The sequence below is a fragment of the Candidatus Thiodiazotropha endolucinida genome (assembly GCF_001715975.1).
Lineage (GTDB): Bacteria > Pseudomonadota > Gammaproteobacteria > Chromatiales > Chromatiaceae > Thiodiazotropha > Thiodiazotropha endolucinida.
This window is the reverse complement of sequence record NZ_MARB01000030.1, coordinates 1-48372: the sequence shown is the minus strand read 5'-3', so window position 1 is coordinate 48372 and position 48372 is coordinate 1. Positions and strand designations below refer to the sequence as shown.

The 48372-nt window shown below is 53.0% G+C and carries 52 protein-coding genes and 1 tRNA gene; 41 read left to right on the top strand and 12 right to left on the bottom strand.

The genetic code is table 11. From position 1 onward, the window contains the following. The first annotated feature begins 164 nt into the window (after positions 1–164). Positions 165–545 (top strand): VOC family protein, encoded by a 381-nt coding sequence (locus CODIS_RS18490; RefSeq protein ID WP_069128083.1) that lies wholly within the window; start codon positions 165–167, stop codon positions 543–545. 102 nt (positions 546–647) lie between these two features. Here CODIS_RS18490 and CODIS_RS18485 read toward each other — a convergent pair whose 3' ends face one another. Continuing rightward, a complete protein-coding gene (locus CODIS_RS18485; RefSeq protein WP_083220900.1) occupies positions 648–1796 on the bottom strand; it encodes a GGDEF domain-containing protein in 1149 nt (382 codons plus the stop codon). 576 nt (positions 1797–2372) lie between these two features. Here CODIS_RS18485 and CODIS_RS18480 point away from each other — a divergent pair. Then, entirely contained in the window at positions 2373–2744 is a 372-nt protein-coding gene (locus CODIS_RS18480; RefSeq protein WP_069128079.1) for a hypothetical protein, read from the top strand. Between the two features lie 21 nt (positions 2745–2765). Here the strand turns inward: CODIS_RS18480 and CODIS_RS18475 are convergent, their stop codons facing one another. Then, positions 2766–3158, bottom strand: a complete 393-nt coding sequence (locus CODIS_RS18475; RefSeq protein ID WP_069128076.1) for an OsmC family protein — start codon at positions 3156–3158, stop codon at positions 2766–2768. 13 nt (positions 3159–3171) lie between these two features. Beyond that, positions 3172–4578 (bottom strand): dihydrolipoyl dehydrogenase, encoded by a 1407-nt coding sequence (locus tag CODIS_RS18470; protein ID WP_069128072.1) that lies wholly within the window; start codon positions 4576–4578, stop codon positions 3172–3174. Positions 4579–4825: 247 nt separating this feature from the next. On the opposite strand from CODIS_RS18470, the gene CODIS_RS18465 reads away from it, so the two are divergent. Continuing rightward, a complete protein-coding gene (locus tag CODIS_RS18465; protein WP_069128069.1) occupies positions 4826–5281 on the top strand; it encodes a hypothetical protein in 456 nt (151 codons plus the stop codon). A 104-nt stretch (positions 5282–5385) separates the two neighbouring features. On the opposite strand, the gene CODIS_RS21075 is transcribed toward CODIS_RS18465, so the two are convergent. The 3 genes from CODIS_RS21075 to CODIS_RS18455 all read right to left on the bottom strand — a co-directional run bounded on the left by CODIS_RS21075 (position 5386) and on the right by CODIS_RS18455 (position 8265). After that, a complete protein-coding gene (locus CODIS_RS21075; RefSeq protein ID WP_154723204.1) occupies positions 5386–5667 on the bottom strand; it encodes a hypothetical protein in 282 nt (93 codons plus the stop codon). 73 nt (positions 5668–5740) lie between these two features. Further along, positions 5741–6808 carry a glycolate oxidase subunit GlcE gene (gene glcE, locus CODIS_RS18460; RefSeq protein WP_069128066.1) on the bottom strand — a complete coding sequence of 356 codons (1068 nt, stop codon included), beginning with the start codon at positions 6806–6808 and terminating at the stop codon, positions 5741–5743. Continuing rightward, the gene (locus CODIS_RS18455; protein WP_069128064.1) at positions 6808–8265 is read right to left on the bottom strand and encodes an FAD-linked oxidase C-terminal domain-containing protein; all 1458 of its coding nucleotides are present in this window, start codon (positions 8263–8265) and stop codon (positions 6808–6810) included. Before CODIS_RS18455 ends, glcE begins: the two co-directional genes overlap by 1 nt. Before the next feature lie 321 nt (positions 8266–8586). Between CODIS_RS18455 and CODIS_RS18450 the strand changes: the two genes are divergently transcribed. From CODIS_RS18450 to CODIS_RS18410, 9 genes are all read left to right on the top strand, one after another. Next, on the top strand, positions 8587–10677 hold the full coding sequence (locus CODIS_RS18450) for a TonB-dependent copper receptor (RefSeq protein WP_069128060.1): 2091 nt from the start codon (positions 8587–8589) through the stop codon (positions 10675–10677). A gap of 260 nt (positions 10678–10937) precedes the next feature. Beyond that, positions 10938–11840 (top strand): prenyltransferase, encoded by a 903-nt coding sequence (locus CODIS_RS18445; RefSeq protein ID WP_069128057.1) that lies wholly within the window; start codon positions 10938–10940, stop codon positions 11838–11840. A 76-nt stretch (positions 11841–11916) separates the two neighbouring features. After that, positions 11917–12426 (top strand): hypothetical protein, encoded by a 510-nt coding sequence (locus CODIS_RS18440; RefSeq protein ID WP_069128054.1) that lies wholly within the window; start codon positions 11917–11919, stop codon positions 12424–12426. Positions 12427–12826: 400 nt separating this feature from the next. Continuing rightward, complete coding sequence (locus CODIS_RS18435; protein ID WP_069128051.1) at positions 12827–13810, top strand: HpcH/HpaI aldolase/citrate lyase family protein; 984 nt, start codon at positions 12827–12829, stop codon at positions 13808–13810. Further along, positions 13807–14982 (top strand): ADP-forming succinate--CoA ligase subunit beta, encoded by a 1176-nt coding sequence (sucC, locus tag CODIS_RS18430; protein ID WP_069128047.1) that lies wholly within the window; start codon positions 13807–13809, stop codon positions 14980–14982. Before CODIS_RS18435 ends, sucC begins: the two co-directional genes overlap by 4 nt. Then, positions 14979–15848 carry a succinate--CoA ligase subunit alpha gene (sucD, locus tag CODIS_RS18425; protein ID WP_069128040.1) on the top strand — a complete coding sequence of 290 codons (870 nt, stop codon included), beginning with the start codon at positions 14979–14981 and terminating at the stop codon, positions 15846–15848. Before sucC ends, sucD begins: the two co-directional genes overlap by 4 nt. Further along, a complete protein-coding gene (locus tag CODIS_RS18420) occupies positions 15845–16417 on the top strand; it encodes a hypothetical protein (RefSeq protein WP_069128037.1) in 573 nt (190 codons plus the stop codon). The genes sucD and CODIS_RS18420 overlap by 4 nt, the downstream gene beginning before the upstream one ends. Beyond that, positions 16398–16952, top strand: coding sequence for a TlpA family protein disulfide reductase (locus CODIS_RS18415; protein ID WP_069128034.1), 555 nt, complete (start codon positions 16398–16400; stop codon positions 16950–16952). Before CODIS_RS18420 ends, CODIS_RS18415 begins: the two co-directional genes overlap by 20 nt. Positions 16953–17131: 179 nt before the next feature. Further along, entirely contained in the window at positions 17132–17842 is a 711-nt protein-coding gene (locus tag CODIS_RS18410) for a ParA family protein (RefSeq protein WP_069128030.1), read from the top strand. Between the two features lie 63 nt (positions 17843–17905). On the opposite strand, the gene CODIS_RS18405 is transcribed toward CODIS_RS18410, so the two are convergent. The 5 genes from CODIS_RS18405 to CODIS_RS18385 form a co-directional block, all read right to left on the bottom strand. Next, the gene (locus tag CODIS_RS18405; RefSeq protein WP_069128027.1) at positions 17906–18310 is read right to left on the bottom strand and encodes a bacteriohemerythrin; all 405 of its coding nucleotides are present in this window, start codon (positions 18308–18310) and stop codon (positions 17906–17908) included. Between the two features lie 174 nt (positions 18311–18484). Then, a complete protein-coding gene (gene ettA / locus CODIS_RS18400) occupies positions 18485–20152 on the bottom strand; it encodes an energy-dependent translational throttle protein EttA (protein ID WP_069128023.1) in 1668 nt (555 codons plus the stop codon). A gap of 580 nt (positions 20153–20732) precedes the next feature. Further along, the gene (locus tag CODIS_RS18395; RefSeq protein WP_069128020.1) at positions 20733–22739 is read right to left on the bottom strand and encodes a two-component system response regulator; all 2007 of its coding nucleotides are present in this window, start codon (positions 22737–22739) and stop codon (positions 20733–20735) included. 2 nt (positions 22740–22741) lie between these two features. Further along, positions 22742–22981, bottom strand: a complete 240-nt coding sequence (locus tag CODIS_RS18390) for a response regulator (RefSeq protein WP_069128017.1) — start codon at positions 22979–22981, stop codon at positions 22742–22744. A 15-nt stretch (positions 22982–22996) separates the two neighbouring features. Then, the gene (locus tag CODIS_RS18385; protein ID WP_069128013.1) at positions 22997–25102 is read right to left on the bottom strand and encodes an HDOD domain-containing protein; all 2106 of its coding nucleotides are present in this window, start codon (positions 25100–25102) and stop codon (positions 22997–22999) included. A 309-nt stretch (positions 25103–25411) separates the two neighbouring features. Here CODIS_RS18385 and CODIS_RS18380 point away from each other — a divergent pair, with 309 nt between their 5' ends. The 27 genes from CODIS_RS18380 (at position 25412) to mobB (ending at position 46605) form a co-directional block, all read left to right on the top strand. Further along, the gene (locus CODIS_RS18380) at positions 25412–25933 is read left to right on the top strand and encodes a flagellar basal body-associated FliL family protein (protein ID WP_069128011.1); all 522 of its coding nucleotides are present in this window, start codon (positions 25412–25414) and stop codon (positions 25931–25933) included. Positions 25934–25938: 5 nt separating this feature from the next. After that, positions 25939–26979, top strand: coding sequence for a flagellar motor switch protein FliM (fliM, locus tag CODIS_RS18375; protein WP_069128008.1), 1041 nt, complete (start codon positions 25939–25941; stop codon positions 26977–26979). 67 nt (positions 26980–27046) lie between these two features. Then, the gene (fliN, locus tag CODIS_RS18370; RefSeq protein ID WP_069128006.1) at positions 27047–27451 is read left to right on the top strand and encodes a flagellar motor switch protein FliN; all 405 of its coding nucleotides are present in this window, start codon (positions 27047–27049) and stop codon (positions 27449–27451) included. Further along, on the top strand, positions 27451–27855 hold the full coding sequence (gene fliO, locus CODIS_RS18365) for a flagellar biosynthetic protein FliO (protein ID WP_069128003.1): 405 nt from the start codon (positions 27451–27453) through the stop codon (positions 27853–27855). Before fliN ends, fliO begins: the two co-directional genes overlap by 1 nt. Continuing rightward, on the top strand, positions 27852–28586 hold the full coding sequence (gene fliP / locus CODIS_RS18360; RefSeq protein WP_069128001.1) for a flagellar type III secretion system pore protein FliP: 735 nt from the start codon (positions 27852–27854) through the stop codon (positions 28584–28586). Before fliO ends, fliP begins: the two co-directional genes overlap by 4 nt. Positions 28587–28598: 12 nt before the next feature. Further along, positions 28599–28868, top strand: a complete 270-nt coding sequence (gene fliQ / locus CODIS_RS18355; protein ID WP_069127996.1) for a flagellar biosynthesis protein FliQ — start codon at positions 28599–28601, stop codon at positions 28866–28868. 47 nt (positions 28869–28915) lie between these two features. Continuing rightward, the gene (gene fliR, locus CODIS_RS18350; RefSeq protein WP_069127993.1) at positions 28916–29695 is read left to right on the top strand and encodes a flagellar biosynthetic protein FliR; all 780 of its coding nucleotides are present in this window, start codon (positions 28916–28918) and stop codon (positions 29693–29695) included. Positions 29696–29698: 3 nt separating this feature from the next. Then, entirely contained in the window at positions 29699–30841 is a 1143-nt protein-coding gene (gene flhB, locus CODIS_RS18345) for a flagellar biosynthesis protein FlhB (protein ID WP_069127990.1), read from the top strand. 2 nt (positions 30842–30843) lie between these two features. Next, positions 30844–32934, top strand: a complete 2091-nt coding sequence (gene flhA / locus CODIS_RS18340) for a flagellar biosynthesis protein FlhA (protein WP_069127985.1) — start codon at positions 30844–30846, stop codon at positions 32932–32934. Positions 32935–33060: 126 nt separating this feature from the next. Then, on the top strand, positions 33061–33396 hold the full coding sequence (locus CODIS_RS21070; RefSeq protein WP_154723203.1) for a hypothetical protein: 336 nt from the start codon (positions 33061–33063) through the stop codon (positions 33394–33396). Between the two features lie 510 nt (positions 33397–33906). Next, positions 33907–34623, top strand: coding sequence for a flagellar biosynthesis protein FlhF (locus CODIS_RS21455; protein WP_235615283.1), 717 nt, complete (start codon positions 33907–33909; stop codon positions 34621–34623). After that, positions 34575–35177 carry a flagellar biosynthesis protein FlhF gene (locus tag CODIS_RS21450; protein ID WP_235615282.1) on the top strand — a complete coding sequence of 201 codons (603 nt, stop codon included), beginning with the start codon at positions 34575–34577 and terminating at the stop codon, positions 35175–35177. Before CODIS_RS21455 ends, CODIS_RS21450 begins: the two co-directional genes overlap by 49 nt. Further along, positions 35164–36045, top strand: a complete 882-nt coding sequence (locus tag CODIS_RS18330; RefSeq protein WP_069127982.1) for a MinD/ParA family ATP-binding protein — start codon at positions 35164–35166, stop codon at positions 36043–36045. The genes CODIS_RS21450 and CODIS_RS18330 overlap by 14 nt, the downstream gene beginning before the upstream one ends. A 2-nt stretch (positions 36046–36047) precedes the next feature. After that, complete coding sequence (locus tag CODIS_RS18325; protein WP_069128100.1) at positions 36048–36794, top strand: RNA polymerase sigma factor FliA; 747 nt, start codon at positions 36048–36050, stop codon at positions 36792–36794. Between the two features lie 67 nt (positions 36795–36861). Further along, the gene (gene cheY, locus CODIS_RS18320) at positions 36862–37233 is read left to right on the top strand and encodes a chemotaxis response regulator CheY (protein WP_442871396.1); all 372 of its coding nucleotides are present in this window, start codon (positions 36862–36864) and stop codon (positions 37231–37233) included. A 25-nt stretch (positions 37234–37258) separates the two neighbouring features. After that, complete coding sequence (locus tag CODIS_RS18315) at positions 37259–37993, top strand: protein phosphatase CheZ (protein ID WP_069127978.1); 735 nt, start codon at positions 37259–37261, stop codon at positions 37991–37993. A gap of 71 nt (positions 37994–38064) precedes the next feature. Continuing rightward, the gene (locus CODIS_RS18310; RefSeq protein ID WP_069127975.1) at positions 38065–40368 is read left to right on the top strand and encodes a chemotaxis protein CheA; all 2304 of its coding nucleotides are present in this window, start codon (positions 38065–38067) and stop codon (positions 40366–40368) included. Between the two features lie 126 nt (positions 40369–40494). Continuing rightward, complete coding sequence (locus tag CODIS_RS18305) at positions 40495–41553, top strand: protein-glutamate methylesterase/protein-glutamine glutaminase (RefSeq protein ID WP_069127971.1); 1059 nt, start codon at positions 40495–40497, stop codon at positions 41551–41553. Between the two features lie 98 nt (positions 41554–41651). Next, on the top strand, positions 41652–42398 hold the full coding sequence (locus tag CODIS_RS18300; RefSeq protein WP_069127968.1) for a flagellar motor protein: 747 nt from the start codon (positions 41652–41654) through the stop codon (positions 42396–42398). Beyond that, positions 42395–43231, top strand: a complete 837-nt coding sequence (gene motD, locus CODIS_RS18295; RefSeq protein ID WP_069127964.1) for a flagellar motor protein MotD — start codon at positions 42395–42397, stop codon at positions 43229–43231. The genes CODIS_RS18300 and motD overlap by 4 nt, the downstream gene beginning before the upstream one ends. Further along, positions 43228–44031, top strand: coding sequence for a ParA family protein (locus tag CODIS_RS18290; RefSeq protein WP_069127960.1), 804 nt, complete (start codon positions 43228–43230; stop codon positions 44029–44031). Before motD ends, CODIS_RS18290 begins: the two co-directional genes overlap by 4 nt. After that, a complete protein-coding gene (locus tag CODIS_RS18285) occupies positions 44028–44315 on the top strand; it encodes a hypothetical protein (protein WP_069127957.1) in 288 nt (95 codons plus the stop codon). Before CODIS_RS18290 ends, CODIS_RS18285 begins: the two co-directional genes overlap by 4 nt. 9 nt (positions 44316–44324) lie before the next feature. Further along, positions 44325–44717 carry a chemotaxis protein CheW gene (locus CODIS_RS18280; protein WP_162420282.1) on the top strand — a complete coding sequence of 131 codons (393 nt, stop codon included), beginning with the start codon at positions 44325–44327 and terminating at the stop codon, positions 44715–44717. Positions 44718–44753: 36 nt separating this feature from the next. Beyond that, positions 44754–45236: a chemotaxis protein CheW gene (locus tag CODIS_RS18275; RefSeq protein WP_069127952.1), complete on the top strand. Its 483-nt coding sequence runs from the start codon at positions 44754–44756 to the stop codon at positions 45234–45236. Between the two features lie 207 nt (positions 45237–45443). After that, the gene (locus CODIS_RS21065; protein WP_154723202.1) at positions 45444–45617 is read left to right on the top strand and encodes a hypothetical protein; all 174 of its coding nucleotides are present in this window, start codon (positions 45444–45446) and stop codon (positions 45615–45617) included. A gap of 33 nt (positions 45618–45650) precedes the next feature. Beyond that, positions 45651–46058 (top strand): DUF2802 domain-containing protein, encoded by a 408-nt coding sequence (locus tag CODIS_RS18270; protein ID WP_083220901.1) that lies wholly within the window; start codon positions 45651–45653, stop codon positions 46056–46058. Further along, entirely contained in the window at positions 46045–46605 is a 561-nt protein-coding gene (mobB, locus tag CODIS_RS18265) for a molybdopterin-guanine dinucleotide biosynthesis protein B (RefSeq protein ID WP_069127950.1), read from the top strand. Before CODIS_RS18270 ends, mobB begins: the two co-directional genes overlap by 14 nt. Before the next feature lie 4 nt (positions 46606–46609). On the opposite strand, the gene CODIS_RS18260 is transcribed toward mobB, so the two are convergent. Further along, the gene (locus tag CODIS_RS18260; protein ID WP_069127947.1) at positions 46610–47437 is read right to left on the bottom strand and encodes a class I SAM-dependent methyltransferase; all 828 of its coding nucleotides are present in this window, start codon (positions 47435–47437) and stop codon (positions 46610–46612) included. A gap of 215 nt (positions 47438–47652) precedes the next feature. On the opposite strand from CODIS_RS18260, the gene CODIS_RS18255 reads away from it, so the two are divergent. After that, a complete protein-coding gene (locus CODIS_RS18255) occupies positions 47653–48186 on the top strand; it encodes an aminoacyl-tRNA deacylase (protein ID WP_235615279.1) in 534 nt (177 codons plus the stop codon). A 50-nt stretch (positions 48187–48236) separates the two neighbouring features. Then, positions 48237–48327 (top strand) — tRNA-Ser (locus CODIS_RS18250). The last annotated feature ends 45 nt before the right edge of the window (positions 48328–48372 follow it).

Genomic DNA, 48372 nt, shown 5'->3' with positions numbered 1-48372 from the left:
TTCATCGATCATCGACTGTGGTTCTCCTACAGGGGACTTCCACCCCATCAGTTCATGCCCATGCTGGGCGTACACAATCGCTTCCAGCCGAACTTCGGGTCGGCTGGCGCTCCCCTCATCGGCTGAAACGTGGCGTTATAAGAAATCATAATAGAGGATGATTCATGCCAGAACACAATCCTTTTATTTGGCGAGAGCTCGTAACAACTGATCAAGAACTTAGCGGGGTATTTTTTAGCAAATTACTGGGCTGGACCATGAAAGAGGTTGATGCAGGTGAATTTGGCAAATACACCCTATTTCAGAAGGAGGGGCATGACATAGCAGGTATGATGAATCCTACTCCTGATACACCGGGAGAAGGCTCGTATTGGCACTCATATGTTGCAGTCGATAATATTGATGCATGTGCTAAAAACGCAGCACACCTGGGAGGCAAAGTTTTAGTGCCCCCATATGATGTACCAGACGTCGGTAGTGTTTGTGTTGTTTCAGATCCGACGGGGGCTGTTATCCATCTGATGCAGCCACTAGTCCATGAGTAAAAACGTGTAACAAAGGCCTTCCATCGGATGCAGTCACTGACACGCCTGTTCTGTTGAAGGCAACATTACTACAAGCATTGATTTCCATTCAAAACAACAGCATCAATACGTCATCCCGGAAGTCGACTCGGCCGTATCCAGTTCGCCGCCGTCAACATGCAAAATACCACCGCCCCCATGTTTCAGTTTGCTGCGGTACATCGCCTGATCGACACTTCTGATCACACTATCCAGGTCGTGACCATGATCGGGGTATCTGCCCATGCCGATGGAGATGCTGAAGTCGATGCCGTTCTCTTTGGCGTAGTCGTCGATCGCCTGTCTCACGCGCTGGGCAACTGTCTCTCCGCACTGCTTGGTGGCATAGGGCAGCAGTAGCAGGAATTCATCTCCGCCATAGCGTGACACCAGGTCTTCGTCGCGTACTGTATTGGCGATACTGTCTGCAACACCTGCAAGCAAGCGATCGCCCACATGGTGGCCGTGGGTGTCGTTGACGCGCTTGAAACCGTCCAGGTCTGCGAACAGGACAACCACGCTGTTACCGTCCTCCTGGCTCTGGAACAGGGATGACGAGCGTTCCACCAGGGCGCGCTGGTTGAGCAGCCCGGTGAGGGCGTCGATGTTGCGTTCGTGGGCAAGCTTGGCGCGGCCGAGTTCTATCTTGGCCGTCAGGGTGTAGGAATAGATGACGATGATCGCGAAGAAGACGAGAAAAAAGACTGCGCTGACCGAAAACAGGTCGACATAGTCAAACAACCGCAGGCTGACGATCAATATGACTGCGCCAAGGCTGCCTATGACCGCTTCACCGAACAGTCGCAGGCCGTAGCGCATGCCGTTGCCGAGAATCACCATCAGGTAGACCAGAAAACCGGGGGAACTGATGGTGGTATCCGCCAGCACCGCGAAAGATGCCATGACGATGTCGATCCACATGGTCAGGCGTTGACGCCAGGGCGCGTGCGGCACCCGTGAAGCGTGCCGCATGAAGAACAGAATCTCGATGCCAAAGACCAGAAAGATCAGGTTGACCACCTGAAGGTTGGTCCAGTCGCGTACCTGTTCCTCGCCGCCGAAATTGAAGTAGAGGAGCGCCAGGCCGCAAAACAGCAGGCGTGTCCAGTACTGGGTGCGCTGGTCTTCCCAGGACATCCGGTGTTCGGTTCCCTGTTTACCTGTCTGGTTTTTGCGGCGCTCCAAACCGGAACGCCTGTCCCCTGTACGTCGACCGGAATTGATCTGATTCACCCGTTACCTTCTCTGGTTGTTCCGTGGGTTTTTTTCCGTCCAGCGGCGTTAGCATTCGCTCATGTAGAGTCACTACACATCGCTCACGCTGCCTTGCTGGACGAAAAAATAGTCCCAGCAGGGCCGATTGGATTAGTGTTAACAGGCCCTAGCTTAATCCGCCTGACAGAAAAGTCCAGGCCATTACGATAGCAAATCCTATTGAGTACACCCATTTAAATACCTTACTCCATAACCATCAAGCAATAATGGTTTCAACAAGTTAGGGATAGGCACCTGATCATGTGCCGCTTCATGTTGTTCGCCGCTGATTTGAATGGCCAAGCTTCTCTTCTCATACCATGATTGGCACTTAAACAAATACAACAAAACCACATGGATGAGTGCTGCCAGGTTCAGGAATGTGTGAATTCAGGGTGCACTCGAGGTGGCAGGGCGGCGAAGCGTCGGGCCGACGACGGTGAAAACTCCGCTAGACTCTTGTTGATGAGTGAGTGTCAATATTTCTGAAACCGATTCGGCATTGCGCTGTATGATTGTCGTAATTATCACCAAATTCGATCAAGGATTATCACCATGCAAAGGAAACCTGGACTCTATTTCTTGTCTGCCATGCTCAGTGTCGCCATCGCTGCCCCTATCAACGCGTATGCTGAGTGCGCTAAAGACATCATAGGCAAGTGGCAGCAGTCACATGTCGAGTTTGCCGGAAACAGCATTAAGGACGATAGTCAATCCTGGGAGTTTATGAAGAACGGCACGGTCCGCTTTCTCAAATCCCGTCCGGCAATCGATAAGTCGGGGGATTATAGCTGCGAGGGAGATATCATTCACATGAAGGGAGCACTACCCGGACGATTGAAGATCCTTGCCTATGATGGCGGGACAATGGCACTGGAATCGTTGGATCATGGGGGCGGAATCGCCCATGTTGTAAAGATCCAATAACCTGCTCGTCACACTATCGGATCACACAAGGTCAAATGAGAACTCGGGTGTATCCATCATGTGCCGTTTCACGGCGCAGAGTTCCATTGCCCGGACGATGCCGCTGCGGTACTTCTCAGGGAATCCGTCGGGAAGGGTGAGACGGAATATGACCTTGACGATCATTTTTTTCTTCTCATCGTTGACACAATCCATGCGCAGATCCATGCCTTCGGTTGAGAGTTTGCGTGATTCGCAGAAATTCCAGGCGTATATGCCCGCACAGGTGGCCAGCGAGGCGAGAAACAGATCGAAGGGGGCAGGGGCGCTGGCTTCACCGCCATACTTGAGGGGCTGGTCCGTCTCTATGGTGTAATCGCCGACCTTGGCCTGAATACGTTTGCCGCCTGTGAAACTGACCTGAATGGAATCCATGTTCATACACCGCTTATAGGGGATAGAGTTCTTTTACAGGACCCTGGTTTTTTGCCTCGACCTGGGCGTAGAGATTGTTGAGCGCCGCCTGTAACGCCTCTTCGATGACGGGATGGTAAAAAGGCATGCGCAGCAGGTCGCCGACAGTAAGTTGCTGAGAGATGGCCCAGTTGAGCAGATGGGCCAGGTTTTCACCGCGGGTGGTGATCATTTCGGCACCCAGTATCATGCCGCTGGCTTTATCGCCGTAGACGCGGATGATGCCGCGGCTCTGGCCCATGATCTGGGCGCGTCCGACCGGGGCGAGCTTGACCTCGCCGATGGCTGCTTTCTCCAGATCCAGGGCCTGGTAGGTTTCGCCCACCAGACAGATATTCGGGTCGCAAAAGTTGATCGCCAGGGGGACCTTGCGCTTGAACGCGGTGACTTCGTCATGGGCGGCGTTATGACCGGCGATTTTACCCTCGTCACCGGCCTCGTGCAGGATAGGGCGTTCGCCATTCACATCGCCCGCGATGAAGATATGGGAATCGCCGCACTGCATGGTATTCGGGTTATAGACAGGGATACCGCGATCGTCGACTTCGATCCCGGCGTTTTCCAATGCCAGGCCTTCCACGTTGGGCGTCCGCCCGAGACTTGCCAGGACCTTGTCGACGACCACCGAATGTTCACCCGCGGTGACGCGCAACTGTGCACCCTCTTCGCTGATCTCGACCGGTTCGCCCAGGTAGATGGGGAACTCCCGTTGCATGGTCTCTAAGGCCATCTGCGAGACTTCCGGATCCGTGGCCCCGCCGATGGTCTGCGCCATATCGAAACCGTACACATCGATCTCCAGGCGGCTTAGGGATTGCCCCAGCTCCAGGCCGATCACACCCAGGCCCACCACGGCCACCGATTTCGGCAGATCTTCCAGTTCGAAGAAGGTGTCAGTGGTCAGTACCTTATCACCGAAGGCCTCCCAGGCGGCCGGCACAACCGGGCGGGATCCCGTAGCGATAACGATCCTCTCTGCAACAACCCGGTCGCCGTTGTCGAGTTCAAGGGTGTGGGGATCGACAAATTTCGCATACGCTTCGATGAACTTGTCGCCCATGTTGTCGGTACTGTTGGAGAGGACCCGGTCGACGAAGTTGTCGCGCAGATCCTGCACATGCTCCATGGCTTCGGGGAGATCGATGGTCAGTTCCGTATGGCCATCCACACCGTAGCGATTGAGGTGGGTTCTGCGATGGTAGTCCTCGGCTACCTGGATCAACGCCTTGGAGGGCATGCAGCCGACCCGTGCACAGGTGGTGCCGGGTTCACCACCATTGATGAGGAGAAAGCTTTTACCGCTCGGGCCGACCCGGCTGGTTGCATTCAGTCCCGCTGTTCCTGAACCGAGGATGGCGACGTCTACTTTTTTCTCTGCCACGGAGATCTCCTACAATGGTTGTGCAGATCGGGATTCTAACGGCTCGTGTAGCAAAAAACAGCCATCAGAATCAGGGTTATTGAGCAACATGCTCACTCCGCTTCATCAAGAGGGTGCGAGATAGCCGGGAATCTGCAAAAAACCCGCTCCACCTGGATCCGAGACTGTTTCAACCACCCCGATTGCGGTATGGTCGTGATCTGAAATAACAAATCCGAAAATGACAGATAGCGTGAGGAGATTTTGCATGAAGTGGTGCCGATTATTATTGCTCTTGCCGTCACTGGCGCTGGCCCAACCACCTGGCGGGCAAATAGACCAGCAGCAGTTCTTTGAGCAGTCGAAGGAGAAGATGCTGCCGATGATGGCGAAGAGCATTCCCGCCATGAAGCAGACCAAGAGTTGCCTGGAAACGGCAAACGATCAGGCAGCGTTCGAGAAGTGTGCAGAGATCATGACCGCCATGGAGAAGGAGATAAAAGAGCGCTTGGGGCCGGTGCCCGGCGTGCCGAAGGGACAGCAACAACCGACGAAAACTCCGAAGGATATCAAGTTTACACCGGAGGCCAAGAAGAACATGATGAAGTTCCTGGAACGATCGATCATGATCGGTACCGCCATGCAGAAGTGCTTCACTGAAAGCAGCACGGTGGATCAGATGCAGGGCTGTATGCAGGCGGCGCGACCCAAGCCCAAGCAATAGGTGTCAGGCTTATCGCACGCATGATTCAGGGATGGACTTCAGGAGGCTGCTCTCCAATATAGCTATTAATGACGATAGGTCGCCGGTATCTGCATCTCGATTTGTCACTCCTGCGGCAGCGGTCTGAAGCGGTAACCCTGAATGATTACCGGCTCTTCCTCTACTGGAGCGATTGCCGGTAGCGGCTGTGCCGGTTCAAGCCGTGGCTGGGCGGTGACTGGTGGCGCAAGCAGCAGTGGTGGGGGAGGACGGTAATAGTGTTGTCGATACGAAGGATGCGTTTTTGTCTTTCCGTTTCCGCCGAATGAAATGCAGAAAAAGGCCTGTGCAGGGTGAAGCCAGCAGAGCACCGTAAACATGAGGGTTGTTTTGAGAAGAGTGGGCATGAATCCTCATTGGGCTCGACAGAGGGCGGAAATATGTGTGAAATCCGACAGGCAAGAGAACATGCATGGCGCTTCAGTAGTCTTCATAGTGTCTGCCTGGATTGAATATCCCCTGCGGGTCAAAAACCTGTTTCAGCTGTTTTTGAATGACGCTAATCCGCGGATGTAGCGGATGAAACATTTCCCCCCTGCGATCTCCATTGCGAAAAAGTATGGCATGTCCCGACTCTTTTTCCACCAATGAACGTATCTCCCGCGCAGGCCGGTCTGTGGCCAGCCAGCGTAAACCGCCGGACCATTCGTATAGTATCCGACCCTCGATATCGAGTTTTGCCGCAGGTGGTAGAGAGAGACGCCAGAGCGGGCTTTGCTGCTTGAAGTAGTCGTGTTGCTGATCCCGCAGGCCCTGCCAAAATCCGCTTTGGGGCTTGTCACTGGGCTCGAGTCCGTAACGGGTCTTGATCTCCCCCAGGCGCTGCTGAGAGCAGGCAATACGCACCTTGTGATTGTTGTCAAGGCTGTAGGTGGCGGTGATGGGTACACCCTCGATCAGCATTTTGTGCAGCAGTGCCCAGGCCGTGGGCTGCTCCGCCGAGAAAGTGAGGGTGTGTTCTTGCATGGGTTTGGGCAATACCTTGATCGACGCCTCGAGCAGGATACCCAGGGTGCCCATCGCCCCCGCCATCAGGCGCGAGAGATCGTAGCCGGCCACATTTTTCATCACCTGGCCGCCGAACTTCAGTATCTGGCCCTGTCCGTCGAGTAGCTTGATACCCAGCAGCTGATCCCTGGGTGAACCGCCCCAGGGACGACGCGGACCACTGAGCCCTGCCGCGATGGCGCCGCCGATGGTGCCTTTGCCGTCGAAACGGGGCGGTTCGAAGGAGAGCATCTGTCCCTTCTCCAGTAACGTATCCTCAATCTCCTGCAAGGGTGTTCCGGCTCGCGCCGTGATGACCAGTTCCGTGGGTTCGTAGCTGATGATACCGCGATGCTCCGCAAGCGACAGGGGCTCACCGGCCAGTTCACGGCCATAAAACGATTTGCTGCCGTGCCCCATCAGTTGCAGGGGACGGACGTCATGGGCGGCATCCTTGACAGCCGATTGCAGCGATTGACTGAAGTCGCGGTCGTTGCTCATCAAAAGCGCTCCAGCTCGGGGAAACGGAGTTTTCCCGCATGTACATGCATGGCGCCGAATTCGGCGCATCGGTTCAAGGTTGGAATCGCTTTCCCAGGATTGAGCAGGGTAAGGGGGTCGAACACCCTTTTTACCGCATGGAAGGTCTCCAGCTCTTCATCCCGGAACTGGGCGCACATCTGATTGATCTTTTCCAGGCCGACACCATGCTCACCGGTGATGGTGCCGCCGACAGCGACACACAGCTCGAGTATCTCGCCACCGAAGGCCTCTGCCTGCTCCAACTCGCCCGGGTTATTGGCGTCGTAGAGGATCAACGGGTGCAGGTTGCCGTCGCCGGCGTGGAACACATTGGCGCAGCGCAATCCGTAACGTTGCGACATCTCATCGATCATCTTCAACACCTTGCCCAAATGATGGCGGGGGATGGTACCGTCCATGCAGTAGTAGTCGGGGGAGAGGCGCCCCACCGCGGGGAAGGCGTTCTTTCTGCCTGCCCAGAACCTGATCCGTTCCTGCTCGTCCATCGCCGTCCTTACCTCGGTTGCCCCCGACTGTTTCAGGATCTCTCTAACCCGCATGATCTCTTCCGAGACCTCGGCATCCACTCCATCCACTTCACACAGCAGGATCGCGGCCGCCTCGGTGGGATAACCGGCATGCACGAAGTCTTCCGAGGCGCGAATCGACAGATTGTCCATCATCTCCAGCCCGGCGGGCAGAATCCCCTTGGCGATGACCTGCGCCACTGCATTGCCCGCGGTTTCGATATCATCGAAAGCGGCGAGTACGACCTGTTGCCGCTCCGGTATCGGCAGCAGCTTCACCAGGACCTCCACCACCACACCCAGCATCCCTTCCGAGCCGGTGATCAGGGTCAGCAGGTCGAGACCGGGTGCATCGAGGCTGCCGGCACCCAGGGTGATCTTTTCGCCGTCGATAGTGATGAGGGTGACCTGTAATACATTGTGCAGGGTCAGGCCATATTTCAGGCAGTGCACACCACCGGCATTTTCCGCCACATTGCCGCCGATGGAACAGGCGATCTGTGAGGAGGGGTCGGGGGCGTAGTAGAGGCCGTAGGGTTTGGCCGCTTCGCTGACCGCAAGATTGCGTACCCCGGGCTGTACCCGCGCCTGCATATTATCGTTGTCGATCTCCAGGATTCGGTTGAGCCTGGCGAGGCTTAGCAATACGCCCTCTTCGTGAGGCAGGGCGCCGCCCGAGAGTCCGGTGCCCGCTCCCCGAGCCACCACGGGAATCTGTTGCCGGTGGCAGAATCTAAGAATCTCCTCGACCTGCTCGGCGGTATAGGGCAGCAGTACGATCAGGGGCACCTTGCGATAGGCGGAGAGGCCATCGCACTCATAGGGGATCAGCTCCTCCTCGCGATAGATGACGCACTCTGCGGGCAGCATCTTTTGGAATTCCCTGGCCAGGGTCAGACGATCATGCATTGGGTTACCTCGGATGGATGCAGCTTATAGGTTACACCAGATGAGAAAAACATGGATCTTGTAAGTGTAAATGTCCGTACGCGCCTGAAGGCTGTGCACTGCAATTGGAGATACAGCGTGCAAACGGGGTTTCAAATATATCCCAGTCAACGGCAGATTCATCTACGGCATATACCATGGTGTGTGCGTCATATCCCATGATTTAGTCTTAAGAATCCCAGCTCGGTTTCCTTCTTCATTTTATAAATCAATCTGTTAGCTCAATGGACCGATATTTGCTCTTCTCAACTGGATTTGATAACGAAAAAATGAGGTAAATCGATGCGACTCAGAGCTCTATCCTTAGCAATCAGCTCCCTGTTGGCCACATCCTGCCTGCATGCTGAAGAGCAGGCGGAAAAACTCGGCGAAATCTATGTTGAAGGCAAAGCCGATACGACGCCTGCTGTGACCAGGACACAGTTGGACGACAGTTCACAGGGGCTGCCAGCGGATGGCGGTGATTTTCTGCGTGATATCAATGGTGTCTCGGGTATTCGTATGGGGGGACACGGCATCGATCCGGTGATTCGCGGTCAGAGCCAGAATCGACTCAACATCATTCTCGACGGTGCCTACATTCATGGCGGTTGTCCCAACCGCATGGATCCACCGACAGCCTATTCCGCTCTGGAGAGCTATGACAGTGTGACTGTGATCAAAGGCTCTCAGACGGTCATCTACGGCGGTGGCGGCAGTGGCGGTACGGTACTGTTCGAACGCCAGCCGCCCCGCTTCAAAGATGGCAAGTCTTATCTGGGTGAGGTGGATGCCGGTTACAAGGGCAATTCAAAGACCAAGGAGTTCTCTGCCGACATCGCCGCGGGTTCTGAAACCGGCTATATACGGGGTGTGCTCGGTTATAAGGATGCCGACAACTATGAGGATGGCGACGGCAATGAGGTGCGCTCCGCCTACGAAAACCGAAGCGGAAATCTGATATTGGGTTATATGCCCGATCAGGACAAACGCCTGGAACTCAATTTCGAGGCGACTCGGGAAGACGATACTCTGTTTGCCGGCGCGGGTATGGATTCACCCAAGAGTGATGCCGACAACATTCGTTTCAAATACCAGCAGAGCGATGGTTTGGGACCCTTTGCCGGGATCAGGGCCGAGATCTATTCAAGCCAGGTGGACCACTTGATGGACAATTTCTCGCTGCGTGAGTTGAGCGCACCCATGCTCATGGGGGTGCCGGCTACGTCGGACACTGCGGGTGGACGCCTCTATGGCGATATCATGGTGGGTGGCAGTAACCTGACTATCGGTATCGACTACCAAAACAACGAGCGCGATGCGGACCGCTTCTCCGGCATGCCGATGATGGCGCAGCCGACCACTTTGCAATCGATAATGTGGCCAGGCGCAGAACTTGAACAGACAGGGTTGTTTGCAGAACTGGCCATGCCGTTGGGAGAGGAGAATCTGCTGAAGCTCGGAATGCGTTATGACCGGATCGATGCCTCGATCTCACGGGGAGATGAGAAGCCCGATCTGGGTCCGAGTCCGACACCCAACAACCTGTACGCTGCCTACTATGCCGAGACATCGGACGAGCAGACGGAAAACAATGTGGGTGGTTTTATCCACTATGAACATACGCTGGGTGACGGTTCACTCTTCGCCGGTTTCAGCCGCAGTGTCAGAACCGCGGATGCGACAGAACGCTATCTTGCCAGTTTCTCGCGCAACATGATGACCGGTATGGATTCCAGCTGGGTCGGTAATCCCGAGCTGGAAGCGGAAAAGCACCATCAGCTTGAAGTGGGTTACAAGTGGCAGAACGCGGGACTCGATACCGATATCACGCTCTATTACAACGATGTCTCTGACTATATCCTGAGAGACAAGGCCAGAGGGCAGGACGGCATCCTGGTTGCGAATGGCACCGCGAATATCTATCGCAATGTGGATGCTGAATTCTACGGTATCGAATGGCAAGCAGGGTATCGCCTCTCCAATAGTCTGAAGACCAGTGCGAGCCTGGCCTATGTCAGGGCTGAAAACAGTACCGACGACAGACTCATTGCTCAAATAGCACCCCTCGAGGCGACCGTCAGTCTGGACTACGCCAGCGGCGATTGGGAGCTGGGGGGTAGTGTGCGGGCAAATGCAAAACAGACACGCGCCGATCTCGAGAACGGCAGTGGACAAGACGTGCAGGAGACCCCGGGCTGGGGCGTGATCGACCTGCACAACAGATATGCATTGTCGAAGAACAGCTCAATCCGCTTTGGTGTCGACAATCTGTTGGATAAGCGTTTCGCCTATCACGTCAACAGAGCCAATGTGGACCCCTTCAATCCGGAGGCCATCCAGGTCAACGAACCTGGCCGCGAAGTTTGGCTGAGAGGTTCGGTGAAGTTCTGATAGTGTGGTGTGCGACTGGGGAGCGCTGACCACATGTCGGTTCCAGATATATTGCCTTCCACGCCTGCAATCAGGCCCCGGCGGCAGGGATCTACTGTTGGGGCCCGGTTCTCCCCAGGTCTATTTTGTTGCCGGGTTAGTGGTTGATTGGATTTCATTCGTACCGCGATTATTGGCTATCCTGGGATATTTGCTGTTTTATTGCTTCAGTGATTTACAGTAGTCTGTGTGGCTCGACAGCTTATGACTCAGGACAACCGATGATACCGTTTCCCGTAATTGGCGTTGCCAGACCCAATTTTCTGATTCTGACACCCATCTGTGTGTCACTCGGTTTGGCTAGTGTCCTGTTGAGTGAACACGGTGTGACATGGGGCTTGTTTGCTGTCGTGCTACTGGGTGCCTTAATGGCACATATCAGTGTCAACGCGCTCAATGAATATATGGATTTTCAGTCGGGACTCGACTTCAAGACAGATCGCACGCCATTCAGTGGCGGCAGCGGAACCTTGGTGATTCAACCCCGCCTGGCACCCTATGCGCTGGGTATCGGGGTGGTATCTCTTTTTGTAACCCTGATCTGTGGCATATACCTTCTGCAGCATGTAGGTTGGGGGCTGGTCCCGATAGGTGTTCTCGGCATACTGATCATCGTTACCTATACCAGTTGGATCAATCGCAACAGAGTGCTGGTACTGGTTGCGCCAGGTTTGGGATTCGGGCCTTTGATGGTGATCGGTACTTACTATGCTTTGACGGCTGAATACAGTTCCACCGCATTGTTGCTGTCTATGGTTCCATTCTTTCTGGTCAACAATCTATTGCTTCTCAACCAGCTACCCGATGTGGATGCTGACCGCAGTGTGGGTCGCGATAACTTTGCCATCGCCTGGAGTACGGAAAAGAGTGCATGGTTGTTCCTGATATTCTGTATCCTGGCCTATGTGATGATTATTATGGGTGTGTTGCTGGGTCGTCTGCCTTTTACGGCGCTCATTGGTTTGCTCACAGCCGGAATCGCCTATCAGGTCTTTAAAGGCATCAGAGCGTATCGGGGTGAGATCAAACACTTGATACCTTACTTGGGTAAAAACGTCGTACTCACCCTGGTCACTCCACTTTTGATTTTTCTCGGCATATTGGCCGATATAGTAATTATTTGACTTACGTATCTTGGTGTAAGTAATCAATATTTCTGGTCGAAAATCTTATCTAAATCTGCCTGGTGGGAAACGACAATTGCAACTCTCCAATAATCACAATTCGCTTTTATGGGCTCTCCTGGGATCGCTATTCGCTGCTATCTGTCTAGTCGCGCTCTACAAGACATGGCCGATACTATTTCCCAATACGGTACTGAAGACGGCTGTCGATCCGACTTGCGATCTGCGCGCCGGGGCCTGTATGACTCAACTGAATGATGGTGGCAGTGTCTCCTTCTCCATTGAGCCGAGAGATATCCCGGTTGTGAAACCTCTGCAGTTGCGGGTCAACCTCGCAGGCATCCGTGCAACGAGTATCGAAGTGGATTTCGGTGGTGTGGATATGAATATGGGCTTCAATCGATCCAAATTGAGCCGTGTTGCCGATGGCGTTTTCAGCGGACAGGCAATGTTACCCGTGTGTGTCTGGGACGCCATGGAGTGGGAAGCCCAAGTCTTGATAGACACTCATAAGGGATTGATTTCGGTACCGTATCGCTTCATCACAGTCCGCCCAGGGGTATCCCTGCTGGAGTCGGATTCCTAGGGCCTGTTTACGGGCAACGCGTTCCTTATCATTTATCCCCCGGGGCAACCATTGCCTAATTAAGGGTATAATATAAAATATCATTGATAAACAGTTGTTTACATGAACGTATAAACAACTTTATCTGTCATTTGTTCTCCTCCTGTGGTAAATACTTGCCCTGTTTGTAGAAATCGTTATCCACACTCGGGCAGAAATAGATAAAAAATTAAAAACCTGAAATTGTGGATTCAGAGGGAAATCCACGTACAAGGTATTGATTAGTAGTGTATAAAAAATCATAGCCAAACACTTTGGCTGAGTGAGATTTTCTATTGCTCAACGGATCAGACGCTTGTGCGCGCTCCCGACTGACTTCCGAATTCAGGATAAGTACAACAATCACGGAGGTATTCCTAATATGGCCTATAAGAATCGCTTGCATCGGAGCGAACTGGCTGTGCCGGGCAGTAACATGCGGATGATTGAAAAGGCGCCGCACGCAGGAGCTGACCTGGTCTTTCTCGATTTGGAAGATGCTGTCGCCGTTTCCGACAAGGAACAGGCACGGCGGAATGTCATTCATGCACTCAATAGCCTCGATTGGTCGAAGTGCTCCGTATCCGTAAGGATCAATGGCTTGGACTCACACTTTTGCTATCGCGATATCGTCGATGTGGTTGAGCAGGCGGGGGATAAGCTGGATACCCTCTTGGTGCCGAAAGTCGGTCAACCATCGGATCTGCAGTTTGTCGCCCTGTTGCTGGAGCAGATTGAGGCGGCTAAGGGATTCAAGCCGATTAATCTGCATGCCTTGATCGAAACCGCCATGGGTATGGCGAATGTGGAAGCGATTGCGCAAAGCTGTCCCGATCGCCTCGAGGCGCTGGTGTTCGGTGTCGCTGATTATGCCGCTTCAACGCAGGCCAGAACCATCAGTATGGGCGGGGTGAATCCCGACTATCATGTGCTCAGTGATCCCAATGCCCAGGGACAGCGTAAGACCTATCTGGGCAACCAGTGGCATTTCGCCATGTCGCGTTTGATCGTTGCCTGTCGCGCCTATGGACTCAGACCCATCGACGGACCGTTCGGTGACATCAGCGATCCTGATGGCTATCTCGCTGTGGCAAAGTCATTCGCCGCCCTTGGGGGGGAGGGAAAGTGGGCCATACACCCCTCACAGGTTCCGCTTGCCAACCAGATTTTCACCCCTGATGAGGAGGAGGTCGAACGGGCAAGAAGAGTTTTGGACGCAATGGAAAAGGCGGCAGCCGAAGGGTTGGGCGCGGTCAGTCTCGATGGCCGCATGATCGATGCCGCATCCATTCGCCAGGCTGAGGTGATCATTGAAAAGATGAACCAGATAGAGGGCAAGGCCGTCAGCAAGGAGGCCGTTGCATGAACATACATGAGTATCAGACAAAGGAGCTGTTTCGCAGCTACAAGATACCCGTACCGGAGGGACGCATGGCCCATTCGGCCAACCAGGCCCTCTCCGTGGCGGAACAGCTGGGTGGCGACGGCTGGGTCGTCAAGGCGCAGATCCATGCCGGCGGTCGGGGTAAGGCCGGTGGCGTTCAACTGGCTACGAGCCTCGAAGAGGTGCAGGAGTATGCTGAGAACCTGATAGGCAGGCGCCTGGTGACCAGGCAGACCGGAGAAGCCGGGCGTTTGGTCAACCGGGTATTGGTTGAACAGGTTCATCAGATCGATACGGAATACTACCTCGGCCTGGTGATCGATCGCGGTAGCCAGCGGATTACCCTGATTGCTTCCGCCGCCGGTGGAATGGAGATCGAAGAGGTAGCCAGGGCAACACCGGAAAAAGTGATCCGGGAAGTGGTCGATCCGGCGGTGGGCCTGCAGGATTTTCAGTGTCGTAAAGTGGCCGCCGGGATCGGTCTCAGCGGTAAAGATATTGTTGAAGCGGCACGTATCATGAAGAGTCTTTATCGCTGCTTTCGAGATAAGGATGCCCTGATGGTCGAAATCAATCCACTGGTGATGACTACAGCTGGGGAGTTTCTGGCCCTGGACGCAAAAATGTCCTTCGATGGTAATGCCCTGTTCAGGCATTCGGAAATTACCGATCTTCGTGATTTTGATGAGGAGGATCCAAAAGAGGTTGAGGCCTCGGGCCATGATCTCAACTATATCGCCCTGGATGGCAGTGTCGGCTGTATCGTCAATGGCGCCGGCCTGGCCATGGCGACTATGGATGCCATCAGTCTGTATGGTGGGAAACCGGCGAATTTTCTCGATGTCGGCGGTGGCGCTTCACCGGAGAAGATCGCCAATGCCTTCCGCATCGTGCTGGAGGACCCAAACGTCAAGGTTGTCATGCTGAATATCTATGCCGGAATCAACCGCTGCGACTGGATTGCGGAAGGTATTGTCAAGGCGATGGCGGAGCTATCGGTCGAGGTACCGGTCGTAGTGAGATTGGCAGGCACCAACCTGGAAGCGGGCAGAGAGATACTGGCAAACTCGGGACTCGACTACATAAATGCCGACCGCCTCAGCGACGCAGCGGAAAAGTCGGTACAGGCAATCAATCAGGGGGTAGCGGCATGAGTATCCTCGTCAATAAGGATTCACGGGTCATTTTTCAGGGCTTTACCGGGCAACATGCCACCTTTCATGCCGAGGAAGCTATCCGGATGGGGACTCAGGTAGTGGGTGGCGTCACACCGGGCAAAGGCGGTCAAGTCCATATCGAAAGGCCGGTGTTCGATACCGTGAGGGATGCGGTAGTCCAGGCCGGCGCCGATGTCAGTGTGGTATTCGTTCCGCCGCCATTCAGTGCCGATGCCGTCATGGAAGCTATCGAAGCGGGGATCAAGGTTATCGTTGTGATCACCGATGGCGTGCCGGTGCAGGATATGGTCAGGGTGAAGCGATACCTGATCGGTCACGATGCCATCATCGTCGGACCCAACACGGCAGGGGTGATCACTCCGGAAGAGTGTAAGGTCGGGATCATGCCGGCCCATATCTACCCGAAGGGGCGAGTTGGGATCGTTTCTCGTTCGGGCACCCTGAACTATGAAGCGGTGGAGCAGATGAGTGAACTGGGACTGGGGGTCTCTACCAGTGTCAGCATCGGTGGCGATCCTGTGAATGGCTGTGATTTTCTGACCCTGCTGGAGAAGTTCGCCGATGACGACGAGACCGAGGCGGTTCTGATGATCGGCGAGATCGGTGGCGCCCAGGAGGTCGAGGCGGCTGCCTGGGCCAGGGATCATCTGAACAAGCCCCTGATCGGGTTCATTGCCGGTGCGACGGCACCGCCGGGGCGTAGAATGGGACATGCCGGAGCGATTATCTCAGGAGAGGGGGATACTGCCCAGGCTAAAATGCAGCGTCTGGCGGAATTGGGTGCCCATGTCGTGCAGAATGCCGCCGAAATAGGCAAGACGGTTCACCACAGCTTGAAATGAGGCGAATCAAGGGCCAAGCTTTCATCCTGTGGCTCTGTCTGTCCTTTTTCAGTGGAAGCGTGGTGGCGCAGAATCGGACGATCGATCCCGCTACCGGTGTTGTCACATGGGAGACAACCGCACATGGGGTGATACTCTCGTTGACCCAGATGCTGCCGGATCAGGCCCGTGCCTTCTATCTCAATCGCGGACTGTCGGCCGAAGCCACCGAGGCCTATGCCAAGGCCTGTGTTTATAGTGTGGTGTTGCGAAATGATACCGCTTCCGGCGTGGTTCATTTCAGATTGGCTGATTGGTCCGTAGTGAGTGAGGGTAAATCCAAGCCTCTGCCGAGCGTGGAGGGATGGCTTAGTCGTTTCGAGGAATATGAACACCCAAAATCTGCGACAATTGCATTCAGATGGGCTCAATTTCCACCGCGACAAGCCTATCAGCCCGGAGGTGACTGGAATCAGGGAATGCTCGCTACCGGACTCCCGGCCGGTAGTGAATTCGATCTGGTGGCCCGCTGGGAAGTGGCCGGGCAACCTTATCAAGGTGTCTTGAACAATGTGCGTTGTGCCCGCTGACTACATTAAATGGTTGGGGTTATGGTTGTGTCTGTGGCTTGTCCCGGCACAGGCTGAACTCCCGCCGTTGACCCATAATCTGATTCCTGTCTCGGAATCACGATCGGCTCCCGATCTGCGATTGCCCGATATGGATGATGAGATAGTTGATATAAGATCACTGAAGGGCAAGGTTGTCGTCGTCAATTTCTGGGCGACCTGGTGCCCCCCCTGCAGGCGTGAGATGCCATCCCTGGAACAGCTCTATCAGGCGACAAAAGAGCGGGGTGTCGTGGTGTTGGCTGTCAATATCGGTGAGGACGTCGATGCCATCTTTCCCTTTCTCGGCAGAGTGGAGCCCTCGCCCAGCTTCCCGATCCTGCTCGACAGTGACTCCTCAAGCCCGTCCGCTTGGAAGGTGAGGGGATTGCCTACCACGTTCGTGGTTGCGCCTGACGGTACACTGGCCTTTCAGGCAGTGGGCGGCCGCGAATTCAGTCATCCCGATCTAATCAAACAGCTGATGAGCCTGTTTGAGGAAGGTAGCATTAAATGACACAGTACTCGAACGGGCAGGGTATCTGTTTCAGATTGAGTATCCCGGCAGCCGTTCTAAACTCGAAATGGTATCGGAAAGCCCTTGAGTTGCCTCTCTCTCATGTCTGTTACCGCTTGTAATTGTTCCTCAATAGGAGGAATATTCCCCAATCAGACCACAGGAATAGGTTCCGTGCGATGAAAAGGCTTTTAATCCTCAACAGCAAGGGAGGCTGTGGAAAAACAACGATAGCGACAAATCTGGCGGGTTTTTATGCCGCTTCCGGGACGTCGACAGCACTCTTCGATTACGATCCCCAGGGATCCAGCAAGCGTTGGCTGGAGCTGCGTCCAGACCAATTTCCAGACATCAGTGGCGTGTTTGCCGCCAAAACCACTCAAGGAAGCGTCACGCGTTCCTTTGCCCTACGGGTACCCCCGGACACGCAGCGCATCATAGTGGATACCCCCGCATCGATGAAACGTCTGGAAATGATGGAGATGCTGCGCTCGGCAACAGCGGTTGTGGTGCCTGTTCTCCCCTCCGGGATCGATTGTCATGTTACTTTAGATTTTCTCAAGCAGCTTAGTGACCTGGTCCGTCAGATGGGGCTCAATATTCCAATCGGAATCGTAGCCAATCGGGTGCGTATCAATACACGTTCGTTCAAGAAGCTTAAAGCGTCGCTGGAGGAGCTGGATGTGCCTCTGGTGGCCTTTCTGAGAGAGTCGCAAAACTATGTTTATGCGGCCGAGTCGGGTTATGCGGTAGTCGACTTGAAACAGCCTGCGTTTAAAAAAGACAATCAACAGTGGTCGATACTGATTAACTGGCTGGAGACAGGCCAGCTTCAGCCATCCATCCCTCCCAGTAACAAAGAAACACAACACGTAGTCAATCTACAGTAGTTAGTGTTAACAGGCCCAGAAGTAACCGATTACCTGCGATCTGTCAGTAACAAAGTCGTCTAATTACAGTTTGTCATTCTGTTGAATATATTCTCCCAATCGTTTGTCGACCTGTGTGGTGTGCAGTGCGAACCATAAGAAAACAAATTCGACAATAGAATCCAGAGGGAGCGCCCCGGAGCGAAACTGTGCCATCATATCTGTAAATTTGGTGAGTAGCTTTTCGTGCTCGTGGCGATGTTCGTCATATCCCGGGTAGTCAACCCTGAGCATTTCGTTCTCTTCGCTAAGAAAATGAAATTCAGCATATTTTACCAATTCGGCCAGTAATCTGAGAATTCGCTCTTTATTGCTGTTGGCCTCCACTTCTGTAGAGATAGTACGAATCAAATTCAGAAAGACCCGATGTTCTGAGTCAATTCTTTCATGGCCAACTTCGAAATTAGTGTCCCAATCGATATTTATCATACTATCAACCTGTATGCGAAACAGAAGTTGTCGTCAGTAAATCTGAGTCTTCAGCAAAGCCCGACGTGGATAGTACAAAGAGTAGCAGGGTGTATGCATTTGCTGACGTTTCCCGGTAAGGGATAATCGAATTGTCAAAGGGGTTGTTTATCCACTCACTAAATACGCTGATCCTCACCCGCTCAGACGCTTGTATTTGATTCGATGCGGTTGATCGGCTTCAGCGCCGAGACGCTGTTTGCGATCGGCCTCATAGTCGGCATAGTTGCCTTCAAACCACACCACGCCGGAATCTCCCTCGAAGGCGAGTATGTGGGTGGCGATACGATCGAGGAACCAGCGGTCATGGCTGATGATGACCGCACAACCGGGGAAGGAGAGCAGGGCCTCTTCCAGGGCGCGCAGTGTCTCCACATCGAGATCATTGGTCGGTTCATCGAGGAGCAACAGATTACCGCCGCTTTTCAACAACTTCGCCAAGTGCACCCGGTTGCGTTCACCGCCGGAGAGGTCGCCGATACGTTTCTGCTGATCGGAACCCTTGAAGTTGAAGCGGCTGACATAGGCTCGGGATTGCATCTGAAAGCGGTCTACGGTGATGATATCCTGGGAGTCCGAGATCTCCTCCCAGACCGTCTTGTTTGCGTCCAGGGCATCTCGGCTTTGATCCACATAGGCGATTTCCACGGTCTCACCGATGCGCATCTCTCCGGTGTCGGGCTTTTCCTGGCCGGTGATGATGCGAAACAACGTTGTTTTTCCCGCACCATTGGGGCCTATAATGCCGACAATACCACCTTTGGGCAGGTTGAAGGTGAGATCGTCGTATAGCATACGATCGCCGAAGGATTTTCTGAGGCCTACTGTATCGATCACCAGATCGCCCAGCCGCGGTCCCGGTGGAATATAGAGTTCATTGGTCTCATTACGTTGCTGAAACTCCTGAGACTGCAACTCTTCAAAACGCTGTAGACGGGCCTTGCTTTTGGCGTGGCGTCCTTTGGGATTGGAGCGAACCCAATCCAATTCCGCCTTCATGCTCTTGATATGAGCCGCTTCCTCGCGGGACTCCTGTTCCAGGCGTTGCTCTTTCTGTTCCAGCCAGGAAGAGTAGTTACCCTCCCATGGGATGCCATAACCACGGTCCAGTTCAAGAATCCAGCCGGCAACATTGTCAAGAAAATAGCGGTCATGGGTGACCGCAACCACTGTGCCGCTGTATTCATGGAGAAATCGTTCCAACCAGGCCACCGATTCCGCATCCAGGTGGTTGGTGGGTTCGTCGAGCAGCAGCATATCGGGTTTTTCAAGCAGTAATCTACACAGAGCCACACGACGCCTTTCACCACCCGATAGGTTTTTGACATCGGCATCCCAAGGCGGCAGACGCAGGGCATCAGCAGCAATTTCCAGTTGGCGCTCGATATTGTGTCCATCTGTGGCCTGGATGATATTTTCGAGTTCAGCCTGCTCTTTTGCCAAGGCGTCGAAGTCGGCATCCGCCTCTGCATAAGCGGCGTAGACCTCGTCTAAGCGGGCCAGGGCCTGTTTAACATCGCCTAACGCGGCTTCCACATTACCACGCACATCGGTGGTTTCGTCCAATTGTGGTTCCTGGGGCAGGTAGCCGATGCGGATACCAGGCTGTGGTCGTGCTTCCCCTTCAATATCAGTATCGACACCAGCCATGATACGTAACAGAGTTGATTTGCCGGCACCGTTGAGACCCAGCACACCGATCTTGGCGCCGGGAAAAAAGGAGAGTGATATATCGCGTAATATCTGTTTCTTAGGTGGGACGACCTTACCCACCCTGTTCATCGTGTAAATGTACTGGGCCATGGATAGTTGATGGTTGTTGGATTGGGATGGCGCTTAGGGGCCAATTGATCCCGATATAATAACATGTGAATCCTGAAACCTGATAGTAGATCTCGGTTTTATATGGCATGGGAAATAAATAACTGGAGAGCTTGATATAACCCAAATGTGAATTACACATTATTAATGTCTCCAGCGAATTTTGGCAAATGCTAGCTGGTTATGAGTGTTCAACCAATACCATAATCGGGTATGCAGATGGGCTGGAGATGGTGTCGGTCATGATGCTGTCCGCACTAAGCGGTTCTTAGCATGGTGTGCATGGCCCCATCTTGGGTATCTTGTAAACTTCTACAGAGGAGACTGGGTATTCAACTTGATGGAATCGTATGATTCAGGGTTGACAGGTTTGGCTAAAACATACGCATGAGAAGAGTGCGTTTTGATAGATAAATCGCAATTGAATCTAAAGCAAGCGTATCGGAGTCTGGCCGTTTCAATCTAAGATCGAGGTTCCGTATTCATCAATAGAGCCAACAGAACCCCGCTTAGGCGGGGTTTCTCATTTTGTATGCCTCTTTTGTGTTAACAGGCCGTGGCATCACTGATAAGACGGATCGTGATCAGAGGACACTATCGTGTCCGCGCTGTCTTGGCCATTGGTGTTGCCGTTTAACTTTATAAATTTGAGCAACTCGTCCTCAGGCACGGGGTGAGAGTAGAAGAATCCTTGCGCCAAACCACAACCAGCCCTGCTGAGATGGTCGATTTGCGTCTGGTTTTCCACGCCCTCGGCGATCAGGTTTAGGTTGAGTCCCTTGGCCATGGCGATAATCGCATCGATGATAGAGTTGTCTTCGGAGGTTTTGATGCCTTGAACAAACGAACGGTCGATCTTCAAGGTGTTGATTGGCAGATTCTGTAGATAGCCCAACGATGAGTAGCCGGTACCAAAATCATCGATGGCGATGCGTATGCCCTTATGGGATAACTTGGTCAAGGCATCTATCGCTTTCTCCATGTCCTGCATAATGGCATGCTCGGTGATCTCCAGTTCCAAAGTGTCTTTCGGTAATTGATGCCGCTTGATAATCTTGAGCGCTTTATTTACAAACTGATCCATCTCAAGTTGTTGCATTGAGATGTTTACCGAAAGTTGTAATGAGATACCTTCCTGTTCCATCCAGCGTTTTATGTCCGTGCACGCCCTTCGCAGCACCCATTCTCCAAGGGGTATGATCAGACCGGATTCTTCCGCGACACTGATAAATTCATTGGGTTGGATTGTGCCTTTTTCCGGATGTTTCCAACGAACCAGTGCCTCGACACCCTTCATATAACCGTTATTGATATCAAACTGTGGTTGATAGTAGAGACATAGTTCATTGGTTGAGATCGCTTTGCGTAAGCCATTCTCAATATCCAGGGATTGCGAGAAGTGAGCCTTCATCTTCTCTGAATAGAAGGCATAACCGTTCTTTCCGGCATTCTTCACTTTATACATCGCGATATCGGCATGTTTGATCAATGAGTCCTTGGTGTCACCATCACTGGGATAGATGGAGATGCCGATGCTGAAGCTGATGAAGATTTCCTCGTTTTTTATGATAAAGGGTTCCAATGTCAGTCGGAGAATCTTTTCCGCCAGGTTTCTTGCATCCTGTATATCATTGATTTCGGGTACAAGCAGATTGAATTCGTCACCACCGACGCGGGCGAGGGTATCGGCTTCTCTCAACTCACTGCGGAGCCGCTGGCCAACCATTTTCAGTAACTCATCACCCACATAGTGACCGAGTGAGTCATTGATGATCTTGAAACGGTCCATGTCCAGATACATGATTGCCAATTTCTTACCCGAGCGCTTGGATTGCGCCATGGCCATGTTTAACCGGTCGCGGAACAAGCTGCGATTGGGTAGATTGGTCAATAGATCGTGGTAGAGCTGATACTTGATGAGTTCTTCGGCCTGTTTCCGTTCAGAGATATCGCGTGCAACACCATAGGTGCCAATGAATGACTTGGTTTTATCATCATTCGTTGTGTATATGCCGATCGAACTCAACTCGACCGGTACAGTGCCGGAATCGAAAAAACGGCTGCCGTTATTGTTCTTACTGCTCAACTTCAGTTCTGCGCTACGCGTGGCGCGTTCCCCGGCACGACGCTCATTGAATGTGAAATGGGCTCTTTCTATATCTTCTGTATGAATAAGTTTGCTGAAATGTTCGCCGATGATTTCTTTCTGGTCGTAGCCCAGAAGTGACTTTACGCGCTCATTTATGAAGGCGAATCTGCCCTCATGATCCAGCAGGTAGATCATATCGGGTGAATTATTGACAATAAACTTGTGGAGGGACTCGGACGCCTGAAGCCGCAGTTGAATTGACTGATTTGTTGCCTTCAACTGACGACGTTCAAGAACATTGGCGACAGATCGCAACAGCTCGTCCGGCGCATAGGGTTTACGCAGAAAGTCCTGAGCCCCTTTGCGTAGTGCCATGGTCGCATGGTCAAAGGTGGTTTCGCCGCTAACAACGATGATATCGCAATTCAACCGATAAGAATCGATATGCTCCATCACTTTGTGTCCATGGAGATCGGGCATATTCAGGTCGAGCTTGCGCTATTAAGCAGATCGATCGCCTCACTGCCGCATTCTGCCAGTGTTGTCTCATAACCTGTGAAGCGCAGGATTTCCTTCAGGCTGGCTCTCGCCCTTGGCTCATCATCAGCGATCAATATACGCGCGTTATTGCTTCGCTTTGGTCGATTGGTATTAATGTCTGTCGGAAGGGATTCGAAGTTGCCTTCAATACCTCGCCATGGTGCCGGATAGTATGGGTGCATAATGAATTCCTTATACTAGCCGGTCCTGGGCAGGTAGATCTGAAATCGCGTGCCTGCCCCGCTATTCGATGTACAGTTAATGGAACCGGAAAGCTCATCAATGAGATTTTTAACGATAGTAAGCCCCAATCCGGAGTGGGAATTATCTTTGGTGGTTGTAACCGGGGTGAATAACTGGTCCATAATCTCTTTGCCTATTCCTGGGCCATCGTCAGTAATCTGAATTTCAATGTGTTCTTTGCCATTTATATAGGCATTGGCGCGGGTTTCAATACTCAGTTTTCCCCCTTCCGGCATGGCTTCGACCGCATTTTTTATCAAATTGGTCAGTATCTGCTTGATATGGCCCCGCTGCGTGTCAAGATGGGGCAGGTTTGAGTCAAGATCAAGTTCAGTGGAGATATTGTGCATGGGAAACAGCGAGGATTGAAATAATTTGTACAGATCCTGTATGAGTTGGTTGATGTCGACACTTTTTGTCTGTTGCTCGAGTTCATCGGGAATATCACGAATTCGCAGTATGATCTTGCCGACCCTTGCAATTTCTTCCTTGATAATATTCAGTTCTTCGGTTGCTTCATGATCCTCGCCAAGTTTCATGCCGAGAATGTGCAGGTAGTTGTTGATGATTCCGAGTGGGTTGTTCGCCTCATGTACGACTTTCCGCGCCTCGAGGTGAAACGTGGCCCGCTCGTCTTCAATCATCTGCTGTTGGTGGGTGAGCATGTTCTGCTGCCGCTGGAGCATTTCCGCCGCCTCCCCGGCAAAAAGTGTGAGCAGCTGCAGTTGCCCGTCCAGTTCTTCCCACTGGTCTTGGTTGATGCCGATGGCGATCAATCCAATCCGGGATTGATGGGTGCTCAACGGCAGGTAAAGCAGGGCTTCCTTGTTCAGAAAGCGCGCCAATTGGCGATCCACGACACTTACCAGCGCCAGATTCTCATCACCCTGTGAATAGCGGGAGCTTTTTTGATTGAAGGCAGTGGCGGCCAGGCTGCGATCGGATTCAACGGAAATCGTAATTTCTTCCAACAGTGCATTGTTATGGGCTGTTGGGCTGATCGGGCTTAGCGTCTTCCCATCCTGATTCAGTATCAGGTAGCAGACCTGTTGAATGCCGAAGAGCAGATCGAGGTCGCGCTGAATCTGTTGCATCGTGGCGATCACGTCCGGTGTTTCCGGTATAGCTTCCAAACCGCCGCCGAACAGGGCCGCCTGTTTGATGCGTTCCGCCAAAGCCTGCCGATGATCTTGTGCCTGTTTTTCAGTTTTCTGTCTAGGCAGGGTAATGCCAAGACTTCGTGCCGCATTGGCTGCCTTATCCCTGGCATCTTGGATTAACTCTTCCACGATTGTCTGATTCAGCCCGAACAGGGTATCGGCACGCGCCAGGACCTCATTTTCCAGTTTGTCGGTGCTGTCGGAGAGATGGCTTGCAAGATTGACCAGTTTTACCAAGTGCGAGCAGTCGAGAATATTATCTGCGGGTTCGTGCTGGTAGAGCACTGCGTCAGCCAGGAAGGATTGCAGGTCCCAGCTTTCAATCATGTGTGATCCGATCTGTGGCGATGAAAAGTCGAATTTCTCGATCTCCGCCTTGACCAGTGACTCCCCTGTCAAACCCTGTTCAAGTATGGCTCCGTACTCATCAGGAGAGGCCTGCAGTAAAGCCAGCTGTCCCAGTCTATGCAGGAGTCCTGCAAGATAAGCCTCATCGGGTGACCGGTATGTGGTCAGGTCCGCCAATGCCTTTGTTGTTTGTGCGCATATCAGTGACTGAAACCAGATTTCGTCAAGGGCTTGTCCAGCCTGTTTACTGAGCTGGTTGAAAAATTGCTGGACTGCGCTGTTGATGGCGATTGTTCTGACGCTGCGAATACCAAGAACCACCAACAGTCGCTGGATATCGCTGATTTCCTGCCATTGACGATAGAAAGGTGAGTTGGCTGCCGTGATCACCTTGGAAGAGACTCCAGCGTCTTTCTCTATCGTTTCCGCCAGATGTTTGAAACTCACATCGGAGTTGTTGCAGCTATCGATGAGCTCGATAAGGATTGCTGGCGGGCTGGGAAGATTGCTGAATCTTCCTATGAGTCGCTTTTGCTCCGATTGAGTAGGCACGGAAATCCTAAAAATATTATTTATTAACAGCTGGTTACCGGAGTAATTAATAGCACTTAATTAGTTACTGTTAAAGCTATTTTACTAAAAAGTCCTTAATTCATGTATGGGTTTCTGTCTCGGATGACGTCCAAATGACGAAACTGGACATGTCGAATTTTTGCCTTGCGCAGGATTTCTGGCGAGTCAATATTTTGTCTCTATTTAAAGATCTGCTTATAACTATATGAATAGAAGGGAATAAATTTATTAATATCGAGTGGCATTTATATTGCATTCAAATAGGATGTAAATCTTGAGGGTGGCATTATGGCAGACGAACAAGCAGCAGAAGAACTCGATTTAGGCGAAGAGAAATCGGGTAAGTCCAAGCTCATTATCATCATTGCAATCGTTACCGTTTTACTGATTGGTGGCGGTGTTGCCGCCTATTTTCTCCTGATGGGGGACGATGAAGCGATCGATGAGGAGGATTCCGCGTCGTCAGAGCAAGCGGCCGAATCTGAAGAGCCGCTGAGTCCTGCCCAGTATATCGAGCTGAAGCCACCCTTTGTCGTCAACCTGCCGGGTCGCCCAAGTCTGCTGCAAATCGGGGTCAGTGTCAGGGTCCGATCCGACGAGATGGTCGAATTCATCAAACACAATGATCCGATGATTCGCCACAACCTCCTAAACCTGCTCTCGGGTGCGGATGCCAAAGCCCTGAAGGCGCGCGAGACAAAGGAGAGCCTGCAGAGGGAGATGCTCAAGGAACTCAATCGGGTTGTCACCGAGTTAGCGGGGCCCGGGGAAGTTGAAGCACTCTATTTCACCAGTTTTGTAATGCAATAATCATCATGAGCGCCAACGACTTACTTTCACAAGAAGAGATCGACGCCCTGTTACACGGGGTCGATAACGGTGATGTCGCGACAGAAACGGATGTGGCCGATGCCGGTGGTGTCAACTCCTATGACTTCACCAGCCAGGACCGTATCGTTCGCGGTCGTCTGCCTACGTTGGAGATGATCAATGAACGATTTGCGCGTCTGTTCCGAACCAGCCTTTTCAACATGCTTCGACGCACGGCTGATCTCTCTGTATCCGGGATCCAGATGCAGAAGTTTTCCGAGTTTGTGCATAGCCTGTTTGTCCCAACCAGCCTGAATATGATCCGGGTACCGCCATTGCGGGGAAAGGGGCTGTTCGTGATCGATCCCAAGTTGGTATTCAGTGTCGTGGATAACTATTTTGGCGGATCCGGGCGATTCCATACCAAGATCGAAGGACGTGACTTCACACCGACGGAAAACCGGGTCATTCAACTCCTTTTGAACAGAGCATTCGAGGATCTGGAAGTCGCCTGGAAACCAGTTTTCCAGGTTAAATTCGAATACAGCGGTTCAGAGGTCAACCCTCAGTTTGCCAATATCGTGAGTCCGTCAGAGGTGGTGGTTGTGACATCTTTTCACGTCGATCTGGAGAGTGGCGGTGGTGATTTCCATGTCTGCATGCCGTATTCGATGCTCGAACCGATACGTGAGTTGCTCGATGCGGGCGTTCAGAGTGATCGAGGTGAACGGGATGAACGCTGGGAACGTTCCCTCAAGGAGGAGATCCTGGCTGCGAAGATTGAACTCTCCAGCATTTTGACCGAGGTGCAGATCAGTGTCAAAGAACTGGCTGAGTTGAAAGAGGGGGACATCATACCCATCGAAATGCCGGAACAGGTTGATGTTGAAGCCGCCGAGGTTCCTGTCTTCAAAGCTAAATTGGGCGTTTCGGATGGCAGTTATGCCTTGAAGATCAACAACTGGATTCAACAGAATCGGCGCAAAGGTCTGCACGATTATCTGGAAATGGAAAGAAAAGCCGTGCAAGACGCGAATGGCGAATAAGTGGATAGCCGATACGGTGAATCAGCTGTGAATGACAGCAGAATGGTACCCCAAGAGGGCGTAAAAAATGAGTGAAGAGAAAACGAGTGATCCGAACGAAGCATTAGCGGATGAATGGGCCGCAGCACTGGACGAACAGGTCGATAACGAGAGTGATGATAAGGCTGCCGCAGCCTCTTTCGATGAACTGCAGGATGAGTCCGGTAACGATGCCGTGAATATGGATGCGATCCTGGATGTGCCGGTTACCATCTCAATGGAGATTGGCCGCACCAAGATTAATATCCGCAACTTGCTGCAATTGAATCAGGGTTCTGTCGTCGAATTGGATCGATTGGCGGGTGAGCCAATGGACGTATTGGTCAACGGTACGCTGATCGCCCAGGGCGAGGTTGTTGTAGTGAACGAGAAGTTCGGTCTCAGGTTGACCGATATCATCAGTCCCTCAGAGCGGGTGAAGAGGATCAGTTGATGTGCCGTTGGCCCTTCATCACTCTTCTCTTCAGCCATTCACTATACGCGGCCGATACCGCGCAGAAACAACTGGGTGTCAATGTCTCCCCCTTGGGTGCCGACAGCCTGCTGAGTACCGTCGGCGGTCTGTTGTTGGTGCTCGGAATCATCATTGGCGGGGCCTGGCTGTTCAAGCGCTATGCGCAAATGCCCATGGGCGGAAAGGGAATGGTGCGAGTGGTTGGAGGGGCTTCAGTAGGAACCCGTGAACGGGTGATCGTTGTGGAGGTCGATAATCAGCGGTTGCTGCTTGGGGTAGCGCCGGGTCAAGTGCGTACTCTACATATCCTGCAAGGATCAGGGCAGGGTTTTCAAAACTATTTGGATAATGAAAGGGGCAGCGGTCAGGAGCGGAAGCAATGAGGGCCTGGCTGTTAATCATCGGCCTTTTAAGCAGTACCTTGCTGCAGGCAGCTCCCGGTGTCGATGCGTTTACGGTGGCGTCGGATGGCGAAGGTGGTCAAACCTATACCCTGACTATCCAGATCCTGCTCTTCATGACCGCACTGACGCTGTTGCCGGGTGCCTTGATGATGATGACCTCTTTTGCCCGGATCATCATTGTCCTGGCCATACTCAGGCAGGCCCTGGGCACCCAGAACACACCCTCGAATCAGATACTCATCGGTTTGGCCCTGTTTCTTACCCTGTTTATCATGATGCCGGTCTTCACCGAGGTGAATGAGGTGGCGTTGCAACCTTATCTGGCGGAAGAGATGAATGCCACCCAGGCACTGCAGGCCGCCTCCGAACCGGTGAAATCATTCATGATCGCGCAGACGCGTGAGGATGACCTGGCACTGTTTGCGCGCATCGGTGATTTCAGTGAGCTCGCCGAGCCCGACGATGTGCCATTCAGTCTGTTGCTTCCCTCGTTTGCCACCAGTGAATTGAAAACCGGTTTCCAGATCGGTTTTCTGCTGTTTATACCGTTCCTGATCATCGACATTGTGGTAGCCAGTATATTGATGTCGATGGGCATGATGATGCTGTCACCCATGATTATATCCCTACCGTTCAAGATTATGCTGTTTGTGCTGATCGATGGGTGGGCATTGGTATTTGGCACCTTGGCGGCGAGTTTCCAACTCTAAGGGGGAGGGTATATGAGTCCGGATACCGTAATGTCGATTGGACAAAATGCACTTGAGGTGATTGGCATACTGGCCGGATTGGTTTTACTGCCCGCGTTGGCGGTTGGTTTGATTATCGCCATGTTTCAGGCCGCAACCCAGATCAACGAGATGACATTGACCTTCATTCCCAAGCTGGTGGTTGTGGGCGTGGTGCTGATGTTCGCGGGCAACTGGATGCTGCACCTACTGATGAATTTTTCCATGAACCTGATTGAGAGCATTCCTGAACTGCTTTTTTAAGCCTTGTACAGCAAAAAACGTATCTATGAGGCACTTTTGGAAACATCATGATCTTCAACGAAGCGCAGTTCAATACCTGGTTGGCGGCCTATCTTTGGCCGATGGTGCGCATCAGCGCCATGCTGGTGGCGATACCGCTGTTCAGTTCGCGACAGATACCGGCACGGTTTCGGCTCTTTATGATGATCCTGATTACCTTGCTGGTTGCACCGACGCTGCCGCCTCAACCTCAGGCGGATGTGCTGAGTCACACCGGTTTTATCATTTTGCTGCAGCAGATTCTGATTGGCGTGATGATGGGATTTATCCTGCAGATGGTATTCGGTGCACTGGTATTCGGAGGACAAGTGATCGCCTATAGCATGGGCCTGGGCTTCGCCTCCATGGTCGATCCGGCGAATGGGGTGCAGGTCCCGGTGGTAGCCCAATTCTATCTGATACTCGCAACCCTGCTGTTCCTGATATTCAACGGACATCTACTTTCGATAGAGTTGATCGCCGACAGTTTTGACACCATGCCGGTTGCGATGGACGGCCTCTCACGAAACGGGCTGCTTGAAGTCGTTGCCTGGGGCAGCCGGCTGTTTACCGGTGGTCTGCTGATTGCACTACCCATTGTCGGGGCCATGCTGATGGTTAATATGGGCATGGGTGTGGTGATGCGCGCGGCGCCGCAGTTGAACATCTTTTCGATCGGCTTTCCGATTACCATGCTGCTCGGGTTTGCCCTGATATGGGTCACCCTGCCGAATGCCTTCAGTGTCTTCAATGAACTCCTCGATGAGGCCTTTCAGCATCTGATGTCGACCCTTCGGGTGACGGGGTGAATCATGGCTGAGAACGAAAACGGCCAGGAAAAAACAGAACAACCCTCGGCGAAAAGACTGCTGGATGCCAAGCGCAAGGGGCAGGTTCCCCGTTCCCGTGAACTCAACAGTATGGCGGTAACCATGATTGGTGTGACCACACTTGTTGTCATGAGTAATGCCATTGGCGACGGTTTGTCGCAGATGATGAGTGAGAGCTTTGTTCTGACCCGGGAGCAGATCTTCGATATCAACATCATGTTGATTCAATTAGGTGATCGTTTCCTGCAAATGATGGTAACGCTGCTACCTTTCTTTCTCTTGGTCGTGGTGGCGGCCATCTTCAGCTCTGTCGCCCTGGGTGGGTTTTCCGTCAGCAGTGAGGCATTGGCGCCAAAACTGAGTAAATTGAGCCCGCTGAAAGGTTTGAAACGTGTCTTTTCCGCGCGCGGGCTGGTAGAGATGCTGAAAGCTTTGGCCAAGTTCATCTTTATCGGTGGTGTCACCATACTGTTGCTCTGGATGTCGCTGGACAAATTTCTCGCTTTACATGGTATGGAAATCTCGCAGGCAATGGAAAAACTGAATAGCCTGATCGGCTGGTCGGTAATCCTCATGACATCAACATTGATTCTTATCGCGGCGATCGATGTGCCCTTCCAACTGTGGGATCACAAGCGCCAACTGAAAATGACGCGCCAGGAACTGCGCGATGAATTGAAGGAGACCGAAGGCAAGCCTGAGGTGAAGAGCAGAATCCGGCAGCTGCAACGCGAGATGGCGCAAAAGCGCATGATGCAGGAGGTGCCGAATGCCGATGTCATCGTCACCAACCCGACTCACTATGCGGTGGCATTAAAATACGATCCGCAAACCATGCATGCACCGAAACTGTTGGCAAAGGGTGCTGACCTGGTGGCAATGACTATCCGTGAAGTAGGTGCCGAGGCCAAGGTGCCCGTGGTGGAGTCACCAATGCTCGCGCGTGCCATCTATTTCCATACTGAATTGAATGCCTTTATTCCCGCCGGACTCTATCTAGCTGTCGCTCGACTGCTGGCCTACGTCTTCCAGCTCAGGGCCTACCGAACCGAGGGCGGGGAGTATCCGGAGCTGCCGGATGATCTGTCGATTCCGGAAGAGTATCAACACTCACCAGAGGTGTAACAATGGACGCCACAGCAATCCTCGACAATGTCAGACAAACAGGCGCACGCGGGCTGGGTGCGCCAATCATGCTGTTGATGTTGTTGACGATGATCGTGATTCCATTGCCACCGATTGCATTGGATATTTTCTTTACTTTCAACATCACCCTATCCCTGGTTGTGATGCTGGTGGTGGTCTACACTCGCCGACCCCTCGAATTCTCGGTTTTTCCCAGCATGCTGCTGATTGCCACATTGCTGCGTCTTGCCCTCAACGTGGCATCCACCCGGGTGGTTCTGTTGGAAGGCCATACCGGAGGTGATGCCGCCGGTAAAGTGATTGAAGCCTTTGGCGCCTTTGTCATTGGTGGTAACTATGCTGTCGGCCTGGTGGTCTTCCTGATCCTGGTGATCATCAATTTTGTGGTTGTGACCAAGGGTGCGGGTCGAGTCTCTGAAGTCAGTGCACGTTTCACCCTGGACGCGATGCCCGGAAAACAGATGGCAATCGACGCCGACCTCAATTCCGGCCTTATCGATCAGGATGAGGCCAGGGCACGGCGTGAGGATATCGCCCGTGAAGCGGACTTTTACGGTGCTATGGATGGTGCGAGTAAGTTTGTACGTGGTGATGCCATCGCCGGGATCCTGATCCTCTTCATCAATATAATAGGCGGTCTCTCCATCGGTATGGCCCAGCACGGGCTTGATTTCTCCACGGCGTCGCAGAACTATGTGCTGCTGACCATCGGTGACGGTTTGGTTGCGCAGATCCCCTCACTGTTACTTTCCACATCGGCTGCGATCATTGTCACCCGGGTAGCCAGCAGCCAGGATGTCGGCGGACAGATCGTCAGTCAGCTCTTCAGCAGTCCCAAGGCGTTATCGGTAGCGGCAGCAGTGCTGTTTCTGATGGGTATCATTCCGGGAATGCCCAACTTTGCGTTTCTTACACTGTCTGCAGCAGCAGCGGCAGGCGCATGGATGATCTGGCAACGTCAGATGAAACCGGTGGAAGAGCCGGTCATAGAAGAACCGGTGGAGCAACCGGAGCAGCGTGAACTGAGCTGGGAGGATGTGCAACCGGTCGATCTGATAGGACTCGAAGTAGGCTATCGTCTGATTCCGTTGGTCGATCGCAATCAGGGCGGGCAGCTGATGAATCGCATTAAGGGTGTCAGGCGCAAGCTCTCGCAGGAGATTGGCTTCCTTATCCCTTCGGTGCACATTCGCGACAATCTTGATCTCAATCCCAACAGCTATCGAATCTCGATCAATGGTGTCTCTGTGGCATTGGCGGATATCTTTCCTGATCGTGAGTTGGCGATCAATCCAGGACAGGTATTCGGTGAGTTACAGGGTACGGTCACCAAGGACCCAACCTTCGGCCTGGATGCGATCTGGATCGATCCGGATCAGAAGGATCATGCACAGACCCTGGGTTATACCGTGGTGGATGCCAGTACCGTGGTTGCCACCCATCTGAGTGAAATTCTACAATCCCATGCCAACGAACTGATGGGCCATGAAGAGACACAGCAGCTGCTGGATATGCTGGGCAGGACCGCACCGAAACTGGTGGAAGACCTGGTTCCGAAGGCGCTTTCATTGAGTGTGGTGACTAAAATTTTGCAGAACCTGCTGACGGAGCATGTACCCATCCGGGATTTCCGTACCATTGCAGAAACACTGGCGGAGCAGTCACAAAGAACTCAGGATCCGGCGGCATTGACGGCTTCTGTCCGAGTTGCGCTGTCGCGGGGTATCGTGCAGCAATTGATTGGTAGTTCTGAGGAGATACCGGTGGCTGTGCTGGATCCGAGCCTGGAGCAACTGCTGCAAAGAACCCTACAGGCTTCTGAAGAGGGGCAGGCGGGATTTGAACCGGGTCTGGCGGAGAGATTACAGAATGCGCTTTCCGAAACCACTGCCGCAATGGAGACCCATGGGCAGGAGGGTGTGCTTTTGGTCGCTGCGCCGATCAGGCCCTGGATGGCTCGCTTCGCCAAGCACGCGGCTCCGGGGATGCATATTCTTTCCTACAACGAAATACCCGACAATCGACAGATCAAGGTGGTTACAACAATCGGTAATACGGCAAACGGTGATTGAGGGTGCGCGTAGCCGGTGTCAGAGTTGGCTGCCAACTGCCGAATATGAGATAGTGACGGCAGGAGCATGATCTGAGGTGGCGTTTGGAGGGGTGGCCGGCGCTCGACCTCAGTAAGGACTAATCAAATGATCAAGTTAATTATAAAGGGGTGGTCAGACGAGTGTGCCTGGCTGAGTCGTGATAACTGGTCACATCTCGATTACTGTCAAAGACTCTACCATTGCACCAGTTTGCGGGGTATGGCGCTAAACTGTGCGGCAGAATCGCTGCTAAACAGAGAGTCGTGTACGTTGGAACTGGTGAGTAGGGAACGGGCGGAGGCGCTGATCTTCATTCTTGCTTCCTGTGGTGCGCAATTTGACCTGAAATTTCTGCGGCCACAGAAAGTCATATCGCTGGAGCTGTATCGCAGGAGAGCTGAAATCAAAACAGTCACCCAGGCAATTGCTGACGCCAGGTGAAACACCTCTGATTGTTCAATACTGACTGTTTGTTCCTGTTCATTGTCGTTGAGCGCTACGGGATGTGGCGTCTGCTCGGATACACCCCGACTGTTCGGGCAGGCCTCGCTCATATTCGGATTGGTTAGCTGTGACTTCGATGCTCCATCCAGATACTGTCGATTTTCTGTATCGGAACGAGGAACCTTAATCACAACCCAGGCAGTGCCGAATCCTTGGCGGATTGAGGCAGGGAGTCAAGAGACTGGCGTCTGCTTGAGCGCCGCCGTTACAGCGTCTATATCTAGCTGTCCTTCCAACCTGTTGTATTAAAGGTAAAAAATCTTGCCATTCATGACGTGTTCAGGATTGGAACAGTTATTGCGGTTATTGTGTTGAGCCCCTGATGGGAGCGATCGGCTTCAATGCAGTACTGGCTGAGACCGGTAGCGTAATAATAAAGCCGGAGAGTGGATAGGCAGGTTGACAGGCGCAAGCTCGACCCAGAGTGACCGCCGGGGATAGCGGACTATGAAGATACGACGTTTTTTTGCCTCTGACATGCGGCAGGCTCTGCGCCAGGTGCGAGAGGTGCTGGGTGCGGACGCTGTCATTCTCTCCAACAAGAACGTGCAGGGCGGGATAGAGCTGGTGGCCGCGGCGGATTATGACGAATCCGCATTCAATGCTACCCAGCCAACCGCCATCGAACCCGCATCCCAATCACTGTCTGAAGACAGCACGACCCTGTCTGCTGCGGCCAGGACAGCCTATGCAACCAGCAGCGATGTCGAACAATCTGTAAAACCCAAGCAAGATTATCAAGACACCAAATCAAGTCCGATACAGGAGCAGCCCCGGGTCGAATGGAGTCAGGATCCGGTATTGAGAGAGATGCGCCGGGAGATGCAGGCATTGCGTCGGATGATGGAGAACGAACTCTCTGAGTTGACTTGGCGCGACCTTGGGCATCGTCGACCCCAGACACAGGATTTAATCCGCCGACTGATGGCACTGGGACTGGATACGGGTCACTGCAAGGAACTGGCATATCGTGTGGAAGATGCCGAAACACCCGAACAAGCATGGCGCCAGGCCTTGACCCAGCTCGGTGCAGAAATACCGGTTATAAAAAAGGACTTGCTCGATGAAGGCGGCACCCTAGCGTTGGTGGGACCAACCGGCGTACCATTGCCAAGTTGGCTGCCAGATTCTGCCTGCGTCACGGCAATCGCCATCTCGCCCTGATTTCGGCCGACAGTTACCGGATCGGCGCTCAGGAGCAGCTACAAAACTATGGTCGAATCCTGGATGTGCCGGTTCGCAGCGTCACCTCGCCGGAAGAGCTCAACAATGCCCTGCATGCCTTCGCGGAAAAACGTTTGGTTTTGATAGATACCGCCGGTATGGGACAGAGAGACCTCAAGCTGACAGAGCGCCTGGCGCTGCTGCACAAGGGTAATCATCCCGTTAATTCTTTGTTGACCCTCTCCGCAACCACCCAACGCTCGGCCCTGAGTCATGCAATCCAAGCGTTCAATATCGTAAAACCTATTGGTGTCATCCTGACCAAGATGGATGAGGCCGCCTCGCTCGGGGGCGTGTTGTCCGCCGCTCTCGAAGCAAAACTGCCGCTGGCCTTCGTGACGGACGGTCAGCGGGTACCGGAGGATATTCAAAACGCCCATGCAGACAGGTTGATGAAACAGGCAGTGGAGTTGTCCGAGCTGATGGGCAGCAGTCCAGATGAGGAGTATCTGGCGATGGCTTTCGGGGGAATGAATGACTATGCACATGTCTGAACAGATCGAAGATCAGGCGACAGGATTACGCAGGATGATCAACCCGGAACCAGTGAGAGTGATTGCGGTCACCGGTGGTAAAGGGGGGGTTGGTAAAACCAGCATATCAGCCAATCTGGGCGTTGCCTTCGCCGAACTCGGCCGTCGGGTAATGCTGCTTGATGCCGATCTGGGACTGGCAAACCTGGATGTGATCCTCGGTTTGCATGCGGAGCGAAATCTCTCCCACGTCATGCAGGGTGAATGCACTCTGGAAGATGTCATGGTGACCGGGCCCAAAGGTATGAGGGTTGTGCCTGGCGCCTCCGGTATCCAGCATATGGCTGAAATGACACCCGCCGAGAATGCCGGTTTGATCCATGCCTTCAGCGAAGTGGCCAATGATGTGGACGTTTTGTTGATCGACACGGCTGCCGGCATTTCCGATCTGGTGATCAGTTTCAGTCGTGCGGCACAGGAACAGATTGTTGTGGTATGTGATGAGCCTGCATCCATCACGGACGCTTATGCAATTATCAAGTTACTGAACCGGGAACACGGAATCAGTCGTTTCCGCATCCTGGCGAATATGGTGAAGAGCGTGCAGGAGGGGCGGGACCTTTACAATAAAATGTGCCGGGTAACCGATCAATACCTGGACGTTATGCTGAACTATATGGGCAGCATCCCATATGACGAACAACTGCGGAAAGCTGTAAGAAGTCAAAAGCCCGTTGTCGAGGCCTATCCGCGCTCACGGGTATCACAGGCATTCAAGAATTTGGCCAAAAAGGCCGATAACTGGCCTGTACCCTCAGGTGTCAGCGGTGATTTGCAGTTTTTCGTCGAGCGATTGATCCAATTTTCTAGCCAATACGGGGAGATATGACGGTGAGCGGTTTAGCGACATACACCGCCATGCAGCAACAACAGAACTTTGATGATCTGGTGGATCAGCACGCCGGACTGGTGAAAAGGATTGCCTATCACTTGATGAACCGGCTGCCACCGAATGTTCAGGCGGATGATCTGATTCAGGCGGGGATGCTGGGTCTGCTCGAGGCGAGTAGAAACTATGATCCCACGCAGGGCGCCAGTTTTGAGACCTATGCGGGTATCCGCATTCGCGGCGCAATGCTGGACGAGATCCGGCGCAGTGACTGGACGCCACGTTCTGTTCATCGCAAGGCACGCATGGTTGCAGAGGCGATGAGGGAAATCGAGAACAATGAAGGCCGAGACGCACGTGATGTGGAAGTGGCCGAGGCCTTGGGCATGAGCCTGGAGGAGTATCACCAGATTCTGCGGGATTCGACAGGATGCCGCATATTCAGTCTGGATGAGTTGACTGCAGTGAGTGATGGCTTTCCCGTTGCACGGGATGGGCCAGCAGATACTCCGTTTGACGGTTTGCAGAAAGATGCCTTCAAGAAGGCATTGGCGGAAGCAATTGCCGGTTTGCCTGATCGCGAACGGCTGGTTATTGCCATGTATTACGATGATGAGATGAATCTTCGTGAAATAGGGCACGTACTGGGTGTCAGTGAGTCCAGGGTTTGCCAAATACACAGTCAGGCCACACTGCGTTTGCGGTCGCGTTTGACGGATTGGCTCTCATTGGTACATGACGAAGAGTAATGGTTGGCCTGTGATCTGCTGACTGGTTATCAGCGGTAACAGGATGGAGGTAGCATTGGACAAGAATATGAAGATCCTCATTGTGGACGATTTTTCCACCATGCGGCGAATTATCAAGAATCTATTGCGCGATCTTGGGTTTAACAACACCCAGGAAGCGGATGATGGTCTTACCGCGCTACCTATGTTACAGAGCGGGAATTTCGATTTTCTCGTTTCAGACTGGAATATGCCGGGGATGACCGGCATCGATCTGCTGAAAGCCGTCAGGGCCGATGATAAGTTGGCCGCATTGCCGGTATTGATGGTGACGGCGGAGTCGAAACGAGAGCAGATCATAGAAGCGGCGCAGGCAGGTGTGAATGGCTATGTCGTCAAACCATTCACCGCCACGACCTTGGAAGAGAAGATCAATAAGATCTTCGAACGCGTGGGTTAAGTTGAGACTGGGCCAGGAGTAGAAAATGGGACAACCAGATAACCAACAACGATTAGAGATTGCAAAGTCCCTCGTTATCAGCCTGGAAGCCGGTGATGATGCGGAATCCGAGCGTTTGATTTCAAGTCTGACGTCGGCAGAGAAAAATGATGACCTGTTTCAAGAGGTGGGTCGTCTCACACGTGAACTGCATGATGCCATAAACGGCTTCCTGCTCGATGCCCGTATCTCTGACATGACGAATGTGGAGATACCCGATGCCAAGGAACGGCTCACCTATGTCATTACCATGACCGAGCAATCCGCAAATCGCACCTTGACAGCGGTTGAACAGAGTATCCCGCTGATTGAGAAGATCGAACAACAGTCTGCAGAACTCGCGGAGCAGTGGGACAAACTGCGTTCCCGACTGCTCGATAAAGATGATTTCAAGGAGCTTAGCAGCACCCTTTCGAGTTTTTTGCAAAGTACCGGGACGGATGCCGGTGAGCTGCATAAAAACCTTTCGGAAGTGCTGTTGGCTCAGGATTTTCAGGATCTCACTGGTCAAATCATTCGCAAGGTCATCACCCTGGTCCATGATGTTGAAGAGAAACTTGTCATGCTGGTGCGTATTACCGGAAGCAAGCTGGACGATCCTGATCAGAAAAAAGACGCTAAAGAAGAGCTTGCAGGACCGGCTATTCCAGGGCTGGATCAGGGAGACCAAGTGACAAGTCAGGACGATGTGGACGATCTGCTCTCCAGCCTGGGATTTTAGTTATACAGGTAAGGACCGATATAGATTTCAACAACAATCGGTAAAGTTCGGTGATCTACCGGGAGCATTAGATGAGCATCGATGTCAACGACGAAATCCTTCAGGATTTTCTGGTCGAGGCTGGAGAGATACTTGAGCTGCTTAGTGAGCAGTTAGTGGATCTGGAGCAGCAACCTGATGATTTCGATCTGCTGAATGCCGTTTTTCGAGGCTTTCACACCATTAAGGGTGGTGCCGGGTTTCTATCAATAGATCCCTTGGTGGAGGTTTGCCACCGGGCTGAGGATGTCTTCAATATACTGCGCCAGGGGCAACGCAGTGTGGGTCCGGATTTAATGGACTCCGTGCTCGAAGTGCTTGATATTGTCAATGCCATGTTCGAGCAGGTGCGCGAAGGCGTTATGCCGGAACACGCGGACCGGGGTCTGATCGAGCGACTCAACGGTTATGCCGTACCGGAAGGCGAAGAGGAAGAGGTTGAGGAGGAAGAGGAAGAGGTTGAAGCGTCAGTTGAAGCAGTCACTCAGGACGAACAGGCGCCAGTAGCCGATGCAGAGGTGACGGCGCAGCCCGAACCACCTGCGGTGAAAAAACAATCCTCATCCGATGAGATCAGTGATAACGAGTTCGAAACACTTCTGGATGCCATCCAGGAACCCGCCCCAGCCGGCAAAGACGACAATATCACAGAGGATGAGTTTGAAGATCTGCTGGATGAGTTGCACGGCAAGGGCAAATTCACCGGCAAGCCGCCGGCACAAACCAAGGCAGAAAAACCTGCGGCATCCGACGACATCTCAGAGGACGAATTCGAGGCCCTGCTCGATGAGATACATGGTGAGGGCAAATTCAGCCCTGATAAGCTGAGCGCGGAGCAAGCGCCCGCCAAGGATACGGTCAAACCGAAAGTATCGGATAAACCCCCTGTTGGTGACGACGAAATCTCCGAAGATGAGTTTGAGGATCTACTGGACCAGATCCACGGTTCGGGGAAATTTGATCCGAACAAGATTAAGACGGATGACGCGGCCAAGGATAAAAAAGCGGAACAGCCGGCACAAAAGGCACCCCCTAAGAGCACGGCCAAACCAGCGAAAAAGCCGGCGGCTAAGGCAAAAGCCAAGCCAGCCAAAAAAGCTGCCGCAGAGGCGAAACCGAAAGCAGCGCCCAAGCAACCCAAGACTGCCGCCAGCAAGCCTGCAGCCGAAACCTCTGTCCGTGTGGATACCCAAAGGCTCGACGATATTATGAATATGGTGGGTGAGCTGGTGCTGGTGCGTAACCGACTGGCGACACTGAAGGCCACCATGAACGATGAGGATGTGGCCAACGCGGTGGGTAATCTGGATGTGGTGACTTCCGACCTGCAATTGGCGGTCATGAAGACACGGATGCAGCCGATTAAAAAGGTCTTCGGGCGCTTTCCCCGGGTGGTGCGTGATCTGGCGCGGAGTCTGAAAAAAGAGATCGATCTCGAAATGGTGGGTGAGGAGACCGATCTTGATAAAAACCTTGTCGAGGCCTTGGCCGATCCCCTGGTCCATCTGGTACGCAATTCGGTTGATCATGGCATCGAGCTGCCGGATGAACGTGAGGAGAAAGGCAAACCGAGGCGGGGCAGGGTTGTATTGTCCGCTGCCCAGGAAGGTGACCACATTCTTCTTTCCATCGCCGATGACGGTAAAGGCATGGATCCGGAAGTGCTGCGTAAAAAGGCTGTCGAGAAAGGCATGATGGATAGCGAGGCGGCCGCCCGTCTTGACGACAAGGAGTGTTTCAATCTTATTTTTGCACCTGGATTTTCCACAAAAACCGAGATTTCCGACGTCTCGGGGCGTGGTGTCGGCATGGATGTGGTGAAGACCCGGATTGCCCAGATGAACGGTTCGGTTGAGATCGATTCCGAATGGGGCCAGGGCAGCATCATTATCATCAAACTGCCCCTGACGCTGGCAATACTGCCCACGTTGATGGTGGTCTTGGGACAGCAACCCTTCGCGCTGCCCCTGGCCAGTGTGGTTGAAATATTCAATCTCAATCTGAAACGCACCAATGTGGTGGATGGCCAGCTGACTATCATGGTTCGCGAACGTGCTCTGCCACTCTTTTATCTGCGTAACTGGTTGATTCCGGACAAACCGATCAGTGATGAAGACAGGTCAAATGGACATGTTGTGATCGTCAATGTAGGAAATATCCAGGTCGGTCTGGTAGTCGACCACCTGATCGGTCAGGAAGAGGTTGTGATCAAACCACTCGGCGCACTTCTGCAAGGCCTGGACGGTATGGCCGGCGCCACAATCACCGGTGACGGTAAAATAGCCCTGATCGTGGATGTGCCCGGTTTGATGCGCAAGTATGCCAAGAAGTATTAGGGCCGATTGGAATAGTGTTAACAGGCCCGAATGCATCCAGGCCGTTTCAGTTGAGCTTAAAGGGAACGAGCAAGATGGCCGGCAGCCCTGCTCACAGTCAAAGCGAAAAGAGTGAAAAATCGGATAATGGGCGCCAAACTGAAAGTACTGATTGTTGATGATTCAGCTTTCTTTCGAAACCGGATCACTGCGGCATTGTCGCAGGCGGATGATATCGAGATCGTCGGTATTGCAGCAGACGGCAAGGAAGCCATTGAGCGCGCCCGGCGACTGAAGCCCGATGTGATAACCATGGATGTGGAGATGCCCGTCGTTGATGGTATCTCTGCGGTACGCAAGATCATGGCGGAGACGCCGACACGAATCCTTATGTTCTCCGCCCTGACAAAGGAGGGTGCCAAGGAGACGTTGGACGCTTTGGATGCGGGGGCAATGGATTTTCTGCCCAAGGATATGAGTAATCTCGGCAGTGGTGTGGAAGAGGCCAACAAACAGCTGCTGGAGCGTGTCAGGGCGGTAGGTCAATCACGACTGAGCAGTGTGCGAAGCGTCCTCGGCAGCCACTCTCACGCCAGTCGCACGTTCAAATTGACACCTTCTTCGGTTACCGCCGGACGGAAACCGGAGCTTCTGGCAATCGGCGCATCCACGGGTGGACCGGTGGCATTGCGCCAGGTATTAAGCACATTACCGCGCAACTATCCATTACCGATTGTCGTGGCGGTACATATGCCTGGCAGCTTCACCGGTGCATACGCGGAACGATTGAATACCGTGTGTTCAATCAAAGTCAAAGAGGCAACCGATCGAGACATGCTGATCGCAGGTCAATGTCTGATCGCCCCGGGTGGCAAGCAGCTGAAAGTGGAGCGCGGGCCCTCACAATACCAGGTGCGGATTACCGATCCGCTGCCCGGCCAGATTTACCATCCCAGTGTCGATTTGATGCTCTCTTCGGTCGCCGAAAGCTACCGTGAGCGGGCCTTGGGCGTGATCCTGACCGGGATGGGGGCGGATGGTTTGCAGGGCGCCAAAAAGTTGAAACTGGCGGGTTCAAGTCTATGGAGTCAGGATCAACAGAGTTGTGTAGTCTACGGCATGCCCCAGGCTGTCGAAAAAGCCGGTCTGTCTGACCGGGTAGTGGCGCTTGATGAGATTGGGCCGCTATTGGCGAGGATATCCTAGGACCTGTGTACGCTAACCAAACAGGCCCTGATGGCAGATAGAACAATGAGCATGATGAGCAGGGTTAATAATAGGAATTTTGTGCCGATGAGAGTGTTATGAGACTCGACTTTCTTAGTTTTATCGGAATTATCATCGCATTTCTCGCGATACTGGGCGGCAATTGGCTGGAGGGCGGTCATATAGACTCTCTGGTCAATGGCCCGGCCATGGTGATCGTGACCGGCGGCACCATCGGAGCCATATTGCTGCAGACACCGGTACCGGTTTTTTTGCATGCACTGCGTCTCTCCGGCCGCGTATTCTTGCCTGCCAGACTGGATATGCGCGCAACCATTGAGAAGCTGGTGGCATGGAGCAATATCGCCAGAAAAGAGGGTTTACTGGGATTGGAGACCATTGCGGACGAAGAACCCGATCCTTTCATCCGTAAAGGCATGCAACTGCTTGTTGACGGTAGTGAACCCGAGAGCTTGCGGGATATACTGGAAATGGAAGTGGACGCAAGCGAACAGCACGATATCCAGGCGGCCAAGGTCTACGAAGGTATGGGGGGCTATTCTCCCACGATCGGTATTATCGGTGCGGTCATGGGCCTTATCCATGTCATGCAGAATCTGGCGGACCCGAGCAAACTGGGCAGCGGTATCGCCACTGCATTCGTAGCAACTATCTATGGCGTCGGACTGGCTAATCTGTTTTTGCTGCCCATTGCGGCAAAATTGAAAACCCAGTCTGAGAACATCGCCAAATTCCGAGAGATGGTCATCGAGGGTGTGATCGGCATTGCTGAAGGCGACAATCCCTGCAGTATTGAGACCAAGCTTAAGGGCTTTCTCCAATGAGCAAGCGGCGTAAACGTAAACAGGAACATGTCAATCATGAGCGATGGATCGTCTCATATGCCGATTTCATTACCCTGCTGTTCGCCTTTTTCGTGGTCATGTACTCGATTTCCTCGGTCAACGAAGGCAAATACAGGGTACTCTCGCAAACCCTCACAGAAGCCTTTCAGGAAAACAGTCGCAGTGTCGATCCGATACAGGTCGGTGAAATCAATCGCAATTCAGGCAATATGGCAGGTTTAGACCAGGATAACGCCCTGATCCAGACCGAACAGACTCAAGGGCCAGGTACCTACCAGGATCCGGGCCTGGTTATGGACAAGATGCCCAGCAACGAGACGCAACGTCTCAGTTTTCTTGCTGCCACCATCGAGGATATGTTGAGTGACTATGTCGACCAGGAACTGGTTGACGTCAGTTTCACCGAGGACCGGGTGATCGTCAACATGAAGGACAAAATGCTGTTTCCCAGTGCCAGCGCCCATCTTTCGCGAGAGGCTGTGAATGCACTCAGAAGTATCAGCCGGGTGTTGAATACCGTACCCAACCAGATACAGGTCGAAGGCAATACGGACAATCGTCCCATCAGCACCAAGGAGTTTCCTTCAAACTGGGAGCTGTCCGCTGCCCGTGCGGCAAGCGTGGTCCATCTCATGACACGCATGGGAATCGGGGCGCAGCGCCTGTCGGCGGTGGGATATGCGGAGCATCGGCCGGTTGCGGATAACGGGACAGAGTCGGGGAGGGCGAAAAATCGCCGGGTTTCCCTGATTATCATGGGAATGAACGGCGGTGAGGACCGGGTTATCGATCTCCCCACAGGTGGCCAATGAAGGTCTGGACCGTAGCCAATCAGAAGGGCGGGGTGGGAAAGACCACCACCACCGTCTCATTGGGCGGCATGTTGTCCCAATGGGGTATGCGGACGCTATTGCTGGATATCGATCCACACGGATCCCTGACCAGCTATTTTCGCTACGATCCGGATGGATTGGATGAGAGTGTCTACAGCCTGTTTAAAGCTGTGGCGCAAAAAAGCCATGTGGATCCCCTCAGCCTGATCTATCCGACAGGTACGGACGGGCTGGATCTGATGCCCGCGGAGATGGCGCTGGCCACCCTCGACCGTCAGGCGGGAAAACTGGATGGCATGGGTTTGGTGATCAAGCAGGCACTGGCTCAACTGGAGAACCGATACGATCATGTCATTCTCGACTGTCCGCCGATACTCGGGGTTTTAATGATCAATGCCATGGCGGCCTGTGAGCAGCTGATCATTCCAGTGCAGACCGAATTTCTCGCCCTCAAGGGATTGGAAAGGATGTTGCACACCCTGGAAATGGTCATGAAATCAAGGCATGTGCCTCTGCCATACCTTGTTGTACCCACCATGTTCGATCGGCGTACCCGGGCATCCATAGACAGCCTCCGGGTGATGCGGGAGAGCTATCCGGGACGTGTTTGGCACAGCCTGATCCCGGTGGATACGCTCTTCAGAGAAGCCAGCAAGGCCGGCATTCCACCGGCACTGTTCGCGCCACAGAGCCGGGGAGTCGCAGCCTATGAAAGATTGTTGCGCGACCTGCTCGATGAAGGTGAAGAGCCGGTAATCCAAGCAGGTGTCGCCACATGAATCGGCGGGTCAGGCAGTCTCAGCCGCCGCAGCCGGTCAGCAAGATTGCAGAGCCTGATACTGCACTGAAAAGCTATCTCGATACGCTGTTGTCAGAGATCGATGATTTGACGGTCACGCCTCCCCAGGTGGAGGTTAAAGAGCCGTTGCCCGATGCCGATATCAACTATGACAGGCATACTGAATCTACGCTGACAACAATATCGGAGCCGACGTCCGGTGGGGCTGAAACTTCGCTTGAGCCCAATAAACCGGACTGGGTTGAAGATGCGTTTCAGGTATAGTTGTTCGAGGTGAATGGAATCAAATTGGGGATTCCGCTCTCATCACTAAGGGGGATACTCCCCTTTGCGGGAGAGGCAAGTCAATTGCCGGGACAGCCAGCCTGGTCGTTGGGCGTCATCGTCAACAGGGAAGAAAAGGTCGTAGTCGTTAACAGCGCCAGATTGTTGATGCCGGAAAGATTGGATGAGAGTAGCGCTGTCAGACCACAACACCTGTTGCTGATCGGTGATGGACAGAGAGCACTGGCGGTAGACACCATCTGCAATACGCTAATGGTGGATAAGGAGGAAGTTCGGTGGCGTTCCGGCAGTGGGATAAGACCCTGGTATGCAGGTATTATCATACAGGAGTTGAGTGTGTTGCTGGATGTTGACGGGATCTTGAATATGCTCGCCGGCTGAACAGGCCCTAGAGTGATATCGTTATGAGGTTTAAGCATGACTATTGAAGACGATGAAGAGGCCGGTGGTGGTCCGCTGATTCAGTTTGTTACATTCATTTTGATGGAAGAGGTCTACGGCATCAATGTAATGCAAGTGCAGGAGGTGCTTCGTATTACTGAGATCGCTCCCGTACCCGGCGCGCCGCCTTATGTTCTGGGTATCATCAATCTGCGCGGTAATGTTGTGACCGTCATCGATACCCGCACCCGGTTTGGGCTACCCACCAAGGAAGTGGATGACGCCAGCCGCATCATTGTCATCGAGTCTGAAAAACAGGTTGTAGGTATTTTGGTTGACGCTGTAGCCGAAGTGGTCGAACTGCGTGAAACGGATATCGATCCGGCACCGAATGTGGGTACCGAAGAGAGTTCACGCTATATTCAGGGTGTGGCGACACAAGAGGACAGACTGCTGATCCTGGTCGATCTCAATAAACTGCTGACAGATGAGGAGTGGCAGGAGATCAGCATGTATTGATCTCTGTCGCGCATCGGATATTGAACAACCGGTATCCATACAGGGTCGAATTTCCTAATTACTTATTGCATTTCCCTGCAATGATGGGCTTTTTAACAGTAACGGGCTAAGCAGGACTTTGTCCCTGGAAGCGATTTTCGGCTATTCTACCTAGTGATCGACAGCGCAAGAGGCGAAAACGGTTAGATTTCGAAAAGGAAGCCAAACATGCCTGAGATTGGAGACCAAAATCCTCTTATTCCCCTGACTCCGGTGAAGCCAGCCAAGCCGCCGTTGCGACGTGAACGCCCCAGGCCTGCAGATGAACGTAAACAGAGACAGCAGAGGAAACCGAAAAAAAATGAGGATGATGGAAAGCCGCACATCGATGAGTATGCCTGACACTCCTCCTCTGCCCCGCTAAGGATGACAGGTATGACGGGTAGTGATGCGACACTCTTTTGGTTTGGTCTTCTGCCGATTGTGCTGCTGTTGTTGGTGCTGGTGGTTGTCTTTTTGATATTTGAACGAAATCGACGCGAGTCCTACGAACAGCTTCGGCGGGAAATCGATACATTAAAGCAGACAGTCAGTGCGCTCTGTTCCAGTGCCGTCGGTGTCGATAAGCGCGTGAACCGCTTGGAGCGCCATGGCAGAGACCTGGAAGAGCGCCAGGAAAATATCGAACAGAGCAGTCACCAGGGCGAACCCCCATACAGTGATGCCATCCGCATGGTGCATGCCGGAGCCGGTCCCGAACAGCTTGTCTCTGAACTGGGGATCAGCCGGGATGCCGCCGATCTGATTATCATGATCCACGGCATAAAACGTGAAGACGCCTGACCCCTGTCCGGTACCCCTGCTTGGTTTCGCTGCCTATAGCGGCACCGGAAAGACCACCCTGCTGAGAGAACTGATACCCCTGTTGCGTGATGCCGGTTTGAGGCTGGGGGTGATAAAGCATGCCCATCACCAGGTCGAAGTCGACCAGCCGGGAAAGGATAGCTATGAATTGCGCAAGGCGGGTGCCGGTCGGGTACTGCTCGCCACTTCCCGCCACTGGGCATTGATGGTGGATGAACCGAAAGAGTGTGAGCCGGTACTGAAGGAGTTACTGACACGACTCGATTGCAGTGAATTGGATCTGGTATTGGTCGAGGGCTTTCGGCATTTGGCGTTTCCCAAGATAGAATTACATCGCAGGACCCTGCGTAAACCCCTGCTGTTTCCGGCCGATGCGTCAATTATCGCCATTGCCAGCGATAATGGGATCGGCGAGGAGACTGCGCTGCCCCAACTCGATCTTAACGATGCGTCGGCCATTGCCGACTTTATTTGTGATTATTGTGCGCGTTTCAGCTCAGTCGAGAGAGATTTTAAAGCGGGTTAGGCGGTTACTTTTCGGCGGTGATGTAACAGATCCATCCGGCATCCGCCTCGCCTTCGCGGACAGGTAGAAACACACCGTCGGGTTCGCCATCATCATCGAATCCCTGCCAGTAGAATGTCACTTTGCTGAATCCCACCTCATTCAGCAGTTCATGGATCTCCGGCAAACTCCACAGACGCCAGTCGTAACTGAATGCGCGCTCCATGCGTGAGCCGTCCTCAAACTCAAAATGTATGTGACAGATCAGGTTGCCGCTGATGGGGTCATACTTCTCCTGTTCCCAGATGTAGGTGAACAGGGTGTCGCCATCCTCGATCTCCCGCTCCTCCTCGATCTCTTTGTAGGAGTCATAACCCCCATAGGCATCCATAAACAGGATACCGTCTTCGGCCAGTTGACCATGGACCCGCTGAAAATAGTTTTTCAGCGCCGTACGCTCTTTAAACAGCCAATAGCTGAAATTCATGGCGGATATGATCTGCATCGGCTCGGTTTCTGCCGAGAGGACATTATCCTCGATTAATCTGATTCGTTTCTGCTGTGACGATTTCAGTCTCTGCAGTTGATTATCCCGACCCCAATCGAGCACCTCTTTATCCAGATCGATCCCGATAGCATGATTGGATTTGCGTCGCCGCACCCATTCGCAACAGACATTCGCGGTACCGCAGAAATCCTCCCTCAGACGTTTCGCCCTGCGACCCTGTATTTTCTTGTAGGTGTCATCCACGAAATCGATTTCGGCCTCCGCGCATTGCACAGAGAGTTCATAGAGGTGGTGACGATCGGCCGATTTTGCCATCGAGGGGGATTTTTTCTTTCTTTTCGCCATGGTGATTCGTTACTTGGTCAGGTGATGCCGGTGTTCAAAAAGCAGATCTGCAGAAACGTCATTGCTGTTGACCGGCGAACTATACTCCTAAATAGAGTCCTAAAAAACAGACGCAACCCGGATTGACAGAAGACCTCCGGCCGCGCGCTTTTCACACTTTCTGTGATCACGTCTTCGTATAGACTGAAAGATATTATAAGTAACTGGAAAATAATATGAATCAGATGCACGAGCCTTCGAAGGCCGAGCATCAGGGAGAGATAAAAAGAGGTGAGGAAATGGCAATAGCAATTACACTCAGAGAGTATCTGCAAAACCAAGGCGTCAGTTTCGACGTCATCGATCATCGGCGGACCGACTCCACCCTGCATACCGCTGAAGCGGCCCATATACCCGGCGACAGAATGGCCAAATCGGTCTTGCTCGGAGATGACGAGAGCTATCTGCTTGCGGTTATTCCCGCGACACATCGATTGGAGCTGGAGCAGTTGAAGCAGCTGACAGGCCGTAAACTCAGTCTGATTTCCGAGGATGAGCTGCAGCAGGCCTTCGCCGATTGCGAGACCGGCGCGGTACCGCCAACAGGCATGCCCTATGGCATCGAGACCCTGGTTGACGCCAGCTTGCTGAAGCAGCCTGATCTATACTTCGAGTCCGGCGACCACGGCAAACTGATCCACATCAGTGTCGACAAATTCAGAGAATTAGAGTCCGAGGCCATCGTCGCCGAATTCAGCAGACACCTTTAGCCATTTGATTCCGGAGAGGAACTGGTTTAATCTTGCGCCTCCAAAAATCCGGAGAGATGTCCGAGTGGCTGAAGGAGCACGCCTGGAAAGTGTGTATACGTTAATAGCGTATCGAGGGTTCGAATCCCTCTCTCTCCGCCAAATAAAAGGGGGCCCAACAGGGCCCCCTTTTATTTGGCGGATAGG

What these genes read in the sequence shown, in the direction of transcription:
- fliQ (WP_069127996.1), top strand. Translation starts at nt 28,599, where the DNA reads ATGAGTCCGGATACCGTAATGTCGATTGGACAAAATGCACTTGAGGTG.
- ettA (WP_069128023.1), bottom strand. Translation starts at nt 20,152, where the DNA reads ATGGCCCAGTACATTTACACGATGAACAGGGTGGGTAAGGTCGTCCCA.
- CODIS_RS18475 (WP_069128076.1), bottom strand. Translation starts at nt 3,158, where the DNA reads ATGGATTCCATTCAGGTCAGTTTCACAGGCGGCAAACGTATTCAGGCC.
- CODIS_RS18275 (WP_069127952.1), top strand. Translation starts at nt 44,754, where the DNA reads ATGACTATTGAAGACGATGAAGAGGCCGGTGGTGGTCCGCTGATTCAG.
- CODIS_RS18330 (WP_069127982.1), top strand. Translation starts at nt 35,164, where the DNA reads ATGCACATGTCTGAACAGATCGAAGATCAGGCGACAGGATTACGCAGG.
- CODIS_RS21070 (WP_154723203.1), top strand. Translation starts at nt 33,061, where the DNA reads ATGATCAAGTTAATTATAAAGGGGTGGTCAGACGAGTGTGCCTGGCTG.
- CODIS_RS18395 (WP_069128020.1), bottom strand. Translation starts at nt 22,739, where the DNA reads ATGCCCGATCTCCATGGACACAAAGTGATGGAGCATATCGATTCTTAT.
- CODIS_RS18290 (WP_069127960.1), top strand. Translation starts at nt 43,228, where the DNA reads ATGAAGGTCTGGACCGTAGCCAATCAGAAGGGCGGGGTGGGAAAGACC.
- CODIS_RS18405 (WP_069128027.1), bottom strand. Translation starts at nt 18,310, where the DNA reads ATGATAAATATCGATTGGGACACTAATTTCGAAGTTGGCCATGAAAGA.
- fliP (WP_069128001.1), top strand. Translation starts at nt 27,852, where the DNA reads ATGAGGGCCTGGCTGTTAATCATCGGCCTTTTAAGCAGTACCTTGCTG.
- CODIS_RS18455 (WP_069128064.1), bottom strand. Translation starts at nt 8,265, where the DNA reads ATGCATGATCGTCTGACCCTGGCCAGGGAATTCCAAAAGATGCTGCCC.
- cheY (WP_442871396.1), top strand. Translation starts at nt 36,862, where the DNA reads ATGAAGATCCTCATTGTGGACGATTTTTCCACCATGCGGCGAATTATC.
- CODIS_RS18450 (WP_069128060.1), top strand. Translation starts at nt 8,587, where the DNA reads ATGCGACTCAGAGCTCTATCCTTAGCAATCAGCTCCCTGTTGGCCACA.
- CODIS_RS18410 (WP_069128030.1), top strand. Translation starts at nt 17,132, where the DNA reads ATGAAAAGGCTTTTAATCCTCAACAGCAAGGGAGGCTGTGGAAAAACA.
- CODIS_RS21455 (WP_235615283.1), top strand. Translation starts at nt 33,907, where the DNA reads ATGAAGATACGACGTTTTTTTGCCTCTGACATGCGGCAGGCTCTGCGC.
- fliM (WP_069128008.1), top strand. Translation starts at nt 25,939, where the DNA reads ATGAGCGCCAACGACTTACTTTCACAAGAAGAGATCGACGCCCTGTTA.
- CODIS_RS18270 (WP_083220901.1), top strand. Translation starts at nt 45,651, where the DNA reads ATGACGGGTAGTGATGCGACACTCTTTTGGTTTGGTCTTCTGCCGATT.
- CODIS_RS18420 (WP_069128037.1), top strand. Translation starts at nt 15,845, where the DNA reads ATGAGGCGAATCAAGGGCCAAGCTTTCATCCTGTGGCTCTGTCTGTCC.
- motD (WP_069127964.1), top strand. Translation starts at nt 42,395, where the DNA reads ATGAGCAAGCGGCGTAAACGTAAACAGGAACATGTCAATCATGAGCGA.
- CODIS_RS21065 (WP_154723202.1), top strand. Translation starts at nt 45,444, where the DNA reads ATGCCTGAGATTGGAGACCAAAATCCTCTTATTCCCCTGACTCCGGTG.
- CODIS_RS18285 (WP_069127957.1), top strand. Translation starts at nt 44,028, where the DNA reads ATGAATCGGCGGGTCAGGCAGTCTCAGCCGCCGCAGCCGGTCAGCAAG.
- sucC (WP_069128047.1), top strand. Translation starts at nt 13,807, where the DNA reads ATGAACATACATGAGTATCAGACAAAGGAGCTGTTTCGCAGCTACAAG.
- CODIS_RS18445 (WP_069128057.1), top strand. Translation starts at nt 10,938, where the DNA reads ATGATACCGTTTCCCGTAATTGGCGTTGCCAGACCCAATTTTCTGATT.
- CODIS_RS18300 (WP_069127968.1), top strand. Translation starts at nt 41,652, where the DNA reads ATGAGACTCGACTTTCTTAGTTTTATCGGAATTATCATCGCATTTCTC.
- flhA (WP_069127985.1), top strand. Translation starts at nt 30,844, where the DNA reads ATGGACGCCACAGCAATCCTCGACAATGTCAGACAAACAGGCGCACGC.
- CODIS_RS18255 (WP_235615279.1), top strand. Translation starts at nt 47,653, where the DNA reads ATGAATCAGATGCACGAGCCTTCGAAGGCCGAGCATCAGGGAGAGATA.
- fliO (WP_069128003.1), top strand. Translation starts at nt 27,451, where the DNA reads ATGTGCCGTTGGCCCTTCATCACTCTTCTCTTCAGCCATTCACTATAC.
- sucD (WP_069128040.1), top strand. Translation starts at nt 14,979, where the DNA reads ATGAGTATCCTCGTCAATAAGGATTCACGGGTCATTTTTCAGGGCTTT.
- CODIS_RS18480 (WP_069128079.1), top strand. Translation starts at nt 2,373, where the DNA reads ATGCAAAGGAAACCTGGACTCTATTTCTTGTCTGCCATGCTCAGTGTC.
- fliR (WP_069127993.1), top strand. Translation starts at nt 28,916, where the DNA reads ATGATCTTCAACGAAGCGCAGTTCAATACCTGGTTGGCGGCCTATCTT.
- flhB (WP_069127990.1), top strand. Translation starts at nt 29,699, where the DNA reads ATGGCTGAGAACGAAAACGGCCAGGAAAAAACAGAACAACCCTCGGCG.
- CODIS_RS18435 (WP_069128051.1), top strand. Translation starts at nt 12,827, where the DNA reads ATGGCCTATAAGAATCGCTTGCATCGGAGCGAACTGGCTGTGCCGGGC.
- CODIS_RS18465 (WP_069128069.1), top strand. Translation starts at nt 4,826, where the DNA reads ATGAAGTGGTGCCGATTATTATTGCTCTTGCCGTCACTGGCGCTGGCC.
- CODIS_RS18305 (WP_069127971.1), top strand. Translation starts at nt 40,495, where the DNA reads ATGGGCGCCAAACTGAAAGTACTGATTGTTGATGATTCAGCTTTCTTT.
- CODIS_RS21075 (WP_154723204.1), bottom strand. Translation starts at nt 5,667, where the DNA reads ATGCCCACTCTTCTCAAAACAACCCTCATGTTTACGGTGCTCTGCTGG.
- CODIS_RS18310 (WP_069127975.1), top strand. Translation starts at nt 38,065, where the DNA reads ATGAGCATCGATGTCAACGACGAAATCCTTCAGGATTTTCTGGTCGAG.
- CODIS_RS18380 (WP_069128011.1), top strand. Translation starts at nt 25,412, where the DNA reads ATGGCAGACGAACAAGCAGCAGAAGAACTCGATTTAGGCGAAGAGAAA.
- CODIS_RS18260 (WP_069127947.1), bottom strand. Translation starts at nt 47,437, where the DNA reads ATGGCGAAAAGAAAGAAAAAATCCCCCTCGATGGCAAAATCGGCCGAT.
- glcE (WP_069128066.1), bottom strand. Translation starts at nt 6,808, where the DNA reads ATGAGCAACGACCGCGACTTCAGTCAATCGCTGCAATCGGCTGTCAAG.
- fliN (WP_069128006.1), top strand. Translation starts at nt 27,047, where the DNA reads ATGAGTGAAGAGAAAACGAGTGATCCGAACGAAGCATTAGCGGATGAA.
- CODIS_RS18315 (WP_069127978.1), top strand. Translation starts at nt 37,259, where the DNA reads ATGGGACAACCAGATAACCAACAACGATTAGAGATTGCAAAGTCCCTC.
- CODIS_RS18490 (WP_069128083.1), top strand. Translation starts at nt 165, where the DNA reads ATGCCAGAACACAATCCTTTTATTTGGCGAGAGCTCGTAACAACTGAT.
- CODIS_RS18415 (WP_069128034.1), top strand. Translation starts at nt 16,398, where the DNA reads ATGTGCGTTGTGCCCGCTGACTACATTAAATGGTTGGGGTTATGGTTG.
- CODIS_RS18390 (WP_069128017.1), bottom strand. Translation starts at nt 22,981, where the DNA reads ATGCACCCATACTATCCGGCACCATGGCGAGGTATTGAAGGCAACTTC.